The sequence below is a fragment of the Pseudomonas petrae genome, assembly GCF_021728295.1.
GTDB classification, from domain to species: domain Bacteria; phylum Pseudomonadota; class Gammaproteobacteria; order Pseudomonadales; family Pseudomonadaceae; genus Aquipseudomonas; species Aquipseudomonas petrae.
The window spans coordinates 229,632-287,302 of record NZ_JAKJXE010000004.1 but is presented as its reverse complement, the minus strand read 5'-3'; the positions used below and the strand labels follow the sequence as shown (position 1 = coordinate 287,302).

The window sequence follows — 57,671 nt, the reverse complement described above, 5'->3', positions numbered from 1 at the left end:
GGGCATTTCCGTCATGAAGTGGGCCATTACTACTGGGACCGCCTGATCGCCGACACCTACTGGCAGGACGGTTTCCGCCACCTGTTCGGCGACGACCGCGCCAGCTACGCCGAGGCCCTTGATCATCACTACCAGAACGGTGCGCCGGCCGACTGGCAGCAGAGTTTCGTCAGCGCCTACGCGACCATGCACCCGTGGGAAGACTGGGCAGAAACCTGGGCGCATTACCTGCACATGATGGACGCCGTCGACACCGCGCTGAGCTTGGGCATGAGCGCTCGTGACATGGACCTCGACTACCAGCCGTTCCCGCTGGAAACCTTGTACGACCCTCAGCATCCGGGCGGTCCGGCGTTCCTCTCGTTCGTCAATGCGTGGATCGAACTGGCGGGCATGCTCAACGAGTTGTCCCGCGCCATGGGCCAGGCGGATTTCTACCCGTTCGTGCTGCCGCCGGCGGTCATCACCAAGTTGCATTTCATCCATTTGGTCATACAAGGCGCGGGCGGTAAGGCCGACGACGTGCTGCAAGTGCCGTAAAACACTCATGTGAGTGGTTGCTAAATGCCATTAGTACGAAGCGGTGAAGGGAATTCACCGCTTGTCAGCGACGCCTGCACGGTGCAAAAAGGAGTGCTATTTTCCCTAGACATATCGTTTTGACACTACTGGCGAAGCGATTTGCGAAGCGGTCTAAAAGGGATTTCAGCTATGGCCACCCGTGCTTCATTTCCCGACAACGAGCCTTGCCAGCTTTCGCGCATCACCCACATGGGGCTCATCGGTGCGACGGCGGACGATGTGCTCGACCACATCATCACGATGGTGATCCATTATTTCCAGGTCCCCATCGCCCTCGTTTCCATCGTCAGTGAGCACCGCCAGTGGTTTCGGGCACGGGCAGACCTTGAAGACCGCGATACGCCCCGCGAGATCGCCTTCTGCGCCTACACCCTCCTCAGCCACAAAACCTTTCAGGTCCCTGACGCGATGCTCGACCCGCGCTTCAGCGACGATCCGATGGTGACCGGCGAGCCGCACATCCGCTTCTACGCCGGCGTGCCGCTGGTGACCGCCGATGGCCTGGCCTTGGGCACGCTGTGCATCATCGACAGCACGCCCCGTCCGCCACTCGACCCGCGCGACCTGGCGATGCTGGAGATGTATGGCCAGTTGGTAATGAAGCGGCTCAACAATCTGCGCCACGCCAGCTACGTCGATCAGCCCACCGGTTTGTTCAACCGCCTGCGCCTGGAAGAAGACCTCGCCGCCCTGGCGGATCGGCGCAAATATGCACTGGTCGCGCTAGACATGGTTGCGCCTGCGTTTCTCGACAGCATCGTCAAAGCGCTGGGTTACAGCTTCGCCCAAGAGCTGGTGCGCTGCATGATCGAAAACTGCCGCAGCCAGTTGCCCGCCGACACCGCGCTGTACAAGGTCAGCCCCACGCGCATCGCGCTGATCACTCGTAACGCTCGCCCCGAGCAGTCGGAACAGCAATTCCGGCAGTTGCTTGAACATTTTCGCCAGCCGCTGATCTGCCGCAACATCCCCATTCAGATGGACGTCGGTATCGGCGTGCTGCCGTTGGGCCTGGGTCGCTGCGATGAGCACGACTGGATTCGGCTGGTGGTCAGCGCGGCGGACGAAGCCCGCGGCAAGTCGACGGGGTGGCGCTGGTACGAGCCGCACCTGGACTTCGCCCAGCAACGGGCTTTTCTGCTGCTGGCCTCGCTGGCCGAAGCAGTGCGCAGTCCGGATCAGCTGTCGCTGGTGTATCAGCCGAGGCTGGAAGTGGCGACCGGCCGCATCGTGACCGTCGAAGCGCTGCTGCGTTGGCAGCATCCGGTGCTGGGCCCGATCAGCCCGGTGGAATTTATCCCGCTGGCGGAAAAGACCGCGCTGATTCGCTCGCTCAGCCTCTGGGTGCTGAAGAAAGCCGTCGCTCAAGCGGCGAGTTGGCAGGCGCAGGGCTACGCCTTCAAAGTGGCGATGAACGTATCGGCAATCGACCTCGCGAACTCGTCGTTCAGCGACGCGCTGTTCGAGCAACTGACCGTCAGCGGGCTTGACCCGAGTGGCTTCGAGCTTGAATTCACCGAAAGCGCCTTGTGCGACAACCCTGAAGTGACCCGCCTGCAGCTGGAGCGCCTGCGCGGATTGAACATCGACATCGCCATCGATGACTTCGGCACCGGCTACAGCAACTGGACCTACCTGCGGCAACTCCCGGCTACCACCGTCAAGCTCGACAAGTCGCTGGTGGAAAACATCGACAGCAATGATAAGGATCGCGGCCTGGTGGAAGCCATCGTCGATCTGGCGAAGCGCCTCGGCTATCGCGTCGTCGCGGAAGGGGCGGAAACCGAAGGCGTCTACGAAATCCTCTGCGAACTGGGTTGCCACGAAGTGCAAGGCTTCCTCGTTGCGCGGCCCATGACCGTCACGGCGCTCGAACACTGGATGAACGTCGAGCGCCGCAGCAAGGTCCGGCAGTTGCGATCTTTGGCGCACTGAGTGATTACAGCGCGAGAAGCATCAGCCGCTCAAAGCCGGGCTGATCCGGATCGCGGTTAGGCAACTCCTGCCAACCCAGCGCCAGATACAGCTGGCGCGCCGGGTGATTGCCGGTCTCCACTGCCAGCATCAATTGCTCCGTATCTGACCATAACGCCTGCGCCAACGCCGGTAGTGCGCGCAGGCACTGCTTGCCCAGCCCCAGGCCCTGAAACCGACGATCGATCATCAGCGCGTGCAGCGTAGTGGTTACGCTCGCGCATTCACGTGCCCAGTCCGGCAACAGCGACCTGCGCTTAAGTATGAAAAAGCCCCGTGGGATGTCGTCCATCAGCAGCACGAAGCCTTGCCGGTCGGCGATGGGACGTGCGGTCAGCGTGTGCAAACCGCCATAGATGTCGCCAACGTGGCGGATCTGCTCGGGCAACAGCTCAATTTCCAGCAACTGGTGCTGTTGCGTGGGGGAGAGGGATTCATGGCGGGTGAGCGCGAAGTGCATCGGTGACTCCTGGGTCTTGCGCCCTGGCAGGGCCGGCATTGGGACGCGTCAAGTGCTGGCGGACGGTGAAAATTCAGGCGCCATTGTGCCGCATCCCACGGCTTGATGGCCGCATCGCACAGGCCGCACCGGCTTGGATACGCTCAAAATCTTAATCTGAAACAAGAGGTTGTAACTTCGCGCGAGACCGGTACAATGGCGCGGCTCGCCACTGGCGAGCGTCGTTATGGTGACCCCATCGGTCCCCCCGCAACGATTACCCGTGAACCTGGTCAGAGCCGGAAGGCAGCAGCCACAGCGGGAACATTGTGTGCCGGGGTGTGGCTGGTGGGGTTGCCACCTATCTAAAAACTCGTTGTAAATCAATGAGTTGTCAGTGACAAAATCTCGAAGTGTGACAGCGTTTAGGTACACCTAAGTGGTGCATTGTGCTGGCGATCTTACATCGTTCATTTTTCGCAAGCTATCGTCTGTTAATGCTCGTTGCGTCGGCTAGATGCACGTCCCATCGAATCACTCACCAGCGGCATTATTACGCACCAGACCTCGCCAGAGACGCTGTATAGCCTAGAGAGCTACCCTAGCATGTCTATTATGCTATCGCGTCTCCTGCAAGCTTTCAGATGCCCTCCTGAAGCCGCCATAAGTCACTATCACATCTGTCACAGATTGCAAGAAATTTTGGTTGACTCACGCCCTGTAATGTGGGAGTATTCTGTCCTTCGCCAATCACGGCGACCAAACATCCAGCACGGCGATTACGCCGAAGGACGTGAAACACTTAATGAACTGACCACAAGGAGACGCACCCGCCATGTCTGAAGAATTCTGCAAAATCCCCCTCGATCTTCTCACCGCAAAACACTTCATCAGCCGCACTACCTGCGAAATCATCCCGATCAATGCCCAAGACAAAATCTTGTGGGCGTGGATGAAGAAACGTCACGACTACTTTACGAAAAAGTTGGGCAACCCTTGGTTCGATAACCAAGCCGATATTGCCTATGCCTGTGGCTGCGACCTGAGCACCGTGAAGCGTTTCGTTGGCAAGATGACCAAGCACGGCTATCTGGCTATTGAGAAACGTAAAATCCACGGGTGTGCGTTTTCAAACTCGATGACGATCACGCACGATTTGGTTCTGGCTCCTGTGGCGCCGCACAAGGCGATCCCTAAGCCTGTGGTGGTCATTCCAGACCCTGAGTGTGAACGCGTCCCAGAGTACGCCCCGATAGCGTTACCGAAGGTGGCGAAGCCTACGCTGTCGTTGGTGGTGATGGCGACCGTTCCAGATGTGGACGATGACGCTTACGACGATTCTCCGCCTTGGATGCGTGATGCAGGATGACCTGTGCGGCAGGGCAATATGACCCGTGGGAAAGCTCACCGGGTGGGGTGCCATAGGTCAGGATGAACCGTGCCATAGCTCAATATGACCTACCCGGCATAGGTCAGGATGACCCAGTAATGAGACAGATATCTATACAGAGAGATGTAGAGAAAAAGCTTTTAGGGCTCTGCACGAACAATCTGTAAAGCAAGGGCAAGGCAAGAGCTGGATTTCTATTATCTTCGTATTGGATTGATGTACATCCGCGAGGATGAGGGTGAATCCGCTGGCGTGAGCATGACTGTCTTGGCGGCGATTCCCTCGCCGCTGATGATTTGTTCCAGACGATCCACTGTTGGTCGTGCAAGGTGTTGCCGAGATAGCCTTACATCCAGTACGGGCCTCAATTGTGCAGACCCGCGTCCCCAGATGGTCAGCTCAAGGCTGGAGGCTCAGCGTCACTGCCGAGTAGTGGATTCTCCGCACTGCTGGATAGCTGCTCAGCACGAGCTTCTGACTTCCATGCGATGCCAACAATCTCTTTGACACGGTCTACAAGCGGTTTGGCGTCAGTGCCCAGCTTACCGGCTGCGACACCGAATGCTCCAAGCAGCCCGTAAAAGTTGTCGAGGTCTGATACCTTTTTATGCAATTCCTTTTGCAACGCCTCCAGTCGTCTCATCAGCCGACGTTTATGATTCTCGTCAAGCCGGGACTCCTTCGTCAGCTCGTCACGTAGCTCGTTGATCAGCTCCTGAACACGTTTGATATCACCTTCGGTGAATTCATAGGCGAAGCCGTTTGTAATTGCAACCGTGAACTTCTCCTTCAGACTCTGGAGGCGACGGCCTGAAGCTTGAGCACTGAGTTGCGTCTCAACGAGCTTCAGGTATTGCCAGATTTTCATGCACGCGTCTTGCATATTGCCGTCAAGTTCAGGTTCAAACACATCAGTGTGGATCATGTCGGCTTCATGAAGGCTGCTCACGAGGGCGAATGCTTCGAGCGACACCTCATGTTCGCGTTCAGAATAGTCCGGCTGGTCGGTTATCTGATCCCGGACATAGGAAATGAGACGAAGGACGCCGTTAATCGAGTCTGTCGTCACCTGTTCAATTATTTCATCGGGAATCATCGGGGTCGTCCTTAAGCGAGATTAGGTCGAGCAACGTACCGGATGAGGCTTCTGAGTGTCATCAGATTTTGCGATGCGATCTACAGTGCCTTCCTGCTCGGAACAGACCAGCGCATGCGACTTTCCCACCGAACAAGGCAATCCGACGACTGACAGTGGCAATGTGGCATTGCATCAGGATAATGCAGCGCCCTATGTCCGTTACCCTGCTGAGGATTGCAACAAATGAAGTCGTGGTTGGCTGCCCTGTTGAGTTGTGCATTTGCGTTGAGCTTGGTTGGGTGGGAACGGATGTCGAGGGCTGGGGATGCAATTGCACCTGCCAAAGCTGAAGCTGTGCATCCATTGAGGGAGCAGGATGATCGTCACTTCGTGATGTGAGCGATGGACGTTTTCTGGCGATTTCAAATTCCCGCTGTGGAAAGGCGAGCACATTCAAGGGCGACTGAGTTTTCTGGCTGGGAAATAATAATGGCGGGATGGTGTTTTTGCTGGAGTTGATAAGCGGGTAGCTCACTGAGCAGTCATGACGCTGACTAATCTCATAATAAGTCCTGACGACCCTGCTCGATGCCTATCGTGGCGTGCTCACTGCTGGGAGTTGGTCACTCGTTGGGCCAAGAACTGGCATGACAAAGCCCGCACGTGGCGGGCTCTGCTGACACGTAGAACGGTTAGGCTTTCTGATCACGCTTAACACGGTACACAGTGGCAACACCGCATCCAGCGAGCTTGGCTACATGGTCAGCGCTCATGGTCGGGTGTGCAATCAGAAGCTTGGTGATCTTGTCCCACTTGGCAGCGTTCTTAGCCTTACCCGGTGGGGTCCAGCCTTCGGCAGTACGCTTGTTCGCCAAGCCTTGGTTGATACGCTCTACACGCTTTTCTTGGTCCAGACGGGCCATTGTCGCCATGAGGTCCAGCAGCATGTTGCTGATAACTTCCATGATCTGGCCTGTGATGCCTTTGTCATCGATCAGCATGTGCGTCGTTGGTAGGTCGGCGATCACCAGACGCAACCCCTTGGCCTTGATTGCTGCTTTGAGAGTCTCCCAGTCGGCTTGGGACAGTCTCGAAAGTCTGTCCACAGATTCGCACAAGAGAATTTCACCAGCGCTGGCACTGTTCAGCAGGCGCATCAATTCAGGACGGTTGAGCTTAGTGCCGGAAATGTTCTCGGCGTAGACGCCGATGATGCTCAAACCCTTGTCAGCAGCGAAGGCTTCTAATGCCGCCTTTGCACGATTGGCGTCTTGATCCTTGGTTGATGCTCGAAGGTACAAGTGGGCGTTCATGGTTGTCTATCCTTTAGCTCGCGATCTGATAGACGAATGATAATGCGATCATATAGCTATCTAATAGTGGTATTTGATAGCAATAGATCAGCGGCTATCTCACTACCACTTGAGTAGACCTAATTGATAGTAGTAAGAACTGGTGTTGCCGGGACAATCGGCGATGCACCCAAAAGCTGGCACGAGAAGTTCCACCGGCTCTGGAACAATTCTGACCTCGCTGGATATTGTCGATATGATCAACAAGGAGCGTGCCGCTCTGTTTGCCAATGGGCAGGCTAAGAAATACACAGAGCTACGTCATGATCACTTTATGGGCAAAGTGGTGCAAACACTGGGTGAATCTCAATCTCCCAAATTTTTGGGAGATTACATTGACGACAGAAACCGCACGCAGAAATGCTACGTCTTCCCGAAACGTGAAGCCACGCTCATGGCTATGTCCTACTCCCCAGCAATCTCTGCTGCTGTGTACGACAAGATGACAGCGCTTGAGGAAGAGCTGGCTTGCGTCTGGGCAGCGAAGGTTGCAATCTCAGAGGCGATTTAGATCGTTAGCTTGCTAATTAATAGCTTTGAATGTATCCAGCTTGGCAACTGGTCAGCACAAGTCCCCGGAAACACTGGGCTAGAGACGTGCTACAACTTTCAGGCCATAGAATATCCACACTCGGAGCAGGGTTTTAAACCTATTTCTGAGGGGTTTACTCTGAATTACTGACGCACATCGCCCCAGAGAGGAGTCAGCCTCATAGCTTCCGCTATGGCGCAGTGCCCGTCGCTCTGCACTGACAGACTAAGAACTGATGCACGGTCAAGGCAGATGTTCATCACAGCGGTTAGCTGTAAGGTCATTCACCGTTGAGGTTGATCCCCACCTCGCGGTGGAAGAATCGACACATGACCTTCGGTCGATCACTAATAAATAAATGAGATCAACAAAAATCCTGCTCTTCGCCTGTGATCTTCTGTTTCGTGCATAATCACGAAGTGCGACAGCACTCGTTACCACGAAGAGATGGTTAACCCGTATGCGGAGCATACAGTTAAGATCAAAGGCAAGAGCAAGGGCGGTTTTGTGTAGACTTATTTTATTTAAGTGTGATTCTGTGCTGAGGTCTTCAGTGGTGCGAAGTCACCAGAGTGTAAACCTTAGACGTCAACGTCTGAATTGTTCCGTATGCACTTCTACACCTTATATATATCTTCTGTACAAAAAGTGCAGATGCGGTACTCTCGGGTGTGAACCACTCTCAGACATGACTCACCGCACCTGTGCACTATGTGTATTCTCTCTGTTCAGAAGGTGCAGTCAAATGCACAGCGCCTCAAACTCAGTATCCGTGGTAAGTGGCGGACGCTCAGACGGGGTAATCTGCGGCATACGCACAACCATCTTTCCAACTGCTTGCTCCATGTGCTGGCCTTGGACCAGCGGTCCGCCGGGATAATCACCGGTCAGTTGCTTGAGCATGTAATCACGAACATGCCATGCGGAGGCGCCGGGGCAAAGCTGGCATACATCAGCTGTCAGTTCCTCAAGCCGATCCATCAAGATTGTCGTGCCAATTACGATAGCTCGTTGAGTGGCCTCTGCTGACTGGGGGTCCATCCAGTCAGGGCGGATGAACACGTCATCTGGTAGCGCTCGCCTTACCTGCTGAACGATTTTTGACGGAATCGGATCGCCGCTATTTATGCCATGGGCTTGGCGAATCAGCTTGTTCAACGTGCTGCGGGAAATTCCTTCCGGGCGAACGCCCAACGGAATAATCTGTTCCATTAGGTAGAAGTGAGTGCCGAACACTTTCACTGTGCTGAGATTTCGTTTACACCAGTCGAAGGTGACGCCTTTACTGGATAGGGTTTCCGCAATATGCTTGTACTGCATTCCCTCAGAACGCATCTGGATCGCCGTAATACGACCTTCTTCTGTGACTTTACTCTTTGCCATTGTTTATTCTCCTGTTCAAGTTATTTGCATAGGCATTCCTCGCGGGTTGTGCCAGATGGGTAAAGTGTCAAAACGCAGACGCCAGAAAACCACACTCCGAGGTCACCTTGGCGGTGGCGGATGTGAGGTTTGGTCGTTCGCGTTAAGGTGGGGACTATACCACCTGATGCCTTTCAGGTCAACCTTCTGTAGTGCTTAGGCTATATTGAAGGTATCGGTCAAAGTGGCTTCAATGAATATCCAGCCAGAACCTCAGCCAGAACCATTGATTCAGGTTTGCCAGCGATAATCCCACGTATCAAAATGCTGGAAAGGATTGGAAATGTTTGAGCGACAAGTGCTCCGTACTTCTCCATGACGTATGTACGAGCGGCAGACTCGTAGTCGGTTTGTTTCATGATGTCTGTATAAGTCATTTTTAGTTTCCTTGAATTAATAGATTGCGAGCATTGTTCAACTCAATAGCCCGTGTGATTTCTTTTGTTGTTGCAATCCTGTCATACTGCATTTCTTGTTGAATTCTGTTGTACAAATCCAGAACACTCGCACTGGTGAAAGCACGAGCGTTCTGTTCAGCCAGCAAAGAGTATTCACGAGCCATATCGTTGTTATGGACTTCCAGATAAGCGATTGCACCGAGACTGGCTACAATCTGAAGCACCATGCAAAACACCAATGCTTTTAACCACTTAATAATCATTCGGTGTCCTGCGGCATTTCATGTTGGTTCAGCAGGTCTCTCAAGGCTTCTTTCGTCTTGTCAGTGACACCAGTTTCAACAAGACGGCTAATCTCTTCAGCGGTAGCGCCAGTTTGAGCATTCACCGTTACGTTGTTCGTCACATTGATCGGCGTATTGTTATTGTTCACCGTTGACGACTGAGGACGTGAAGGAGACTCATCGAAAAACCGCTGTGCAGCCCTGAATGATAGTTCTGGTGCTGACATTGGTTGCATGTTTCGCATGATCTGATGAAACTTGCTGTCAATCTCTGGTTGTTCAAACTTCGACATATCAAGCTGCGGTAGACTCAATGCACCGCTAAAATCAAGTTGTGCTGCCCGCATCTTAGTTGCAGGACCTTCGGTGTAGTCTGAAGCTCCTGTAAGGAAGTTGTAGAGGCGATCTATTGGGTCTTGTTGCCTGGCCTTACTTGGATCGACATCAACGCCTGTGAGGGCTTGTAGGTCTATAGCAGGTTTGTCTGGACTTAGTGCATCAATCTTTGCAGCGTTGGTTTGTGATGTCCCATCCTTGTTGAATACCCAGCCAAGGGCTGAAGTCATCAGCTTGTTCAAAGCAATATCCAAGTTAGCGGATGTTTGCTTCAACGGCGCCATAGCCTCGTTCAGTTCTTGTTCGGACTTGATACGCTCGTTGATGGCGTTGATCAAATCAGGATTCTTATCAATGCCCTGTTGTTGCAAGAACTGTTGGTTGCTCAGTCGTGTAGAGTTCGCATCAATAGAATCACTTTGACGTTGAATCGCAGCAGCGTTTTCCTTCACAAAGAGTTCAATGCCGTTTGTGAAATCAACGCTCTTGAGATTACCCGCCGTTGTAGATGCACGGAAATCTTTCTCAAGGTTTCCATCAAGCTTGTGTTTGTTCCTTGCTGCCCATGCACGACGAATAGGTTCAATTAACAGCGGAGCAGCTTCGGTGAAGGTATTTAAATCTTCCCGATCTGATTGAGACTTGCCCATAATCTGCTGTAGTTGCAAGTTGGCACGTGTTTGTTCTTCACGAGTCATACCAGCACCGCGAAATGCTGCCTGTCGAGTTTCGAATGTTCCGATGGCTTTACTTAGGCTACTGCCCCGAGCAGTTTCAGCCATAATGAATGTGCGGTACATCTTTGCACTGTCGATATCCAGAGCGGTCCCAAACTTCTGACCAATTCGAACAAACTCATCGGCGACGATCTTTTGATTTGCTGGGTTGTTACCACCAGCTTGAGCCAGTACGTTTGTAAACTGTTGACTGCCCGAGACACGTTCTTGTGTAGCGCTCATGCGCTCGCCAAGGGCGTTGATAGCAGCGACGATTGCAGCAGCACCAGCGGCAGCGCCACCAACGGCTAAACCGGCTGTACCGAGCCCAAGGAATCCACCAGACGGCTCGGGCTTGTTCTGGTTGGCTTCCCATTGTTGTTGACGTGTCTGTTGCCATTCAAAACGCTGCTGACGTTGTTGGTGTGAAACATCTTGGCGCTGGCCCCTCAGCTTCGCCGCCTGCTGTGATTCAATGTACTTCTGAGACTGGCGCTGACTACGCTCGCGAGCTTGCTGCATCGACTGTTCAAGCCGCTGCGTCGCCGTCATGGTGCGTTGCTGCTGGGCCTGAAGGTTAAGCGTGCGTTGTACTTGTTGAGCGTGTAAAGCCTCAACACGAGCTTGGCGGGCCTTGGCTGACGCTAAGGCGTCTTCGTTCTTAACGGTCTGCCCCTGCACCTTCAGCCGGGCTTGCTCGGCACGGGACTCCTTGGCCGCAAGCACCGCCATTTGCTGGCGATCCTTGAGCGATTGCGTGGTGAGGAATGACGATTCACGCTGCCCGGCGAACTGGAGTTTCTGCCCAGCCAGTTCAGCGGCGAACGTTGCACGACGTGCCTTCTGTAGCATCACCTCGCCCTTCAACTCCCTATCAAGCGACGTGCGAACTTGTCGGTCCAGCTTGTCACGAGCCGTCGTGTCAACCTTCAACCCCATCTTTGTCCCTAACGACTTGGATAGTTGGTCAGCCTGCTTGGACATCGCCATCATTCGTTGGCGTGCTTGTTCCATTCCACGTTGAAAGCGTTCAAGTCCAGACAGGTCAACATGAAAGCTTAGCTGTCCAACAAGCTTGGCGATTGTTTCCTGATTCATCATTGGGCCACCTCCTTTCTAATCACCCAATCGCCTCGCTGTCCAACTCCCGGCACATCTGCCGGAAGAATGAACGATTGGAATGGGAGACGGCCATTAGCTTTGTTGTGTTCGTTGCATGCGTCAAAGACACAACTTTCTCCGTGGTCAGCCGCTTTCATAATCAGCGTCCATGATACTTGAGACTTTTGCACTGGCATTGTGTGAGGAGCATAGCGCTCCCTTAGAATTCTTTCTGTTCCTGTCATAGTCACGCGGCTTCACCTTTAGCGTTTAGCTTACCTTTCGCGATCAAGGAAGCTCGCAGTTGTTCACGACTGGCATGCAACTCGGCTCGCACTTTGTCAGCAAGGGCTTTCTGCGCCGCCTCCACTTTGGCAGCTTCTTTTCGAGCAGCAGCTTGCAGGGCGATATCAATTTGACGCTCGATTTCCTGCGCCTGAGCAGCCTCAAGGTCTTTGAGGTACTGCACTTTCATACCAGCGAAGATGTCGTTCAGGTCAGCCGCCTGCTGTTCTGCTGGCTTGCATACATGAATTTGGATTAACACAACCCCGCCAGCGGTGCCCACAAGGTGGAAGCTTTGGAGTGGTGATTCCATTGGGAGGGGCGTGTAACCTGCGGACAGAAGCTCATGGTATTTGTCTGCTGCCGATTGGCAACCTTCAATCATGAATTCGACAATGGCGCCCTTGGCGTTTAGGTGTTGTGGTTTCTCGATTGTTGCTTCGTAGAAGAATTTAGCTTGGTCGCACATACGGTCAAACGTGGCTTGACTGAAAATGTTTTGCATTGGTGTTGCAATGTCTTCGACAACAGGGTTTACGGTGGCATCTTTTGCAAGGGCGGCAGCGAATAGTGTGTCTTTCATGTTGGGTTTTCCTCTAAGGTTGTTATTTGCCTGAATGTAGGCAGAAATAGTGCGATATTTGATGTTTTGATGCTTGCTCTACTTGGCTCTCAGGGCGTATTTTGTTGCAAGTGGTACTATGGCCTACCTTGCATGTTTGAACGCCCTGTAGGGCCATTAAAATCCGTATAACCTGATGTATGCACGAGCAGCTACAATGCCCATGCCGATGGCGTCATGTAAGTCATACTCATTGGCGTCAGGGTGGTTGCGAATCCAAGCGAGGATGTATTCTTCTCGATCTTGAATTGAAACAACTTGTTCCGCTCTTGTACGTTGTGACTTTGCCTCTACCTTGCTTGCCTTGTCCTTCGACACTTGATCATTGATGTGAGCGGACTTCCTCATCAACTCACCAATGTCTAACAGCGTTTCGTGATTGCGGGACAAATGCTTGTCATAGGCAGCAAGGGATTGCTCGTTGGCAAGGACGAACATCTTTAGCGGCGTATCAACTGGCGTGTAACTTGTGGCTATCACCCCAACAACAAGATTGCTTGGGCGGTTTACGATGAAATAGTTGCTCATAGGTTTGTATCTCCATAGAAGTTCCTCCTTTTATGGGTTGAGGGGTTAGTGTTACGGCTTTAACGCTGTTGCCTGTTCAATCAACTCAGGCCCGAGCACCTCAATGATCGTTCGGCGTAAGCTCTCTTTATCGCTGGCTGGGTCAAGATCAACGAGTTTAACGGTGACTCTGCCGAACTGAAGCGTCAGCGTTGTTTCATCGTGTACGGTGGTCGCTTGGGATTCGCGATAGGCACGTTGGCGGCAAGCATTGGAACAGTGCTTCCGCTGACTACGGAAAGTTCCGTATCTGGCTCCACATGTTTCACAGAATTTATAAATCAAAGGCATAGGGTGTCCGTCTCCATAAGTTGGATGGCTGGGGTTGGGTGGTGGGTATGATTGTTACGGCGTTACATTAGAAATTCTAAGCAAAAAGAAAGACCACTTTGAGTGGCCTTAAAGCTCCAAATGCTGGAGTTACCTTCAGGAATTTGTACCCGATTAAAGTGCGGGTCACACTCGCTGAATTCGATCAAATGCCACAGCGGTAACATGGAACGGTGCTTGGAACACCTTTGATCTAACAGTAACCGGCCCAATCAAACTGCTGGTGATTGTCGAAGGCATCTGTACGCCTTGGCCTAACGAACGCCGAACGCATAGCTTGAGAAGAGGCAAGTGAGTGATGGTTCGGAGTTTGAATGCGGGTGTAACGGGGATGTTTCAGAGTTGTATTTATTTTTATCTTTCTTGTGGCTTATTGTAACATGCTTTTCCCTCCTTGCATAGTCTCATGTCGCATATATCGTATCCTTTGTCGCTTATGACGCTTGTATTTGCGGCTTGCTTATATTAATGCGATCAATTCAGAGCAGCTTCGGCGGACTGATCATTTCACCGGCTTTCGTTGTTGCCAGCTCATCTGCGGAAATACTTTCAGCTCTTACCGTTTCGGACCCGACTCCAGTTGCTGGGATTTGCATGATCGCCTCGATCATCGCGTTCAAGGGTAGACGGCTTCCATAAATGCCAAAAGTTACCGCTGAGTCTTCATGGCCCGCGATACGTTTTATCAAGGAGTCCTGTACGCCAGCGTCTCTCAAGTCATCAATCATGGTATGTCTGAAGCTGTGAAACGTTTTCTTCGGATCAGTGATGCCCTGCTTGGTCTTGTAACGTCCGAACCACTTTGACGGTGCGTGCCCCAGTTTGCCTCTGACAGGTTCAAGGTCTGGGAATAGCCGGTCTGAGCCTGACTTTCTCATCACCTCGACATGGTCAAGCAGGCCCAATTCGGTGAGTGCAGGATGCATCGGGAGTATGCGACGGCTGCTGCTGTTCTTAAGATTCTGTGATTCGTGACCGTCATCAATGCGGATGCACTGAATTCCTTGCAACGTAATGAAGTCAGCTACGTGCAACTGGCAAAGCTCTTCCAGCCGGGCGCCCGTGAACCTGCCAAGGAGCGGCAACCAGTATCGCCAAGGATGCTTGCGGGCTTCGGTCTTAAGTGCCACCAGACTGAGAAGGGCGGTTAGGTCATGCTGATCAAACGACAATCTTGCATCCTTCGCTGACCCAGTCATGACCTTGAGACCCATCAACGGATTCTCTGAAATGTATCCGTTTGACTTGCACCAGTTCATGAACGCCGAGAGCTTGCGTAGACGATTGTTCACAGTGACGGCTGTGATCGTCTTGTACGGGGCTCCAGATTCGATTACCTGAAGCAGCGTTTTACCTTTGAATTGGGGGAGCAGGGCGAAGTATTGCGGGCAACGGGATAGACGATCTTTCAGCAGCCGAGCTTGATGTCCATCGAATGTAACAGCAGGCATGTCGCCCATCAGCTCGAACAGGTCTCGTAATGAGCGTTCAACTTCGTGTGTGCTGACCTCACGCCACAATCCCCCTGCCTTGCCTTCCGTGACGTATTTTTTAGCGAGTTCACCGAGAGTCGGCCCAGTTTTCAAGCGATGCTTTGAGGGCTCTGCAATGCCGCTCACGGGTACAGACATTGTTGGTATCGAGCTAGCGTCACGCCACTGCGTACAGAGCGCATGCAGCATCTCAAGATCGACGGTAGGGTGTTCTGAGAGATGCTGATGAATCTTTTGAGCGAGTGATGCAGCAAGAAATGTCGCCGGTTGACGTCGTTGGATATTCAGACTTAAGCGTAATGTGTGACACCTTGGGAACAGGTGCTTGGGTAGCCGGAGATTCAGGTAGTAGAAGGCTCCGCGACGGATCAGGTATGCCATGTGTGTGACACCGATGTGTGACAGCAATGTGTGACAATGCTGGCTACACCCCCGGAGATTTCACCCGCCGTGCTACGTGTCCGCACGATAGATATCTTGCAACCTCATCAGCCTGAAACCCTTGCCCCATAAGGCCCGCAACGATTACCGAGCATGCTTGCATGCGATCTGGTCAGAGCCGGAAGGCAGCAGCCACAGCGGGAACATTGTGTGCCGGGGTGTGGCTGGTGGGGTTGCCTCCATAACGCCCCCCCCAGCTTCATCCTTTACCTCTCCGCTTAGCAGTTCCAACTTCATCACGCTCCACGCGGCGGTCAGCAGGATTGACGCTTGCGCTCTCTGATATTTCCATTTTTCTATGATCGTCTTTTCGACCCACCGCACACAGACCTGTATCGTGGTTGATTCAAAAATTGCTCAGGTTTTCCACCTGAATGAATTGAAGTGATTGGTCCCTAAGTCTTTGAGCTTGTTTTGCATTGAGTTTTAGGCAGTGCTGAATCGCGCTTTGTAGGACTGTGGTGGCGTCCGTGCAAGACGTCTCTGATTCTAAAGATTTCGCTCTGATTTTGAATTGCCAGCATGGATTGTTGCTACTACTCTGACTTTTCCGAGCAAGGAGCGAAATATGGAATTTCTAGCGAGAGTCAACGCGTTATCCGCCAAAATCCAGCAGCAATCTGCTGCTATTCAGACTGAGGAAGCAACCAAGACAGCGTTCGTGATGCCGTTCATCAATTCTGTACTTGGATATGATGTATTTGATCCGCTGGAAGTAGTCCCAGAGTACATCTGCGACGTTGGAACAAAAAAGGGAGAGAAAATCGATTACGCCATTATGAAAAATGGTGAGGTGCAAATCCTGATCGAATGCAAAAAAATCGGTGAACCCCTTCATATCAATCATGCCAGCCAGCTGTTTCGCTATTTCCACGTCACCAGTGCGCGAATTTCCATACTCACTAATGGGCGGGTCTACCGGTTTTATACCGACCTCGATGCGCCGAATAAAATGGATGACAAGCCGTTTCTGGAGCTGGATCTGCTCGATCTCGACGAACACGCGTTGCCCGAGCTGGAGAAGCTCACGAAGTCCGCTTTCGACGTCGACTCCATTATCAGCGCGGCTGGGGAGCTGAAGTACGTAGGCCAGATAAAAAGGGTGATAGCCGCTCAGTTCACCAAACCTGATGACGAGTTTGTTAAGTTTTTCGCGGCCCGTGTTTATGAAGGGATCATCACTCAAAAAGTTCGTGAACAATTCGCAGTGTTGACTCGAAAGGCTGCTGCACAGTTCTTGGGCGATCAAGTCAATGACCGCCTTAAGTCGGCCATCAGTGGTCCAATCCAGCCGACTTTCGCCATGGTCCCCGTTGATAGCAATCCAGCAGGCGAATCGGTCGAAGAGACAGAGGACGATCGTGTACAAACCACGCTTGAAGAGCTGGAAGGCTTCCACGTTGTTAAAGCAATCGTGAGATCGGTCGTTGACGCGAAACGTATTGTGCACCGGGACACACAGAGCTATTTCGGCATCCTGCTGGACGACAACAATCGGAAACCCATATGCCGGCTACATTTCAATCGGAGCCAAAAATACATAGGTATTTTTGATCGTGAGAAAAATGAAACCCGGCATGCAATTGATTCTGTCGACGATATATATAGCTTCTCCGACCACTTGAAGGGCGTGATTTCACACTACAGCTGATTAGGCTACTCGGTACAAACTGCCTGCGCTGGCACACGCCTGGGTGCGTTCCAGCGTGGACGGTGGGCGGAAGAAGTAGCGCCAGCGCGATGGTGACTCGTGTGGGCGCTCAGCATTACGCGTTACCCATGCAAGTGTCGAAATGCGCTCACAACTTGGTTCAGCTGCTTAGTCATGTGGATCTACCGGCTAACATCGTGCGTGTATGAAACAGGTCACCAGTCATGGCAAGACCTCTGTCGGCTAGAAAAACGCTGAGAGCTGGGTCGACCATCCTGTCGTTAACCAACGCTGAATCATAGAGTTAGTCGGTGCGAGGTCGTTGGCGACAACCGCGGCCTAGAATGGGCCACTCGCGAAGACGCCCATGACGCCAATCACTTGCACTGGCTGGACATCCGCCGCACGTTATCCCCCGCTCAGGAATCACAATGATGACAACCGACACCTCATCACCCCTCCATCCAACAGCCCCCGTCGAACTCGTACTCTTCGATCTGCTGACCGCTTTGCTGGACTCCTGGACACTGTGGAATTCAGTCGCCGATTCCGAAGCGCTTGGCCGCACCTGGCGTATGGCCTACCTAAAGGCGACCTACGGATGCGGCCGCTATCGCCCTTATGAAACGCTGGTGGAAGAAGCATCTATGGAAGTCGGTTTGGGCAATCACGCAGCGGCGGAACTTGATCGGCGTTTTGGGGAGTTGCAGCCGTGGCCGGAAGCAAAGGCGGTGCTCGAATCCCTGAAACCCCATTACAAGCTCGGTATCGTCACCAACTGTTCCGAGCGCCTCGGTCACATCGCTGCGGATGTGCTGGGTATCCCGTTTGACGTGGTGATTACCTCGGAGAAAGCCGGTTTCTATAAGCCGGACCCGGCGCCTTATCGTCTGGCGCTGGACACCTTGGGCGTCGATGCGAGCCATGCAGTGTTTGTGGCGGGTTCGGCCTATGACCTGTTCGGCACGGCCAAATGCGGGCTGCCGACAATCTGGCATAACCGTATCGGCCTGTCAGCACCCGAGGGGGCTCCAGCGCCGTTGATCACTCGCCCTACACTGGAAACCCTGGCTTCGGATCTGGCAGATATGTCGTCCTGGCGGTAGGCCAATTGCCCCGGCAGATTCAAATAAATCTGCCCTCCATTTGGATCAATACGATAGTCTTCGCACCATTGTCGATACGGACACCTGACTGGAACGCGATTGATGGCCCCTGATGACTATCTGGTAATGAGCAGCGCGGAGTGGGCGGGGCTGCGCGCCAGTACGCCATTGACGTTGTCCGAAGAAGACCTGGCCGCATTGCGAGGCGTGAACGAGGACATCTCGCTGGAGGATGTCGCCAACGTCTACCTGCCGTTGTCGCGCCTGATCAATCTGCACGTCAACGCTGCACGCAATCTCGACAGCATCAAGGACACTTTTCTCGGACGCCCCGCCAAACGCCAGACCTATGTGGTCGCGGTAGCGGGCAGCGTCGCGGTCGGCAAGAGCACTTTCGCCCGGGTGCTGCAGGCGCTGATGGCGCGCTGGCCGGATCATCCCCGGGTTGATCTGATCACCACCGACGGCTTTCTCCACCCCAATGCCCGGCTCGTCGCCGACGGCATCATGCACCGCAAGGGCTTTCCGGAAAGCTACGATCGCAAGCGCATGGTCAAGTTTCTTTCGGACCTCAAGGCCGGCACGCCGGAAATCACTGCCCCGGTCTATTCCCACATCAGCTACGACATCGTTCCGGACCAGTTCTTCAAGGTCAGCCAGCCCGACATCCTGATTTTCGAAGGGCTGAACGTGTTGCAGACAGAGGGCAACGACGGGCAGAAGCCGGGCAGCATCGTCTCGGACTTCTTCGATTTTTCTATCTATCTGGACGCCGAAGAGGGTGACATCGAGCGCTGGTACGTCGAGCGCTTCCTGATGCTGCAACGCACCGCGTTTCGCGCGCGAGGTGCCTATTTCCGTGAACTGGCCGACCTGCCGCCGGAGAAATCCCCGGACGCCGCGCGCAAGATCTGGCACGACATCAACCGGCCCAATCTGCTGGAAAACATTCTGCCGACCCGTGAACGCGCCAGCCTTGTGGTGCGTAAGGCGTCGGATCATTCGGTGAAGGAATTGTGGCTACGCTGATGGGTAAATCGATCGCGGGCGTGTCGGCGTTATTCGCGCTATGCGTCAGCGTTGGCGCTCTGGCGGACGGCAACAAGTTGCTGCTCGAATGCCAGGATGGCATCAACAGCATGAGCGGCGCCGTGGCGCAGAACGGCGTGGGTGTCGGGCATTGCGTGGGGGTGCTGCAAGCGACGATGGACACCCTGGACCTGTTCCACGAGGCGGGCGGATTGCCCCGGCTGGTGTGCGTGCCCGAAGGCGGCATTCCGATGATTCAGTCAATGCGCATCATTGTGCAGTCCTTGCAGGCGCATCCCGAGAGTCTGCATCTGAACGAATCCGTCCTGGTTGTCGCGGCGTTGAAAAACGCCTTTCCCTGTCAGTAGCTCCTGGGTTTTACGCTAGCCTGTTGCTTGATCCAGAACTGATTATCCAGGTCGACCCGTGCCGCCGCGCCTGCGACGGCCTTCAGCAAGGATGCCGACGATGCGTGTCAATGCGTTGATTGTGCTGTTACTCACGGGGCTCGTGGCTGCCACTTACGGCTTCGGGATCTACCTCTTTGCCCAACTGGTGCCGGACATGCGCGCCAGCCTGGGCTTCGACATCGCTTACGTGGGCACCATCACCGCAGCGGGGCAGGCGGGGTTTCTCGCCAGTGCGTTATTGGCGGCATGGCTGACGCCCCGTCTTGGCGGCGGCTGGGTGATCTTCGGATCGGGCGCCGTATGCGCGTTGGCCTTGCTGCTCATGCCCCTGGCGCAGAACGTGGTGCTGATCGGTCTGCTGCTGACGATTCTGGCTGGCACGGCGGCGACAGTGTTCGTGCCGATGGTCGACGTGATCGCGCGCGCCGTTCCCTATAAATACCGCGGCATGGCCATGGGGTTGGTGTCGAGCGGCACCAGTTACGGCGTGTTCATCAACAGCCTGTTGGTGCCGTTTTATGCGCCCCAGGGCGAGTGGCGCACGGTGTGGTGGATCGTCGGGCTGATCACCGTTGTGCTGGTCGCCGGCGTGTTTCTGGTGTTCAAGCGCGCGCGGTTGTTCGGTCGTGAAGGCGAGGACGGCAATGATGGCGCCCCGCGCAAAGGCGTACTGCGTGAGGCGCTGCAGGGCTGGGTGTACACAGTCTGGTCGATGAATTTTCTGATCGGCTTCTCGACCTTTCCGTTTCAGAACTACCTGTCATCCTACTTGCGTACGGAGCTGCATTTCGGCGTCGAGTACACCGCGCAGATCTGGGCCAGTATCGGCTTCGTCGGCATGTTCAGCGGCCTGGCGCTCGGCGCATTGTCGGACCGCATCGGCCTGCGTGCGGCGATGCTGATGGTGTACGTCTGCGTGGCGACGGCAGCGTTGATTCTGGTCGTCGTGCCGACCGGCTACTGGCCGCTGGTGGCAGGCGTCGTGTTCGCCGTGGCGTTCTACCCGATCTTCGGACTGATCCCGGCATACGTGTCGAAGATGGCGAGCAGCGTGGCGCTGGCCGTGACCATCTTCGGCATCGCCAACATCATGCAGGGCGTCGGCGGCATGCTCGGCAATTACTGCGCCGGGCTGCTGGCGAGCGTGAGCGGTTCGTTCATTGCCGTGTACGGAGTGATCGCAGGGGTCGCGGTTGTGCTGGCGGTGTTGACCGTTTGCTTGCCGAACGAGCGCGGCACCGGGCAGGCGGGAGCACGAACATGAGTAGAGGGGACCTACGAGTCCGTAGGGGTCGGCTTGCTGGCGAAAGCAGTCTGTCTGGCGATACCTGCGTGTCTGATCCACCGCATTCGCCAGCAAGCCGGCTCACAGAGTATGAGTACGCCGAACATTGCAGATGTTGCGGAGATCAACTGTAGGAGCGCGCTTGCCCGCGAAAAATATCAGCCCGCGACATCCATGCGCCTGATCCACCGCATTCGCGGGCAAGCGCGCTCCTACAGGGTGTTGTGTACCGTCATCGAAGGTGTGCCGAAGCGGATTCGCCCCGCTCTATACCGGAAACTGCAACGCATTGCTCAGATCACCCATCGGCGCCTGACCCCGTGCGGCCATGGCGTTGTCGCGCTCGGTCAATCCGTCCAGCTTCTCCAGCCCATGCACACGCGTAATCAGACGCAGGATCGAGGCGGTGTCGTAGACCGTGTGGTCGACCGTGCCCTTGCGCGCGAACGGTGAAATGACGATCGCCGGCACCCGCGTGCCCGGTCCCCAGCGGTCGCCCTTCGGCGGCGCAACGTGGTCCCACCAGCCGCCGTTTTCATCAACAGTGATGACAATCACCATGTTCTTCCACTGCGGGCTGTTGCGCAGCACTTTGATCGCGCGATCGATGTGTCGGTCGCCGGCGGCAACGTCGGCGTAACCGGCGTGCATGTTGAGGTTGCCCTGGGGTTTGTAGAAGGTCACCGCAGGCAGCTTGCCGGCCTCGGCGTCGGCCAGGAATTTATTTGTGCTCGATTCATCCCCCAGACCGCCGTCGCGCAGGCGCTTCTTACGCTCGGATGGGTTGTCCGGGCCCTGCTGCTTGAAGTAGTTGAGCGGCTGGTGGTGGTACTGAAAGTTCGGGATCTTCGGGATGCCGGTCGAGTCCTTGTACTCGTCCAGCGTCACCTGCCAGGCGCCGGCGTACCAGGCCCAGTCGATGTTCTTTTTTGAGAGCTTGTCGCCAATGTGGTCGTGGGTTTGCGGCACCAGCACGTTGGCCAGGCCTGGCTGCGAGTAGTCAGGTTTTTCCTTATCGCGCAGCCACGTCGGCCAGTAGGGCGGAGCCATGGTGTTGACGCCGTAGCCGTCCGGCGTCAGCGCGCTCGGGCCGAATTGCGGCGGGCCGGTCATTGCGCTGGCCGGTGATTTCTCCAGCGGCTTGAGCCGGTAGTCGAGCGGGTCGCTGCTTTCCAGCACGGCGATCTGCGACTTGGCCGGGGAGTTAGCCGCGTCCGGGTAGAAGGGCGCTCTGGCCGCAACCAGGTATTGATGATTGAGAAACGAGCCACCGAAAGCGCCCTGGAAGAAGTTGTCACAGAGCACGAATTCTTTGGCGACGTCCCACAAGCGCAGGGAATATTGGGTCTGGGCGTAGTAACCCATGGTCAGCCCGCCGGAGTCTGCCCAGGCAACGAAAGCGTCGTTCTTGCCGCCGTTGATCTGCATCTGGTTTTGATAGAACACGTGCCACAGGTCGCGGGTAACGACGCTCAGTGGCAGGTCTTCGCCGCTTGGGCTCTTGAGGGGGAAGGGCGCATTGGGCAGGTTTTCCTGGTACTGCACGCCTGTGGCGTAGGTCACGCCGTCGACGCTTTGCGGGCCGATCTGGCAAACGCCACCCCAGCACTGCGGCAGGGTGTCGAGAACCTTGCCGTCGCGGTCGCGCTGGCGATATTCGCCGGCTTTTACCGCTGAGAGCGGGTGCTCGAGGCCGGGGAAGTTGGCGAACAGGTTATTGAAACTGCGGTTTTCGCCGTAGATGACCACGATGGTTTTGACGTTGTCCTGCAGCGCTTTGTCCAGCGCCGGGCCGGTCAGCATGGTATCCGCCGTGGGCTTGGCTTCAACGGTTGCTTCGGCAGCGCCCACTACACCGCTGAGGGTCGCGCCGGCGCCCAGTACGGCAACGCCACCGAGAAAGCGTCGACGGCTGCCATCCATCGGCGCCTGGGGGGTCGAAGCCTGAGCTGGATCTTCCGGTTTCTTGGTCATGGCGCGCGCTCGCAGGTCGAGTTGTTACAACTTATTTCGACGGAGACTAGCGGGCGAATATGACGGGATTGCTACAGCGGTGGGCATGCACCCAGTGGGACTGGCCTTGGCCGGGAAGAGGCCAGCGCAGGCAACATTTATTTGCGGCGTGACGCCTGATGCCTTCCCGGCTGAAGCCGGTCCTACAGTCGGCGTCAGTCCTACCGAATGGGCGCGGTCTTTTAGTGGGACCGGCTTCAGGCGGGAAGGGGCCGCGCAGGCGACATCAAATTTGCAGCGTGACCCATGACGGCTTCCCGGCTAAAGCCGGTCCTACAGGGAAGAGGCCAACGCGTCCGATAGGCAATTTGCGGTGTGACGCCTAATGCCTTCCCGGCTAAAGCCGGTCCCACAATCGAAAAAGGAGCGCAGCCTCAATACGGATCCGTCGCATTACCCGAATGCACCTGATACCGCTCGGCAATCCGCTCGATCTCTCCGGACATCTTCATCCTCAGCAGCGTGCGCATGATGCGTTGCGCCGGCACGCTCGGGTCGTTGCGGGCGACGCAGCCCACCGGCTGTTCATCGATGACCCACACGGGCCTGAGTTTCTCGTCGGCTTTCTGGTCGCGGTTGTACCAGTCCAGCGACCACTGAGTATCCACGGCGTATCGGTAGCGGTGGGCCGAGAGCTTTTGCAGAACCTGTTCCTGTAGTCTGGCGTCTTCGCGGATCAAATCGCCCGTGGCGAACAGTGGGTCCAGCACCGGGTAGGCATAGCCCAGCACGGTGCCGATGTGGTCGCCGAGAATCGCGCTCAACTGAAAGGGCGCGGTGTCGTAGGCGCTGCCGACCAGCACATTGCGCTGGGTCAGCAGCGGCAGGCTCCAGGTGTAGTCGCCCGACATGTCCGGCAACCAGGACTGCGTGGCGTAGCAGCGTACATCGACTTCACCGCGCTCGGTCGCCGCCTGCATCCGAAGCCGTGGATACACGCGATACTCGGCGGTCTGGCCAATCTGTCGGGCCAGGCTTTCCATGATGTCGAAAAGAATGCCGGCCTCGGGCCCGTTGGGGCCCACCTGCATCAGAGGCATCGACCAACTGTCGGCCACGGCGAAACGCAGGGGCGGATCTTGCGCCGCAGCAGACGCGCTCAACAACCCCAAGGTACTCATCACCCACACTCGCATCCGGATCCCTCGAAATAACAGCGCGACGCTTGGGCCTGCTGTCCCTTCGCGGAGTCCAGTCGCGGACCCGTCCTGCGGAGTCAGGCCAGCCATAATAAAGCGATAAGCATCGGACACCAGATGCAATTTTGCCCCTGCTCCGCTAGCATTGGCGGTCTTCCGCAACCCAGTCGCGACGGTTTTCAATGAGTTATCAGGTTCTTGCACGTAAATGGCGTCCGCGCTCGTTCCGCGAAATGGTCGGCCAGACCCATGTGCTCAAGGCCTTGATCAACGCGCTGGACAGCCAGCGCCTGCACCACGCCTATTTATTCACCGGTACGCGGGGGGTCGGCAAGACCACCATCGCGCGGATCATCGCCAAGTGCCTTAACTGTGAAACCGGTATCACGTCAACGCCCTGCGGCGAATGCTCGGTGTGCCGCGAGATTGACGAGGGCCGCTTTGTCGACCTGATCGAGATCGACGCCGCCAGCCGCACCAAGGTCGAAGACACCCGCGAGCTGCTCGACAACGTGCAATACGCGCCCAGTCGCGGCCGCTTCAAGGTCTACCTGATCGACGAAGTGCACATGCTTTCCAGCCACTCGTTCAATGCCTTGCTCAAAACGCTGGAAGAGCCGCCGCCCTACGTCAAGTTCATCCTCGCCACCACGGATCCGCAAAAGCTGCCGGCGACCATTCTGTCGCGCTGCCTGCAGTTCTCCCTGAAAAACATGACGCCTGAGCGCGTGGTTGAGCACCTGACCCACGTGTTGGGCGCGGAAAACATTCCGTTCGAAGACGACGCGCTTTGGCTGCTGGGTCGCGCGGCTGACGGCTCGATGCGTGACGCCATGAGCCTCACTGATCAGGCGATTGCCTTTGGCGAAGGCAAAGTGTTGGCGTCAGATGTGCGCGCCATGCTCGGTACGCTGGATCATGGCCAGGTGTTCGACGTGCTTGCGGCGTTGATCGAGGGCGATGCCCGCTCGTTGCTTGAAGCCGTGCGCCATCTGGCCGAACAGGGCCCTGACTGGAGCGGCGTGCTGTCGGAGATTCTGAACGTATTGCACCGGGTCGCCATCGCCCAGGCGCTGCCTGAAGGCGTGGATAACGGCCACGGCAATCGGGATCGCGTGCTGGCCTTGGCCCAGGCGTTGCCCGCCGAAGACGTGCAGTTCTACTACCAGATGGGGCTGATCGGTCGCCGCGATCTGCCGCTGGCGCCGGACCCCCGTGGGGGTTTCGAGATGGTGCTGCTGCGCATGTTGGCGTTCCGGCCGGCAGATGCCGACAACGCGCCGACGCAGCCGTTAAAGTCAGTGGGGATCAACCCGGCCACGGTTGATTCCCGGACAGCGGTGGCGAGTTCAGCATCCGCAGCATCCCGGCCCCAGACCGCACCGGCGCCGGTCATCGACACGCCGGCGCCTGTCGCGGCGCCCGAGCCTCAACCTGTGGCGGCAAAAGCTGAGGAAGAGATCGATCTGCCGTGGAACGAGCAAAAAGTCGCGCCGCCAGCCAATGCTGCCGAACCCGAACCCGAACCCGAACCCGAACCCGAACCCGAACCCGAACCCGAACCCGAGCCCGAACCTGAACCAGAGCCGTCCGCACAGCCCGCGTCCGTTGCCGAGATTCCCGAGCCCGTCCTCGACACCGTCGCCGAGCAGCCGGATCTGACGCCAATGCCGGCGCCGGCCCCCGCGAGCCCTGTGCCGGACGCGCCCGAAGTCGCATCGTCAGAACAGCTGCAAGCCGCCGCCGAGGCGGTGACGCCGCAGATGATCGAGCACGTGCCCGACGCCGCACCTTACGTGCCGGCACCGATGGAGCGCGACGACGAGCCGCCCCCCGATGACGACTACAACGAGCCGGACATCGACATCGATCCAGCGTCGTTCGCTTATCTCGATGACCTTGCCCACGAAGCCGTCGAAGCGGTAGAGAAGGAGCCCGAGCTGCTGCCAGCCTCCAAGCCTGCCACCGGGCTGGCGGCGGACTGGCTTGAGCTGTTCCCGAAACTGCCGATCTCCGGCATGACCGGCAGCATCGCCGCCAACTGCACGCTGATTTCGGTCGAGGGCGACAACTGGCTGCTGCACCTTGATCCGGCCCACAGCGCGCTGTTCAATTCGACGCAGCAGCGCCGCTTGAACGACGCGCTGAACCAATACCATGAACGCACCCTCAACCTGAGTATCGAACTGATCAAGCCCGAGCAGGAAACCCCGGCTCAGGCAGCGGCGCGCCGGCGTGCCGATCGGCAGAAGCAGGCCGAGGCGGCGATTCACGGCGATCCGTTCATCCAGCAGATGATGCAGCAGTTCGGTGCGTCGATCCGCGAGGATACGATTGCGCCGGTGGATGCGCCGGCACAGGCGCCGGTTTAAGCGCCGATTTAGACCCACTGATTTCCGGGGGCGCTAAGCTGATGGGGCGCTCCGTATTGTTCAACGACTTTCTATCCAATGACTTCCGAGGAGAAACTCCCATGATGAAAGGTGGCATGGCAGGCCTGATGAAGCAGGCTCAGCAGATGCAGGAAAAAATGGCCAAGATGCAGGAAGAACTGGCCAACGCTGAAGTGACCGGCCAATCCGGCGCCGGTCTGGTCAGCGTAGTCATGACCGGGCGTCACGACGTCAAGCGCGTCAGCCTGGACGACAGCCTGATGCAAGAAGAGAAGGAAATTCTGGAAGACCTGATCGCTGCCGCCGTCAACGACGCTGTGCGCAAGATCGAAGCAGCCAGCCAGGAAAAGACCGCCAGCATGACCGCCGGCATGCAGCTGCCGCCGGGCATGAAAATGCCGTTCTGACCGGACGGCTGTTGCGACACCCGAATGCCAGGCCCTCGTGCCTGGCATTTTTGTGTGGGGACGGCGCCAAGTTCGCCCCGCATTACGCGCGCCATATGGAACCCCACATCCGACCGAACCCGTCCGGCTGCCCACGGTCTGCTTTCTATACCTTCGCAACCCTTCATCATGGAGCTCATTCCGATGACGCAAGAATTGATCCTCAACCAGCGTGTCGTCCTGGCGTCCCGTCCCCAGGGCGCACCGACCCCTGAAAACTTCCGACTCGAGCGTGAGGCACTGCCGGACCTGCAAGACGGCCAGGTGCAGTTGCGCACGCTCTATCTGTCCCTCGATCCCTACATGCGCGGCCGCATGAGCGACGCCCCGTCCTACGCGGCACCGGTGGAAATCGACGCGGTCATGGAGGGCGGCGCGGTCAGCGTGGTCGAGCAGTCGCGCAACCCCAAATTCAAGGAAGGCGATCTGGTAGTCGGTCAGACCGGCTGGCAGACCCACAGCATTTCCGACGGCAGCAACCTGTTGATGGCGCCGAAAGATCTGCCCAGCCCTTCAATGGCAGTGGGCGTGCTCGGCATGCCAGGCATCACCGGTTACATGGGCTTGATGGACATCGGCAAACCGAAAGCGGGCGAGACTCTGGTCGTGGCGGCGGCTTCCGGTGCGGTCGGCTCTGTGGTCGGTCAAGTGGCCAAGCTCAATGGCCTGCGGGTGGTGGGTGTTGCCGGTGGCGAAGACAAATGCCGTTACGTGGTTGACGAGCTGGGCTTTGACGCTTGCATCGATCACCGCAGTGACGACTTCGCCGAGCAGCTGAAAGCGGCCGTTCCGGACGGCATCGACATCTATTTCGAACTGGTCGGCGGCAAGGTGCTGGAAGCGGTCATACCGCTGCTCAATCAGCGCGCGCGGGTGCCACTGTGCGGACTGATCGCCCACTACAATGCGCAAAGCCAGCCAGAAGGGCCGAATCATTTGCCGCTGCTGATGCGCACGCTGTTGACCAAGCGCGCGAAGATTCAGGGATTCATCGTCTACGAAGAGTATTACCACCGCCTGGAAGAATTCATGCAGGCCATGATTCCGCTGGTGAAAGACGGCAAGGTGAAATTCCGCGAAGATGTGGTAGAAGGCCTGGAGCACGCGCCGGACGCGTTCATTGGTCTGCTCGAAGGCAAGAACTTCGGCAAGCTGGTGGTCAAGGTCTCATGACCCTGATTTGACGGTGATCGGAGGCGCGGGTATAAACCGCGTCTCGTGTTTTTGTCGGACGTTTCTCCAATGAGCTTCAGCCCCCTGATTCGCCAGTTGATCGACTCCCTGCGCATCCTGCCTGGCGTCGGTCAGAAAACCGCCCAGCGCATGGCGTTGCAGCTGCTGGAGCGCGATCGCAGCGGTGGCTCGCGCCTGTCCCAGGCGCTGAGTCAGGCGATGGAAGGCGTCGGCCACTGCAAACAGTGCCGCACACTTACTGAGGAAGAACTGTGCCCGCAGTGCTCGGACGTGCGGCGAGACGACACGCTGCTCTGCGTGGTCGAGGGCCCAATGGATGTGTATGCGGTAGAGCAGACCGGCTATCGCGGGCGCTATTTCGTGCTCAAGGGGCATCTGTCGCCACTGGACGGTCTGGGGCCTGAAGCCATTGGCATCCCGCAGCTGGTGACGCGGATCGAGGAGCAGGGGTCTTTCACCGAAGTCATCCTCGCCACCAACCCGACGGTCGAAGGGGAGGCGACGGCGCACTACATCGCCCAGTTGCTCACCAACAAAGGCCTGATCACCTCGCGGATTGCCCATGGCGTGCCGCTGGGTGGCGAGCTGGAACTGGTCGACGGCGGCACGCTGGCGCACTCGTTCGCAGGGCGCAAGCCGATTCAGTTGTAACGAGTCTCTCCGTCTTCAAGACGCTGAGTACCTGTCGGAGTGGACTCGGGTGTAGGACCGGCTTTAGCCGGGAAGGCGGCAGGTGTCACAACCCGAATCCAGGGTGCCCACACGGGCCCATTCCCGGCTGAAGCCGGTCCTACAGACATCCGGCGAACAGATCGACTTTGTTCTCGGGCTTACTTATCCGTCAACGCAAACTCGGTCAGGCAGAACGTCGGGATTTCCATGTCGCGCAGGCGCTTTGAACCGCCCAGCTCAGGCAGGTCGATGATCGCGGCGGCTTCGTGAACCTTGGCGCCCATGCGGCGGATCAGGTTGGCGGCGGCGACCAGGGTGCCGCCGGTGGCGATCAAGTCATCGAACATCACCACCGAATCCCCGTCGCACAAGCTGTCGGCGTGGACTTCCAGCAGCGCTTCGCCGTATTCGGTCTGATAGGCCTCGGCCAGCACGTCGGCCGGCAATTTCCCCTGCTTGCGAAACAGCACCAGCGGTTTGTTCAGTTCGTAGGCCACGATCGAGCCGATGAGAAACCCGCGCGCGTCCATGGCGCCGACGTGGGTGAACTCGGCATCGATGTAACGCTGGATGAAACTGTCGATGACCAGGCGCAGGGCCTTGGGTGACTGAAACAGCGGGGTGATGTCACGGAAAATCACGCCGGGCTTGGGGAAGTCCACCACGGGGCGGATGAGGGATTTGATGCTCAATTCGTCGAAAATCATAAGGATCTCGGGCAGGACATGACTCAAAAGACGCCAGTCTAAGCCCGCCCGGGCCATGATGCATCAGCTTTCCAGCGATCCTCCGGCCAGCGCGCAGAGCTGAATCGGGTCGAGGATGTGGATTTCCTTGCCCTCGGCGGCGATCAACTCGTTCTGTTGAAAGCGGGTGAACACCCGGGACACGGTTTCCACCGCCAGGCCCAGGTAGTTGCCGATCTCGTTGCGCGACATGCTCAGGCGGAACTGGTTGGCGGAGAAGCCTCGGGCGCGAAAGCGGGCGGACAGGTTGACCAGAAACGTGGCGATGCGCTCGTCGGCGGTTTTCTTCGAGAGCAGCAGCATCATCTGTTGGTCATCGCGGATTTCCCGGCTCATCACCCGCATCAACTGGCGGCGCAATTGCGGCAGTTGCACCGACAATTCGTCCAGCCGTTCAAAGGGGATTTCGCAGACCGATGTGGTCTCCAGGGCCTGCGCCGTGACGGGATACGCCTCGGCGTCCATCCCGGACAGCCCGACCAGTTCGCTGGGCAGGTGAAAGCCGGTGAGTTGTTCTTCGCCGCTGTCGCTGAGGCTGAAGGTCTTCAGCGCGCCGGAGCGCACGGCGTACACGGAGTCGAAGGTGTCGCCCTGGCGAAACAGGAAGTCGCCTTTCTTCAAGGGGCGGCCGCGTTTGACGATTTCGTCCAGTGCATCCATGTCTTCCATGTTCAGTGAAAGCGGAAGGCACAACGGGGCCAGGCTGCAATCCTTGCAGTGGGTCTGGGTGTGAGCGCGCAGTTTGACTGGCTCAGACATTGGGTAATTCCTTTTGCAAAACACACATAAGTCGTAAGGGTAACCCACGGGTCAGCACCCCGACTACCACGCGCCCTCCATGGCCATAAATGATTCCTCCGCGCCAGACGGAAAATGCCTATATCACGCGGGCCTATATCACCTGGGAATAGCGCTGACGGTTCTGCGCGCCCAAATACGCATCGAACACCCTGCAGATCGAGCGCACCAGCAGACGCCCCGTTGGGGTCACAGTGATGCGTTTGAGGTCAAGTTGAATCAGGCCGTCGGTGGCCATCATCAGCAATTGCGGCCACTGCTCGCGGAAATATTCGCGAAAGTGGATGGAAAACGTTTCCTCGACGGAGGTGAAATCGAGGCGGAAATGGCAGATCAGTTGCCCGATGATAGCGCGCCGCAGCTGGTCGTCCTCGTTGCAGCGCAGACCGCGCTGGGTCGCCAGTTGGTCGCTGGCGAGCAGGGTCTGGTATTCGGTGAGATTGCTGGTGTTCTGCGCATACACCTCGCCGATCTGGCTGATGGCCGAGACGCCGAGGCCGATCAGGTCGCAGTGCCCATGGGTGGTGTAGCCCTGAAAATTGCGCTGCAAGCTGCCTTCTTCTTGCGCGATTGCGATGTCGTCATCGGGCAGGGCGAAGTGGTCCATGCCAATGTAGCGATAGCCCGCGCCGGTCAGTTGCTCGAGGGTGTGCTGGAGCATCTCCAGCTTCTGCTCAGGGCTGGGCAACTGCGCCGTGTCGATGCGTCGCTGGGGCATGAAGCGCTCGGGCAGGTGGGCATAGTTGAACACCGAAAGCCGGTCGGGCTGCAGGGCGATCACCTGGTCAACGGTACGGGCAAAACCTTCGGGGGTTTGCAGCGGCAGGCCGTAAATAAGGTCGATGTTCACCGAGCGATACTGCAAGGTGCGCGCGGCTTCGACGATGGCGCGGGTCTCTTCCAGGCTCTGCAGGCGGTTGATCGCCCGCTGTACCAGCGGATCAAGATCCTGCACGCCGAGGCTGACGCGGTTGAAGCCCAGCTCGCGCAACAGGCCCATGGTCGACCAGTCCGCCTCGCGCGGATCGATCTCGATGCCGTAGTCGCCGGAGTGGTCATCCAGCAGGGTGAAGTGCTGGCGCAGATGGGCCATCAGCCGGCGCAATTCGACATGGCTGAGAAAGGTCGGTGTGCCGCCGCCGAAATAAAGTTGCTCCACCACCTGACGCCCATCGACATGGGCGGCGATCAGGCTGATCTCGCGTTCGAGGCGCTGCAGGTAGGCCTGGGAGCGACCGCGGTCCTTGGTGACGACTTTGTTGCAGGCGCAGTAGTAGCAAATGTTGGCGCAGAACGGGATGTGCACGTAAAGCGACAACGGCCGCGGGGCTTTGCGGCTGTCACGCAGCGCCTGCAGCAGGTCGAAGGCGCCAACCTGGGTGTGAAACTGCACGGCGGTGGGATAGGACGTGTAACGCGGCCCTGCCAGATCGTAGCGGCGGATGAGTTCAGAATCCCAACGAAGGTCGTCGAGCATGGGGGCGTTCCCGATAAGGATGGCGGTGCGGGAAGTGTAGGGAGGCCGCAGGTGCCGGCATTGATCTGGGTCAACGGATCGGGGCAGCGATTACTCGTGTGCCATGCCTGCATGGTTCATCGCAGGATTCATCCCGTGATTCATCGTGTGAGGCGTGTGCCCCATCAGCCACTGTTGATGAGGGCCGGGGAGTGTCCACAGGCCGAACAGAATCACCAGCAGCCCGCCGGCCACGCGCACGCTGCGCCGACGGAGCAGGGCGGTAATGCGCTCGGCGGCCAGGCCCGTGGCGATGAGCACCGGCCAGGTGCCGACGCCGAACGCGAGCATCAAAAACGCGCTGTGCAACGCATTACCCTGGCTCGCCGACCACAGCAGCGTGCTGTAAACCAGCCCGCACGGCAGCCAGCCCCACACCGCGCCAAGCAGTAAAGCGCGGGGCATTGTCGACACCGGCATCAGGCGGCTGGCCAGCGGTTGCAGGTAACGCCAGACCCCGCGGCCCAGTCCTTCGATGCGGGTCAGGCCGCTCCACCATCCGGCCAGATACAGGCCCATGGTGATCATCAGCAACCCCGCGATCACCCGCAACAGCATCGCCCCCGGGCTGTTGGCGACGGCCCAGCCGAGCATGCCTGTCAGCAATCCGGCGCAGGCGTAACTGAAAACACGTCCGACGTTGTAGGCCATCAGCAGGCGCAGGCGGCGTCCGCGTTGCTCCTTGGGAATGGCCAGAGTGAGCGCGCCCATCAGACCGCCGCACATGCCCAGGCAATGGCCACCGCCGAGCAGGCCCAGCACGAGGGCAGAGAGGAGTGGCGGGAGAAGTTGGGGCAGTAGTTCAGACATGGGCGAGACCTGGAAGTCCTGCGGTGTTTGTGCCGGCGTCATCGCGGGCAAGCGCGCTCCTACAGGGGAGCGCACTCCAATGCAGGAGCGCGCTTGCCCGCGAATGGGCCCTTAAATACCCCGCAAAAACTGACGGGCTCACTTGAAATCATCCTCCCGATCGTCCGCTTTGCCTTTCCCCGACGCTTCATCCACCCCGGCCTGATGGCCGGCATCCAGATCGTCGAACAGAATGCTGTGGGCCGGGCCGTCGAGGTCGTCGTACTGACCGCTGTCCACCGCCCAGAAAAATACGTAAATCGCCACCGCTACAATCAGCAGCGCCACCGGAATCATGATGTAGAGCGCAGGCATCGGGCCTCCGGATCGGGTCGTGTGTTCATGCGGGCACCGCCCGACTCAATGGGACGGTTGTCGAGCCTGCCAAAAGCGGCTTCATCCGCGTCAGACGCAAGGCATTCACGACCACCACCAGCGAACTCATCGACATCCCGGCCGCCGCCCACAACGGCGTCACCCAGCCCAGCGCCGCGAAGGGCAGAACCAGCCCGTTGTACAACCCGGCCCACGCCAGGTTTTCCAGAATGATCCGCCGGGTGCGCCGAGCGAGGGCAAAAGCATCCACCAACACGTGCAGACGGTTGGACAGCAGCACCGCATCGGCGCTGGTCTTGGCCAGATCGGTGGCCGAACCCATGGCGATGCTGATGTCGGCCGCCGCCAGCACCGGCACATCATTGACCCCGTCGCCGATCACCAGAATCGTCCGGCCCTCTGCGCGCAACTGTTGAAGAATAGCGAGCTTGTCATCCGGCCGCAGGCTGCCTCGGGCGTCATCGATCTGCAACTGATTCGCGACGCTGGACACCATGGGCGAGCTGTCGCCGGACAACAACAACGTCTGCCAGCCGCGCTGTCTGCACGCCTCGACCAGCGCCGCCGCGTCGTCACGCAACCGGTCATCCAGCACCAGCCAGGCGAGGGCTTGCGTGTCATTCCCCAGCAGCAACCACTGACCGGGCTCATCGGGGATCAAGGGTACGGCGACGCCACTCAGGGCGCAGACAAACGCGGGCTGACCGATGCGCAACAGGCACCCGTTGACCTGGCCTTCCAGCCCCAACCCCGGCGTAGCGACCACCCCTTCAGCGGTCAGCGGCGTTTTGCCGAACGCTCGGGCAATCGGGTGTTCGGAACGACTTTCCAGGGCCGCCGCCAGGCTCAGGCACTCGTCGCTGGTCATCGCGCCAAGGCCGCGAATGGCCTTTAATGTCAGGCGCCCTTCGGTCAGCGTGCCGGTCTTGTCGAAGATCACCGTGTCGATCCGGTTCAGCCCCTCCAGCACATGGCCACGGGTGAGCAGCAGCCCGAGTCTGTGCAGCGTGCCGGTGGCGGCGGTCAGCGCGGTGGGCGTCGCCAGCGACAAGGCGCAAGGGCACGTGGCGACGAGCATTGCCAGCACAATCCAGAACGCGCGACCGGCATCGAGCTGCCACCAGACCACGCCGACACACGCCGCCAGCACCAAAGAAATCAGCAAAAACCACTGCGCTGCGCGGTCCGCCATCTGCGCGAGGGGCGGCTTCTCCGATTGCGCCCGCTCCAGCAGTCGGACGACGGCAGAGAGCCGCGTGTCAGCGCCAAGGGCGAGCACTTCCACCGTCAGCACGCTTTCAATATTCGCGGTGCCAGCCGTGACCGCATCTCCCACTTCACGTGGCTGCGGCAGATACTCGCCGGTCAGCAGCGATTCATCGACGCTCGACCGTCCGTCAATAACCCGCCCGTCCGCCGGCAACGACGCGCCGGGGTGCACCAGCACGTGATCGTGCAAACGCAACTGATGAGTCAATACGCGCTCAGTCTGACCGTCCGCATCCAGTCGCAGGCAGGAAGCCGGCAGCAGATTGACCAGTTGCGCCGTCGCTAAGCGGGTGCGTTCCCGGGCACGGCGTTCGAGGTAGCGGCCGGTGAGCAGGAACAGCGCGAACATGCCGACCGCGTCGAAATACAATTCGCCAACGCCGGTGACCGCCGTCCAGAGGCCCGCGAGGTACGCCGCGCCAATCGCCAGGGACACCGAAACATCCATGGTGAGATGACGCGCGCGCAGGTCGCGCAACGCCCCTTTGAAGAACGGCGCACAGCTGTAAAACACGATGGGCGTCGTGAGAAACATCGCCACCCAGCGCAGGATCGTGTGCATCTCGGGGCTGAGGTCGATGTTGAATTCGGGCCAGGTCGCCATGGTTGCCATCATCGCCTGAAACCACAGCAGCCCGGCGACGCCCAGTTGCCGCAGGCTGCGGCGGTTTTCCCGGGCCAGATGCTCGGTTGCTTTATCGGCCTGATAAGGATGGCCGGCGTAACCGATGCTGCGCAGCTCGGACAGCACCTCGCTCAAGGGCAATGACGGGTCATGCCAGCGCAGGTGCAGGCGGTGATTGGACAGGTTCAGCCGCGCTTCGACCACGGCGGGCAACGTGCGCAGATGACGCTCGATCAGCCAGCCGCACGCCGCGCAGGTGATGCCTTCGATCATCAGCGTCGTTTCAGCCACATCGCCGGCGACATCGCCAGCGGCGGTGTCATGGCGGACAAAAGGCGCCTGCACATCAGGACGATCAAAGAGGGCCTGCTCATCGGCCAAGGGTGTCGGCAACACCTGCGGATTGACCGACGCTTCGCTGCGATGCAGGTAATAGCTTTCCAGGCCGCCGGCAACGATCGCGTGGGCGACGGCCTGACAACCGGGGCAGCAGAATTCGCGCGGCTCACCCAACACCGGAGTGACGAAGCGCCCGCCCGCCGCGACTGGCAGCGTGCAGTGGTAGCAAGACCGCAGGTTTTTTTTCTCAGTGGCTTTCACGTCAATGCCTGTCCGCGCCCTGAATCGGCTCGTCGCCCAGGGTCAGTGGCTGCCCGGGAACGATCCGCTCTTCTTCGAACAGGCGCCAGGTCTGGCCGTTTTCCACCCCCAGCAATTCGACGAAGCGCCGTCCTTCGACCCTGTCGCTCAACTGCCCGACATAACGCCCCGGCTGCGAAGGATTGCGCGCCAGCACCACTTTGCGGTCCTTGTCCGCCTGGGTCGGAGAGATCAGGTTCAGCACCATGGTTTCCGGCTGACTGGCGCCGCTCAGTTGCACATCCACTTCGCCGGTTACCTCATCGACGCCCACGCGGGCTTGCAGCTTGAGGGACTGACCCAGCAGCTCGCGATCGAGGGAGCGGTTGATGCCTTTCCCGGCCTCGTAATAGTTGTCGGTAACGAGGTTGTCCGGGTGGGTGACGGCGATGGTGACCATGGCCAGGGTCAATGCCACCGAGCAGGTCAGAATGGCGATGATGATCCACGGCCATAGGTGCCGGTGCCAGGGACTTGCTGCGGTAACTGCGGTCATTTCCAACCTCTCTCAGCGAATGGGTGGGCCGATGAAACGGCTCTTGGCGTGGACCTCAGTGTCGCTGTGCTCGATGTCTCTGAGCGTGAAGCTGACCTCGTTGCTGCTCGACGGCAGTTGCTCCGGCGCGACCGACAGCTCCACCGGCAGGCTGATGATCTCGCCCGCCGGCACCTTGATCTCGCGACGGCCTTGCAGCCTCAGGTCCGGCAGCCCGGTGGCGTCGAGCACGTACGTGTGGTCGACCTGGTCCTTGTTCATGACCTTCAGGCTGTAGACGTTTTCGATCCGGCCCTCGGCGTTTTCCCGGTACAGCATGCGGTCCTTGCTGACGTCGAAACCCACCAGCGAGCGCATGTAAAACGCACTGGTCAGCACGCTGATCATCACCAGCAACAGCAACGCGTAGCCGATCAACCGGGGCCGCAGTGTATGGGTTACCTGACCGGAAAGGTTGTGCTCGGTGGTGTAACTGATCAGGCCGCGCGGGTAGTCCATCTTGTCCATGATCGAGTCGCAGGCATCGATACACGCTGCGCAACCGATGCATTCAATCTGCAAGCCATCGCGAATGTCGATGCCGGTGGGGCAGACCTGCACGCACATCGTGCAATCGATGCAGTCGCCCAGGCCCTGGGCTTTGTGGTCCACGTCCTTCTTGCGCGCAGCCCTTGGCTCGCCACGGCGTGGGTCGTAGGAAACGATTAGCGTGTCCTTGTCGAACATCACGCTCTGAAAACGCGCGTAGGGGCACATATGAATGCACACCTGTTCCCGCAGCCAGCCGGCGTTGGCGTAGGTGGCGAGGGTGAAGAAGCCGACCCAGAAATACGCCCAGCCATCGGCCTGGCCGGTGAAGAAATCCACCAGCAGTTCGCGGATGGGCGAGAAGTAGCCGACGAAGGTCAGTCCGGTGACCAAGCCGATCAGCAGCCAGAGGCTGTGCTTGGCAAACTTGCGCGCGAATTTGTTGGCGTCCATGGGCGCCTTGTCGAGTTTGATGCGCTGATGGCGGTCGCCTTCGGTGACCTTTTCGCACCACATGAACACCCACGTCCATACGCTTTGCGGGCAGGTGTAACCGCACCAGACGCGCCCGGCGAACACGGTAATAAAGAACAGCCCGAACGCGCTGACGATCAGGATGCCCGACAGCAGGATGAAATCCTGCGGCCAGAACGTCGCGCCGAAGATGTAGAACTTGCGCTCCGGCAGGTTCCACCACACCGCCTGATGCGCGCCCCAGTTGAGCCAGACCGTGCCGAAATACAGCAGGAACAGCACGACGCCGCCACCCAAGCGCAGATTACGGAACACCCCGGTGAACGCGCGGGTGTAGATCTTCTCCCGCGACGCATACAGGTCAACGGTGTCGCCGTCCTTGTTCGTAGGCGGCGTGACATTGTGCAGCGGAATCTGATTGCTCATGAACGCGTCCTACCACAGTGGAGCAATGAAACTTTCCAATACAGTGCCGGTAGCTGGCTGCATCACCTGTAGGAGCGTGGCTTGTCCCGCGATCGGCTGCGAAGCAGTCGTTACCCTGAGGCCGTTAGCTACGGCACACACCTCGGGTGCCTTATAGGCTGCCCCTTCGCGCCAGATCGCGGGACAAGCCACGCTCCTACAGTAGAGCGCGAGCCAATGCCCCTATAAGGGTGCCGCCTCTTTACTCCTGCTTTTCCGCCGGTTCTTCGCCGTGGGACAAGCTATACACGTAAGCCGCCAGCAGATGCACCCGATCGTTTCCCTGCAGCAGCGCCTGCGCCGGCATCTGGCCCTGGCGGCCGTACTGGATGGTCTGTTGCAGCTGGGCAAAGCTGGAGCCGTAGATGAACGCGCCGGGGTGGGCCAGGTCTGGCGCGCCCAATGCGGCAACGCCCTTGCCCTGCGGGCCGTGGCAGGCGACACAGGTGGTGGCGTAGATTTTCTGGCCCGCCGCCGGATCGGCTTTCGCATCCGCCGGCAGCGTGTGGCCGTTTAGCTGGGTCAGCACGTAAGCCGACACGTCGCGCACACCCTGATCGCCGATTACCGCACCCCACGCCGGCATCACTGCGTGACGGCCGTTCATGATGGAGGTTTTGATGCTCTGCGCATCGCCGCCCCAGCGCCAGTCGGCGTCGGTCAGGTTGGGGAAGCCATAGGCGCCCTTGGCGTCCGAGCCGTGGCAGACCGAGCAATTGGACGCGAACAATCGACCGCCCATTTTCAGCGCTTGCGGATCTTTGGCCACCTCCTCAATGGGCATCGCTGCGAATTTGGCGAAGATTGGTCCGAAGCGCGCCTCGGACCGCGCCATCTCCTTCTCCCATTCATGCACGCCAGTCCAGCCCGTGGTGCCGTCGGAAAATTGGGTTTTCTTGTCGTTGTCGGCGTAGTCATAACCCGGCAGCAGGCCGGTCCAGTTACCCAGCCCCGGGTAAAGCGCGAGGTAGCCCAAGGCGAAAATAATGGTGCCGATGAACAACCAGAACCACCACTTGGGCAGCGGGTTGTCGTACTCCTCGATGCCGTCGAACGCATGGCCGACGGTTTCATCGGTGGTGTCGGCGCGCTGGCCCTTGCGCGTGCCGATCAGCAGCCAGCCCATCGCGAGGATCGTGCCCAGGGTCAGCACCGTGACGTAGACGCTCCAGAAGGTGCTCATGGTTTCGGGCTCCTTGCGGCGTGTGCGTTGCGCTGGTCTTGCGCTCGTCTGACCTGCGCGATTGCCTCGGGGTCATCGGCAAACGGCAGCAGCGTTGCATCGTCGAATTCCGCCTTGCGACGCGGGCTGTACACCCACAACGCCAGACCAATGAAGGCCACCATCACGACAACGGTGCCCAGGCCTCGAATCATTCCTATGTCCATGGCGATCACCGTTTGCTCTTGATGAGGGTGCCCAGGCCCTGAAGGTAGGCCACCAGCGCATCCATTTCGGTCTTGCCCTTCACCGCGTCACTGGCGCCGGCGATGTCGGCATCGGTGTACGGCACGCCCAGGCTGCGCAGCACTTCCATCTTCTTGCCGGTCAGTTGGCCGTCGAGCTGGGTGTCCGCCAGGAAGGGGTAGGCCGGCATGATCGACTCCGGCACCAGGTCGCGCGGGTTGTTTAAATGCGCGCGGTGCCAGTCATCCGAGTAGCGCCCGCCGACCCGGGCCAGGTCCGGCCCGGTACGTTTGGAACCCCACAGAAACGGGTGATCCCAAACGCTTTCACCGGCCACCGAGTAATGCCCGTAGCGTTCGGTCTCGGCGCGGAACGGCCGGATCATCTGCGAATGACAGCCCACGCAGCCGTTGGCGATATAGACGTCGCGGCCTTCGAGTTCGAGGGCCGGACGCGGCTTCATGCCCTCGACGGGTTGGGTGGTGACGTCCTGAAAGAACAGCGGAACGATCTGCGTCAGCCCTCCGATCGCCACGGCGATGACCATGAAGATCGACAGCAGGCCGATGTTCTTTTCCAGTGCTTCGTGCTTGATCATCAGTGGGCCCCCACGACAGCGATCTGCGCGGCGGCTTCGGCTTCTTCCGTGTTCGCTGCACAAATGGTGCGGAACACGTTGTAGGCCATGAACAGCATGCCACTGGCGAAAATCGCTCCGCCCAACGCGCGCACCATGTACCCCGGATGGCTGGCCTGCAGGGCCTCGACAAACGAGTAGGTGAGGGTGCCGTCGTCGTTGATCGCCCTCCACATCAACCCTTGGGTGATGCCGTTGACCCACATCGCGGCGATGTAGAGGACGGTGCCGACAGTGGCGAGCCAGAAGTGCGTGTTGATCAGCGCGATGCTGTGCATCTGCGGGCGACCGTAGAGTTTCGGGATCATGTGGTAGACGGCGCCGATGGTAATCATCGCCACCCAGCCCAGCGCACCGGAGTGAACGTGGCCGATGGTCCAGTCGGTGTAGTGAGAAAGCGCATTGACGGTCTTGATCGCCATCATCGGCCCCTCAAACGTCGACATCCCGTAGAACGCCAGCGACAGCACGAGGAAGCGCAGAATCGGGTCGGTGCGCAACTTATGCCACGCGCCCGAGAGGGTCATCATGCCGTTGATCATGCCGCCCCAGCTCGGCACTAGCAGGATGATCGACATCACCATCCCCAGCGATTGCGCCCAGTCGGGCAGGGCGGTGTAGTGCAGATGGTGCGGGCCGGCCCAGATGTACAGGGTGATCAACGCCCAGAAATGGACGATGGACAGACGATAGGAATAGATCGGGCGTTCGGCCTGTTTCGGCACGAAGTAATACATCATCCCGAGAAAGCCGGTGGTGAGGAAAAAGCCTACGGCGTTGTGCCCGTACCACCACTGGATCATCGCGTCGGTGGCGCCGGCATACGCCGAGTACGACTTGAACAGGCTCACCGGCAGCGAGATGTGGTTGACGATGTGCAACATCGCCGTGACCACGATGAACGCGCCGTAGAACCAGTTGGCGACATAAATGTGTTTGGTCTTGCGTTTGACGATGGTGCCGAAGAACACCGCGCCGTAGGCGATCCAGACAACCGCCAGCAGGATCGCGATCGGCCATTCGAGCTCGGCATATTCTTTAGTGGTGGTGTAGCCCATCGGCAGGGTGACGATGGCGCCGATAATCACCGCCTGCCAGCCCCAGAAATGAAACGCCGCCAGGCCGTCGGAAATCAGCCGTGTCTGGCAGGTTCGCTGGACGACGTAATAGGAGGTGCCGAACAGCGCGCAGCCGCCGAACGCGAAAATCACCAGGTTGGTGTGGAGGGGGCGCAGTCGACCGAATGTGGTCCACGGCAAACCGAAATTCAGGTCAGGCCACACGATCTGTGAGGCGATGAAGACGCCCAGGCCCATGCCGATGATGCCCCAGACCACCGTCATGATGGCGAACTGGCGGACGACCTTGTAGTTATAAGCAGTCGGGCTGGGTGCTGTGCTCATGTCAGGTTCCACGGTGTGTATTTTATTAGTGTGGTCACAGCCGCACCTTCGAAAAAAGCCTGGCCCTTCACGCAATGGCGTGGGTCGGGGCCGACAGAAGCGAGGGGCGCGGTGCACGCAGACGCCCGGCCGCAGATGCGCGGGGTGTGTCTGGCTGAGTGGTCTGAAGGAAGGAAGACAGGTCGAGCAGGATCGCGCGCGTGAGTGGGAGGGATTGGATACAACCCTGCGGGTGAAAACAGCGCTGGGGCTGCTTGTCTGCAAGAGGGTTGCGTTGCCGGGCACAATCTTGTTGCTGGGCCTGTGGCTAGCTGTCGCCGGTCCACTGTGCGGACACAGCTTAGACGCGAATGATCGCGGAGGGAAGGCTTTGGAACAGCACCTGCGACACTTGGCCGCGCATGACATGAAGTTGCCGCGTCCTTGGCGGGACGCGGCGATCAACCATTTCCGGAGATAGCTGAAACGGTTCTCTGCCTGCCGTTCCTGTGCTTCGAGAGAGCGTTTCCACTGCAAAGTTGTATACAAAAAGCCGATGACATTGGCGCTTTTATCTGCCCAAAAATAGTTGGCCCGAGCTGGCAGAAAGGCCGGCGATCGTCACGGGTGATCGTCCGGAGCGGACAAAAAGCATATTCCGTCGATGAAACCGCCCGGTTGTGTGCAGGTTGGGGCGCTCAGGGATCGGTGCTCGTTGCCGAAGTGCCGGGCCAGACTAACGCTTGGGAGCTGAACCCTTGCTGTCGGTACAGGGCAATCGGAGCAGGGTTATGGCACTTCGACGTTGCTGCATAATGGCGGCCGTGGTGCCCGCCTTCGTCGGCGGGTGATTGATGTTTTGTAAAAGAGACCTGCATGAGCAAACAACACGCGGCGAAGCGAACGGCCGATCACTGCGCACAGCTAGCGCAAGACCATGGCTGGCTCTGGAACGCGCCAACCGGCCCGGCGGCGGATGCGCCATCGACGCTGATTCTCGCCCACGGCGCGGGCGCCCCGATGGACAGCGACTTCATGAACGACATCGCCACGCGTCTGGCGACCCTGGGAATTGGCGTGCTGCGCTTTGAATTCCCCTACATGGCCCAGCGCCGGATCGACGGGCGCAGACGACCTCCCAATCCTCAACCGAAGTTGCTGGAGTGCTGGCATGGGGTGTACGCCGCAGTGCGTGCGGGCGTGAACGGGCGAGTGGCTATCGGTGGCAAATCCATGGGCGGTCGCATGGCCAGCGTCATCGCTGACGATGTGCAAGTCGATGGGTTGTTCTGTCTGGGCTATCCGTTCTACGCGACGGGAAAACCCGAGAAGCCGAGGGTCGCGCATCTCGCGGAACTGCGGACGCCGACGCTGATCATTCAGGGCGAGCGCGATGCGTTGGGGAATCGAGAGGCGGTTGAAGGGTACAAGCTGTCGAAAGCCATCAATGTGCACTGGGTGCCGACTGCCAACCATGACCTCAAACCGTTGAAATCATCGGGCCTCAGGGTCGAGTCGTGTATGCAGGAAATCGCCGAGCTGATGGCGCGCCGGCTGGTCGGATAGAGGGGTGCTCTTCGGCATTTGTGTCGCAGACCAGGTCGAACAGACCGTCGGTCACGTGGAAGCCCTTCGTGGGGACCGCAAACTCGAAGTTGCCGTGCAGCGCTCCGGCTGCTGCATCGCAGCCCAGCAGGGTCAGGTTGCCTTGCTGCAAATCGCGTGAGTGATAAATCTTCGCCATCCGCGTGGGGGTGAGGTGATAGATGACGGTGATCTGATCGTTGCGCAGCAGGTTGTAGTTGCCAGGTGGCACCGTTTCATCGATGAACAGGCCGATCATGGTGCGGTGCCGGCGAACCGTGCCGGTGGCGAGAATCTTCCAGATTCGGCACGTGAGTGGATCCGATCGGCCCGGGCGCAGGCACGCCATGGCGCTCAGGCTGTGGGTGATGAAAGGATGGCCGTTGACGGTGGCGCTGAACGTGCCGAGCGCCGCCGGTGCCTGCGGGCGCTGAAGAGGAGGTTTTGCCGGCATTTTTCTGAGGTTTCCATGAAGGGTTTTTAGGGGCGGTGTGGGCGCTGCGCACGTGTAAGACGCCGTCGGGTCGCGACGACGTCTTTGAAAGGGGAGCTGCTTACGTCTTACAGGCCAGGTTGTGAAGCGGGTGGGCTCGCGTAATTCCGGATTAGCGAATCAGCGAATCGCGACGCCCAGGCTGGAATTGATGTGGAGCAGTTTGTAGTCCCCACCGACGTTGAGGTTTTTCACGTAGTACCACTTCGCGCCTAACACGTTCTTGGCAACGGTGGAGGACCAGTAGTTGGCATTGCCCATCGGCCAGCGATTGCCGTAGGCGTTATAGATCTCGATCAGCTCGTGGATGCTCGGGATGCGCGCGCCGATGCGGTTGGCGGCGTTGGACATCTGGGTGTAGTTGCCGGAGCCCACGCCGTGGCATTCGATGACGCCGGTGACGGAGACAGTAAAGCTTTTACTCTCGCCCGAAGCGTCAGTCGCCGTGATGGTTGCCGTCCCTTTGCCGCGCACCGAGGTCAAACCGGACGCGTCGACTCGCGCCACCTTCGCATCGCTGCTCGAATAGGTATAAGGAGGGCGACCGCCGCTGGCGACACGATGAACCGTGGTACCGGTCGGGAATGCCGGCAGTAGGTCAGGATGAGCCGGTAGCAGATAAACCTTGCCGGCCAGCGTCACCGGAGAAGTGTCGAACATCATGTCTTCGCGCACCGACACCTCCAGCGGCTCGGATTCCGCGTCCACGCCATTGCGCGTCACGATGTACGTGAGCGTTGCGGTGCCACCGACGCTCAACTCGATCACCGCCTTGGGCACCCCGAATACCAGCTCGGTCATGTCGCCGACACTGATGATGTTTGTGTCGAACGTACGCTGGTCGACCCAACGCACCCGCACCAGATCCTGTGATTGCATCGCGCGATAACTGACACGCACGATCGCGTCAGGCCCGGCAATCAAGGAAGGACGCAGAATGCCCTCAGGCCCTACCGTGTCGACGGTAGGGGCGGGCAGTTCCAGCGCTGCACTCATGACTTTCAGCATGAGTCTGGCCGATTCCTGCACGATACCGCTGGCCCGCGTCACGGTGTATACCACCTCAACGTTCTGACCGTCGTTGACGGCGACCGCGCTGTTGGTGAAAACCAGAGTGAGTTCCTGACCCGCCTCGGCGGCAGAAACGATCTTCTCCTGACGGTCGCTGCCCTTCGGGCCATTCCAGTGAGCGATGACAGTTTCACCCTCGCGCAGATTAGCCGTTGCACCGACCACCAGCGTGGCACCGTTCACCGCATCCGCAGGGTCCAGGGTCTGATCCTTGGCTTCACGGATCATCGGATCCGGCAGAGGTTGGAGCGTCGCCAGCTGGAGTTCGATCATCACCGGATCGGAGACCATCGACACGTTGCCCGCACGGTCGGTCACGGTGTAGGTGACTGCGGAGGTCAGGCCATCGGCCGGTTCCATGAAAGGACGGGTGAAGTCGACCATCACCCGGCTCAAGCCCATGTCGTTGGCATCAACGATGGTCATCGGCCCTTCCATCGGACCCCAATAGGTTCGGATTTCGTCGCCTGCGGCCATGCCGCTGTAGCCCGCGATTTTGCCCGGCAGGACGTTGTTGAGGTCTTCCAGTTCGGAGGAGGTGAGGCCGTTTTGGATGACGTCGGGGAAGATAATAGGGGCGAGTTGCGGGGCGCCTGGGGCGGTTCGGTCTATGACCAGCGGAATAGTGTCGGAATAGACTTCATATTGAGTGTTAGGACTGAAGATCCGATATCCCACTCGATGCGCACCCTCGGCTAACAGGTCAATCGGGATTTCCACTTCCAAAATATCACCTGGCCTGTCTGTGCTCAGAATTACTTTCTCGGGTGGAACGTTCGCACCGTCAAATGCGAGTTGATAGGTATAGCCGGTCTCGGCGGCCTCCCACACTGGGAAATTAACTTTGACAGGAACAGTAAGTTGGTCAATGGGCACCAGTCCACCCTCAAGAACAATCGGTACATTAGGTAGTTGCAAGGGAATAGGGGCTCTTGCTAGTAGAGTGTTTTGCACGTTCATAGGATTTCCTTAATGAAATTGATCAAGGGTAGAGTATTCCACCCTTGATTTAGCTGGGTTCTACTTTAAGTTAAGCGCGCAAGGTGCACGCGCTTTCATTGGTGCGTCGCATGTCAACCGGTACGCGAGTCATGCGTGAAGTCACCGCGCTTTGATTGCTTCCAGCAGCAGGTTCTACTCGGATATAGGCTTCACAATATCCATGACAGATCGTTCGCAAGATGTTGAACGGCACTTGGAAGCTGTAGCCGTTTAGGACGTCTTGTTCATCAAGTTCGCGGGTCGCGGTGAACGTCGCTGCGTCGATTGGGTTGTTCGTCAGGTCGTAGCCTTTGAAGGTAAAAAACAGTTTTTGGTTTTTTGAGATATTGACATAGGGCTTGATCAATCCTTTGGTGCCATTTGGTGCAACCACGAGCGAAATGTATCCGGTGGGGGTCAACTCAAATACGGGACCATCAATACCATCGGCACCTCCAGGCAGTTCTTCTCTGGAACGCACTGTCACTGTCTGGATTGGAGAGGGTGTCGGATTGGGGTTCCCGTCACGAACCACGGTATAACGCACTGGGATTTCAGCACCGGTGCCTTGTGCCTTCATGATTGAGTTGACGACTGGGATAATCATGTCTTGTTGAGCTGTCACATCCTCCTCCGAAATTTGGTGCCATTGAAGCCGTTGTTGATCTCCCCAGAAAAGATTTAGATCATCATTGAGCTTGAATTGATCGCTCCACTGGACGATAGCGCGACTGTTCAGTTCGTAGTCGTCCTCATCAATAAAGTTGTCGGTTTTGTCAGGGTTATTAACGCTGGTCCCTTGAACGATGGGCGCTAATGTAGGCTCCGGTACAGGCAGCGTGAGGAATACCTCGATTTCTGTCGCGAGTGACGACCCGTTCAGTTGGTTCTGTCGAGTTATCTTGTAGGTAGCGGAGACCTTACCTACTGGCTTCACGGCAATAGTTTCGAATGGCACACGGAACGAAATAACGATGTCCTCGTTTTCATCACCAGGTGGAAGTTGAACTGGAAACATGGGTGTGTCCTCACCCCAATACAAGGTGATTTGGTCAAAAGCTGCCGCGCCCGGGTAGTGAGGGATGTCCACCTGCACCCCGGGCCGGGCCTCTACGTAATCAATCAACCCGCCAACGGCAGGATCGATGATCGGGGCAGGGTAATTGGCAGGTATCTCTTCGAGTAACAGAAGGATTCGAGATTCAATAGAGTTTTCCGACGTATTGCCCGCACGATCGGTTACCGTATAGTTGACGTCATGGGTCCCGGCAGGAATTGTCTCAAGGAAGTCTTTGGAGAAATTAAACAGGACTTTATTCAACCCCATGTCATTCTGGGTAACTGTTGTAGTTGGGCCTGCGATGTCACCCCAGTAGGTCTCTATAATGTCGTGTTTCGCCATGCCAGTGTAGCCAGCAACCTCGACATCCAGCTGATTTCCAAGACGCGCCAGTTCCTCAGCAGTCAAGCCATTTTGGACTTCAACTGGAAACTGAATGGCAGCAAGTTGAGGTTTGCCAGGGGCCGTACGGTCGATCACTACAGGGAAAATTTCAGAAAAATCCTCAACAGTGGTATTTGGGCTGAATGTCCTGAACGCGAGGCTGTGAGGTCCTTCACTTTGAAGTGCAACGGGAACCTCCAGCGCAAGAGCATCGCCTGGTCGTTCGGTAGCCTGAATAATCTTCTCGGGACCGTAGGCATCACCGTCCCAGAGGAGTTGGTATTTATAGCCTGCCTCCGCACCTTCCCAAACCTTCAAATCTACGGTAATGGGAATATCAAGTGCCGAGACGGGGATTAACCCAAAGTTATCTTGGTCGTGAAACGCTACCGCGATGTCTGGTGCTTCAATTGGAACTGGAGCGCGGCTCGATCGGGTGGAGATGATGGTAGGTGTTTGTTTTACATTACTCATAAAAATCCCTTGTAGTTTTTTGATATCACGATTGCGGACCTGGTTGGGACGGCATCTCGTGGAACTGGATTCCCCAGTTCCCAATCTAACTAATACTAAAAATCAGCCGGTAGCAACGTAGGCTTCGACCCGAACTCGTAGGACTGAATGACTCTATGTAGGACGTATCCAATCGCCTGTAAATAAAGTCATGTCGTTTTCTTTAGCGGCATGCCCTGAATATAAGCCCTTTAGCTTTTCTAACGTAGGACATGTATTTCAAATATTTGGGAAAATTCCTACTCAATGTTTTTTTATTATTTTTTTTGGCGGTATCTACATTCCTCAGACTTTATATCTCATGATTTGGAGGAAGCCTCGTGTTAGCAGTGAAAAATCCGGTAAGTTTTAGACGTAGTTTGCTCGCCCTATCAGTAGGGCTCATGACTCCAATTGTGAGTCTTACCCCGGCTCTGGCAAGCGAGCGGTCACTAACATCAGGCCCCAACGATGCGGGTGTCAGAAAAACCTTGCTAGAAGTCGCAGGCGTAAAACGAGAAGTCACGGTGGTGGACGGAGTCATTCATACCGTGGGAGCCTCGAGCGGCCTCGCTAGCTATAGCGTGATCAATGATGGTGTCATCAATATTGTTCCAGGTGGAGTTGCTGACTGGGTGGGTGTAGCTAAGTCAACTTTGAACGTTCAAGGTGGGGAGGTTAAAGGAGGTGTGGAAATTTTTGGTGGTCAAGCCAACATAAATGATGCAAGCGTCATGCGCAGCGATCGAGCGGCTCTAGAGCTCATCATGAACGTACAAGATCCAACCACGCTTTCCACCGCCCATGTTTCAGGTAGCACAATTAAAGGAGCCGCTTACGGGATCATGGTGTCTGCCATGGGTGAAATCTGGTTGAAGTCCACGCAAGTTGAAGGCTTAGGCACTGCAGCATCCCTGGCCGAAAACGGCGGCCTGAAGTTGTCGGGTGGCGTCGCACATGTGCTTGAAGGCAGCCATGTGATCGGGGAGGACAGCGGAGTTCGTATAATCAACGGAACACACGGTCTCGTGAGTCAGACCAATTTCTTGGAAATCAATGCGTCCACCATTACCGCGCGAACCGGATCCGCAATCGAGGTGACCAGGCGGTCGGCAACGTCCGCTGACAAGACCACTGCGAATATCCTCATCGCTGATGATGCGATATTGGACGCAGGCAACGGTGTTTTGATTGATGTCAATCAGGAAAGCACCGCGAACGTAAAAGTAATCAACAGCACCCTCTCCGGCGATTTCGTCGCCGACGACACCAGCACACTCAACGTGGTGCTGCGCAACCGCGGGCAGTTGAACGGGAATATCGTCAATGGCAATGCTGTGACCATCGACTCCAGCGGGCGCTGGCAGCTTGCGGCGGACAACAGCGTTAACTCGCTCGCGCTGGACGGCGGCAGTGTCGGTTTCGCCGGAAACGGGTTTCATTCCCTCTCCTTGGGCAAGCTGTCCGGCTCTGGCCTTTTCGACATGCGCATCAACCTCGATAACGGCACCGGTGATTTGCTCAGCGTGAACGGGGAAGCCTCGGGCAGGCATCGCCTGCGTATCCAGAACACCGGCATCGAAGCCGTCCCCGCCGAGTTCGACCCGCTGCGAGTGGTTCACACCGAAGGCGGGGATGCGGAGTTCGGGCTGGTGGGCGGTCGGGCGGATCTTGGGGTGTACTCCTACGAGCTCGAACGCCAGGGCACTGACTGGTTCATCGTTGGGTCCGGCAAGGAGATCAGTCCTTCCACGAAAAGTGCGCTGGCGTTGTTCAACACGGCACCAACGGTGTGGAACAGCGAGTTGACGACGTTGCGCAGTCGCATGGGGGAAGTGCGCGGGCAGGAGCAGGGCGGCGGCTGGATGCGTACTTATGGCAGTCGCTTCAATGCGGCGCTGGATTCCGGCGTTGATTACCGCCAGAAGCAGCAGGGTCTGTCGTTCGGCGCGGATGCGCCCGTGCCGGTGGGCAACGGTCAGTTGTTGCTCGGGTTGATGGGGGGTTACAGCAAGTCGGATCTGGACATCGGCCGAGGCACTTCGGGTCAGGTCGACAGCTATTACGTCGGCGCGTATGGCACGTGGTTGTCGGAGGGCGGCTATTACCTGGACGGCGTGTTGAAACTCAACCAGTTCCATAACGAATCCAAGGTGGCGATGAGCGATGGCACCAAGGCCAAGGGCGATTACAGCAGCAAGGCTTTGGGTGGATCGCTGGAAGTCGGCAAGCATATAAAGCTGGGCGATGAGTATTTCGTCGAGCCGTTCGCGCAGGTGTCCAGCGTCTGGATCGATGGCAGCAGCTACACGCTGGACAACGGCATGCAGGCCAGGACTAATCAGACTCAGTCGGTGCTGGGCAAGGTCGGCAGTACCCTGGGACGCAGCGTTGCCCTGAAGGACGGCGGCGTTGTTAAACCGTACGCACGGGTGGCGTTGGCCCACGAGTTCTCCCGCAGTAATGATGTCAGCGTGAACGGTCAGCGTTTTGACAACGACCTGTTCGGCTCCCGGGCGGAACTGGGCGCAGGTGTTTCGGTGTCGCTGTCCGAGCGACTCCAGGTGCACGCTGATTTCGATTACATGAAGGGTGAGCATGTTGAGCAGCCTTGGGGTGCGAACGTGGGTGTGCGTCTGGCGTTCTGACATTCGCGTCAGTTGATTGAAACGCGGTTCTAAAGCCCCGGCTGCAGCGATGCAGTCGGGGCTTTTTACGTGCGCTTATGGTTTGGGCTGCATCCGACGCCGTCGCGGTGGACGGCTCGGGGGCGCGCCCTTGCCGCGTCGCTTACCAAGACGGGGCAGATTGATGGTCAGCGTTTCCGAGATGCCGACGAGCCTGGCGCGCCGCACCACTTCGTAGCGCACTTCGACGCGTCCGCTTTCGTAGTCCGCCAGGGTTTCATTGTTGAGGTACTGAACCAGGCGAGGGCCTTTGCGGCCCTCTACCTTGCCGATGGTGGTGTAGAACGTGTTGTGGCCCCAGCGCAGCTTCAGATGATCTCCGAACCACAGCTTTGGCGAGCGCGGGATATTGATGTAGATGCCAACGTTCAGCTGGGCGTCCGTAGGGCCCTCGGGATCAGCACCGGTGATGTAAGGCGCTTCGAATACAGGCGCCGGAGGCGGGTCCTTCATCTCGTGATGCCATGGAAATCCCGGGGCGTTCTGAAGCTGGCCGGCGTAGACCCTCGCCTGTTCAGCCGCACTCTTGCCCGCGGGCGGCACTGCCTGCAGATCTTCGTAGAGCGGGATTGAACTCTTGTTGGGTGATTTGCCTGTGGTCCTGCGGGTATTTTTCGAGAGAGGCGGTGTTACCTTTTTATCATTATCGGACTCGTTCGGCTGTGAACCATGGGGCGGCTGGATATCCGTTTCATCTTCCATTGGAACTCCTTGATCAGATCGCTAGTGCGAGGATTACAGGATTGAGTGTTGTGCGCTTGCTTGTAGGACTGCGGCGCTGCACATGCCTATGATCGATTCGAAAAATATTACTGTCAAACAAGCGAAGTGCATGGGATTGCATGGCTTCTCCGAAAAAATTTCGCGGTTGAATATATTTTTAATGTGTGAATCCGGCACTTTTTACGGTGTTTGTGAGCGATTTAAATAATTATGTATCGCGTGTAGTCTATAAAATTTTGATAGTCCATCAGACGCTTCCTACGGTGATGTAGGTTCTGTGGAATCGAGATGCCAAAAAATAATTTAAATTATTTTTCACTGACGATTTTGTTGACAAAACCTCCACGCATAAGCGTGGAGGTGGTTACTTTTGGTATTCAGTTGAATAGCCTGAACGCTGGTTACAATTTAACTGAAACCAGGGTCGGCAGGCTGGTGATGGATACATTTCCCGCACGGTCGGTAGCGAAGTACTCCACGGACACCGTTTCGGCTGCATGGGCTTGCAGGTGTTCGCGGCTGAAAGCGATTTCGACGGGCCGGAGGGTGAGCTCCTCCGCCTGGACCCGATGGGCCGGGCCTTCGACGCCGTTGAGTAATGTCTGGATGACATCGCCCGGTTCCATGCCTGCGTAGCCAGGGAGGAGGCCAATGAGTTGATCGCCGAAGGTGGCGGTGGGGAAGATGAGGGGAGCGAGGAGGGTAGCGCCGGGTTTGGTGCGGTCGACCTTTAGCGCTGCGGCGGGAGATTCGCGAGTTACGCCATTGATGTTATTTGTAGCCTGATAGCTTAGGGAATAACTGCGGCTTTCACATAGCAGATTTTGACTTAGCTGAAGCTGCACTGTATCGCCAGGCTTCTGGTCGCCCACAACAACCGGGACATCAATGAGGTCCCCATCAAGTCTTAACTGAACAATATAGCCCTGACGGGCACCATCCCAAATCGTGATCTCAACGGGAACTGGCCGAGTTAAATCTCCGATTTGTAAAAGTCCGTCGATAGGATCCGCTTTGGTTACCAACGGGGCGCTGAAAGGGAATTGCTCATTCATAAAAAACTCCATCAAGCACACCTCTCCGCTTCGATCCGCAGAAAGAGTGCGCATTAAATTAATTATCCAGATCAACAAATACTCCACTCATGGTGGTAACTATTTATTGTCTTTCAATAATCAACTAATAGAGTTCTACAAATCCTGTCAACACCCAACCTCGCGCTCCAAACCAAAAACCGCTCTCCCAAACAATTTTCAGAAATGTCCTACTCAACCCCCGATACAAACAAAAAAGCCCCGGCAGACGATCTGCCAGGGCCTTCGCATAACCGATCAATCACTCAGCGGTTAAAGCGCTCCACCAATGAGTATTGCGTGTTGGCTGTGTGGGTCAGCTCCGCACTGAGCGTGGCAGAGCGACGGGCTTCGTCGGAGGTCTGGTCGGCCAGCTGCGCGATGGTGCTGATGTTGCGGCTGACCTCTTCTGCCACCGAGCTTTGCTCCTCGGTGGCGGCGGCGATCTGCGTGGTCATGTCGGTAATGTTGGCCACTGCGTCGCTGATGCCTGACAGCGCCCTGTCGGCTTCTATGACCTGTTCGACACCTTCTTCAGCCTGGCGACGGCCTGTATTCATGGTCTGCACCGCGTTGGTGGCAGTCTGTTGCAGCTTGGCGATGAGGGCGTGGATCTGGCCCGTCGATTCGGTGGTGCGTTGGGCGAGTTGGCGGACCTCATCGGCGACGACGGCAAAGCCACGACCCATTTCGCCCGCGCGGGCGGCTTCGATGGCGGCGTTCAGGGCCAGCAGGTTGGTCTGGTCGGCGATGCCTTTGATGACGTCGACAACGCCACCGATTTCGTCGCTGTCTTTCGCCAGCTGGGTTACGGTCAGGCCGGTTTCGCCCACCGAGGCCGACAGACGCTGAATCGCTTCGCGGGTGTTGCTGGCAATCTCGCGGCCGCGACGGGTCAGCTCGTTGGCCTGCTGTGTGGCGTCAGCGGTGCGCTGCACGTGATTGGCGACTTCCTGGGTGGTCGCGGCCATCTGGTTGACGGCGGTGGCGACCTGTTCGGTTTCGACGCGCTGACGTTCCAGGCCGGTGGAGCTGGCCTGCGCCAGGGTGTCGGACTGACGCGCTTGGGCGTTGAGGTGTTCGGCGGTGTCCTGCAGACGGGTGAGGCAGGTCTTGAGACGCGCTTCCTGGCTGAGGATCGACATCTCCAGCCGCGCTTGTGCGCCGCGACTGTCGGTGTACATTTGCGCGATCAGCGGGTCGGACGTGGTTTGCTCGGCCAGACGCAGCAGACGCTTGAGGCCACGCTGTTGCCAGCTCAACCCCAGCAGGCCCAGCGGCACCGACAGTGCCGCCGCCAGCGCAAAGCCCCAATGGGAGTTCAGCCACACGCCAATCAAAAAGCTCAACTGGCTGACCAGTATGAACGGCAGCCAGTCCTGCAACATCGGCAGCCACTTGTCGCGGCCAGGCACTGCACTTTTGCCGCTGTTCAGACGTTTGTAGAGCGCTTCGGCGCGACGCACCTGTTCAGCGGTTGGCTTGATGCGCACGGACTCGAAGCCCACGACCTGTTTGTTCTCGAAGACCGGCGTGACGTAAGCGTTGACCCAATAGTGGTCGCCGTTCTTGCAGCGGTTCTTGACGATCCCCATCCACGGCAGGCCCTGTTTGAGCGTGGCCCACATGTGTTCGAAAACCGCCGACGGCACGTCTGGATGACGCACCGTGTTGTGAGGCGATTTGATCAACTCATCTTGCGCGAAACCGCTGATTTCAATGAAGGCGTCGTTGCAATAGGTGATGACGCCGCGCGCATCGGTGGTAGAAATCAACCGCTGCTGCGCCGGAAAAGTCCGTTCGCGTTGAGTAATGGGCTGGTTATTTCGCATGAGCTATTCGATCCAGGAAGGCTTTCACGGTTATCGGCCCGAAGCGAAAAAAATTAAGCTTTTGTGAACTGCGTCATAGGTTGGGTATCGCTGGCTTCCTTTAGCGATCGAACATCGGGTAGGTGAACAGGCTGAAATGCAGCAGGTTCAAACCGAAGTGGGTGAGCACGGCAGCGGGCAGGCCGCCCAGTCGATACGCCACTCCGTAACCTATGCCTGCGATGCCCGCCAGAAGCGCCCATTCCCAGCCAGCGCCGATGTGCGCAAGGCCGAACAGTGCCGACGCCATCCCGATTGCCAGGGTGTCGTGGTAGGGCAGGTGTTGCAGCCATCTTTTCAGGCTCCCTTGCAGGTAACCCCGAAAAAGCAGTTCCTCGGTCAGCGCGACCAGCAGCAGGTTGTTCAGCGCCCAGATGCCCGTTTGCTCGGGCCACTTTGGCGACCAGCCGACGAGGCCCAGCAACAGCGCTGTTGATAAACACGCTGCGGCGGTGACGGGAAGGGCGATGCTGGTTACGCCCAGCCAGCGGCGTGGACTCAACGCGATAAACACCCAGGGGCAGGCGATTGCGATCCAGAAGCCGATGAGGGGCTTGTCGAGATTCAGGTACATCGAATACGGCGCGGCCTCGGGGCTGAAGCGCACGCCGGCAATCGCCCTTGCGCTGAGGAAACCGGGCAGCCAGTGACTGGCCAGCCCCGCTGCGATGGCGATGAACAGGGCGTGACCGCAGAGCCGGACGGCGCGGTGCTGGAAATGGCTGGCGCAGATGCCGGCCATGATCAGTAATCCCCATGTAACAACCACGGGCAGACTGAGCTGGCCGTACAGCAGCGCCAGGCAGTAGCCGAGTGAGAGCAGAAAGAGAGAAGTCCAGCGTTGCACCGACATGGAGTCGTCCTAGAGCGTCGGATAAGGCTGGCGATTTTAACGTTGATTAAACGCGTGTGTATGTCGGATCAACGGGAAGTCGGTCCGAATGTTTTGTTGATCCGTGGCGGATAGGGTGTAGGGCGTTTCTGGTAACAAAGGATTTGGGTTGGACGCTGGCAATTTGTGGTGGGCCATAAGACGCCTTCCCGGCTAAAGCCGGTCCCACGAACGCGCGGCGTGTCAGTAGTACCGGCTTCAGCCGGGAAGAGGCCGGTTTAACACCAGGAGATTTTTGGTGTGGCCTATGACGCCTTCCCGGCTAAAGCCAGTCCCACTGACAGCGAGATCGGCTTAAGTCGGGATGAGGCTCAGGAAGCAATCAACTGCCGCAACACGTAATGCAGAATCCCTCCCGCCTTGAAGTATTCCACCTCGTTCAAGGTATCGATCCGACACAGCACGTCGATGTTTTCCTGCTGGCCGTCCTCCCGGGTGATCTGCACCGCCAGGCTCATGCCTGGTTGCAACGTGGCACCCGTCAGACCGGTGATATTCAGCACCTCCTTGCCAGTCAGGCCCAGGGTTTTGCGGCTTTCGCCAGCCCTGAACTGCAGTGGCAGGACGCCCATGCCGACCAGGTTGGAACGGTGAATGCGCTCGAAACTCTCGGCAATCACCGCTTTGACGCCCAGCAGATTCGTGCCTTTCGCCGCCCAGTCGCGACTGGAGCCAGTGCCGTATTCCTGACCGGCAATGACCACCAGCGGGGTGCCTTCTTCCTGGTAACGCATGGCCGCGTCATAGATCGGCAGCTTCTCGTCGGTGGGCACGTGCAGGGTGTAGCCGCCTTCTTCGCCGCCGAGCATTTCGTTGCGAATGCGGATGTTGGCGAAGGTGCCGCGCATCATCACTTCGTGGTTGCCGCGCCGCGAGCCGTAGGAGTTGAAGTCCTTGTATTCCACGCCCTTGCTGCGCAGATAACGCCCGGCCGGGCTGTCGAGTTTGATGTTGCCGGCGGGGGAGATGTGGTCAGTGGTCACCGAGTCGCCCAGGACTGCCAGCACGCGGGCCTGCTGCACGTCAGCGATGACCGGCAGCGGACCTGCTACGTCTTCAAAAAACGGCGGGTGCTGAATGTACGTCGAGTCCGGCTGCCAGACGTAGGTCGCCGCCTCGGGCACCTGAATCGCCTGCCACTGCTCGTCGCCGGCGAAGACTTCGGCGTACTCCTTGTGAAACATGCCGGTGCTGACGTTCATCACGGCGTCGGCAATCTCTTGTTGGGTCGGCCAGATGTCGCGCAGGTAAACCGGCTGGCCGTCGCTGCCTTCGCCCAGGGGTTCGCTGCTCAGATCAGTGCGCACCGTGCCGGCCAACGCGTAAGCGACCACCAGCGGCGGTGAGGCCAGCCAGTTGGTTTTCACCAGCGGGTGCACGCGGCCTTCGAAATTGCGATTGCCCGAGAGCACTGACGCGACGGTCAGGTCCGATTGCTGGATGGCTTTTTCAATCGGGTCAGGAAGCGGCCCGGAGTTACCGATGCAGGTGGTGCAGCCATAACCCACCAGGTCGAAGCCCAACTTATCGAGATACTCGGTGAGACCGGCGGCGTTGTAGTAATCGGTCACGACCTTTGAGCCGGGTGCGAGCGAACTCTTCACCCACGGTTTGCGCTGCAGCCCTTTCTCCACAGCCTTTTTCGCCAGCAGGCCGGCCGCCATCATCACGCTGGGGTTGGAGGTGTTGGTGCAGGAAGTGATGGCAGCGATGACCACTGCGCCGTTTTTGAGGCGATAGGTCTGGCCGTTGTATTCATACTCAGCCTCGCCCACCTGTGCGGCGTTGCCCACCGCGACACCGCCGCCGCCTTCGCTTTCCAGTCGGCCTTCTTCGTGCTTGCTCGGGCTGACCGCCAACCCCAGGAAGTCGCTGAAGGCCTGGGACACATCGGGCAGGGCGACGCGGTCTTGCGGACGTTTTGGCCCTGCAAGGCTGGCCACGACGGAACCCATGTCCAGCTCCAGCGCATCGGTGAACGCCGGTTCCTGACCGGGCAGACGCCACAGGCCCTGGGCCTTGCAATAGGCTTCGACCAATTGCACCGTTTCGTCCGGACGCCCCGACAGGCGCAGGTAATCCAGCGTGACGTCGTCGACCGGGAAGAAGCCGCAGGTCGCGCCGTATTCCGGGGCCATGTTGGCGATGGTGGCGCGATCCGCCAGCGGCAAGTCCGCCAGGCCATCGCCATAGAATTCGACGAACTTACCGACCACGCCTTTCTTGCGCAGCATTTGCGTCACGGTCAGCACCAGGTCGGTGGCGGTGATGCCTTCGCGCAGTTTGCCGCTGAGCTTGAAGCCGATGACTTCCGGAATCAGCATCGACACGGGTTGGCCGAGCATGGCCGCTTCCGCTTCGATGCCGCCGACGCCCCAGCCGAGTACGCCGAGGCCGTTGATCATTGTGGTGTGGGAATCGGTACCGACCAGCGTGTCCGGAAAGGCGTAGGTGCGGCCGTCTTCTTCCTTGGTCCACACGGTGCGACCGAGGTATTCCAGGTTGACCTGATGGCAGATCCCGGTACCCGGCGGCACCACGCTGAAGTTATCGAACGCGTTCTGACCCCAGCGCAGGAACGCGTAACGCTCGCCGTTGCGCTGCATTTCGATGTCGACGTTCTCGCCGAAGGCCTTGTCGTCGCCGAACCGGTCGACCATGACCGAGTGATCGATGACCAGATCCACCGGCGACAGCGGGTTGATGCGCTGGGGATCGCCACCGGCCTTGGCCACGGCGGCGCGCATGGCCGCCAAGTCAACCACGGCCGGCACGCCGGTGAAATCCTGCATCAGCACGCGCGCGGGGCGGTACTGGATTTCCCGATGGGATTTGCGCTCGGTCAGCCAGTCGGCGAGGGCCTTGAGGTCGTCGCCGGTCACTGTGTGGTTGTCTTCCCAGCGCAGCAGGTTTTCCAGCAGCACCTTGAGCGACATCGGCAGTTTGTCGAGATCACCCAGCGTGCGCGCGGCATCCGGGAGGCTGAAGTAGTGGTAGGTCTTGTTGCTGACTTCGAGTGTCTTGAGGCTTTTCAGGCTATCGAGGGAGGGCATGACTGACTCCTTGACGGACCGCGCAGCACGCGCGGACGGGCGATCGACGGTAAGACGGGGCTTGCTTCAGCGCTCTGGTCGGCGCCTTTGAATACTCGTTGAGTAGTACTGGACCCACCGGCTGAGCCAGTGGTTCCTGATTCGGCTATCATGCGCCGCTTTCGAGTCATTGAGGTTAGTCCTCATGTACAGCTTGCGCCGCGACACGATTCGTGGCGCGCGAGGAGACCGTCCCGTGAACACCCTTTTCATGCATTGCCGCCCCGGCTTCGAAAGCGAGGTCTGCTCGGAGCTCAGCGAGCACGCCGCCCGCCTTGAGGTGTCCGGCTACGCCAAGGCGAAGACTGACGCCGCCTGCGCGGAATTCATCTGCACCGAGGCCGACGGCGCCGAGCGGCTGATGAACAGCCTGAAGTTCCGCGAGCTGATTTTCCCTAGGCAGTGGGCGCGTGGCGTGTT

General features: G+C 58.2%; 49 protein-coding genes and 1 other RNA gene (2 of these 50 cut by a window edge). 17 read left to right on the top strand and 33 right to left on the bottom strand.

The features are described from left to right. On the top strand, positions 1–540 hold the 3' portion of the coding sequence (locus L4G42_RS09000) for a zinc-binding metallopeptidase family protein (protein ID WP_237251441.1). 627 nt of this gene lie to the left of the window's left edge; only the last 540 of its 1,167 coding nucleotides appear in the window; its start codon lies off the left edge, out of view; it ends in the stop codon at positions 538–540. Between the two features lie 171 nt (positions 541–711). Next, positions 712–2,517 carry a putative bifunctional diguanylate cyclase/phosphodiesterase gene (locus L4G42_RS08995; RefSeq protein ID WP_237251440.1) on the top strand — a complete coding sequence of 602 codons (1,806 nt, stop codon included), beginning with the start codon at positions 712–714 and terminating at the stop codon, positions 2,515–2,517. 4 nt (positions 2,518–2,521) lie between these two features. On the opposite strand, the gene L4G42_RS08990 is transcribed toward L4G42_RS08995, so the two are convergent. Beyond that, on the bottom strand, positions 2,522–3,016 hold the full coding sequence (locus tag L4G42_RS08990; protein ID WP_237251439.1) for a GNAT family N-acetyltransferase: 495 nt from the start codon (positions 3,014–3,016) through the stop codon (positions 2,522–2,524). 236 nt (positions 3,017–3,252) lie between these two features. Between L4G42_RS08990 and ffs the strand changes: the two genes are divergently transcribed. Next, positions 3,253–3,349, top strand: an RNA gene (gene ffs / locus L4G42_RS08985) — signal recognition particle sRNA small type. A 481-nt stretch (positions 3,350–3,830) separates the two neighbouring features. After that, positions 3,831–4,364 carry a helix-turn-helix domain-containing protein gene (locus tag L4G42_RS08980; RefSeq protein WP_237251438.1) on the top strand — a complete coding sequence of 178 codons (534 nt, stop codon included), beginning with the start codon at positions 3,831–3,833 and terminating at the stop codon, positions 4,362–4,364. A 415-nt stretch (positions 4,365–4,779) separates the two neighbouring features. Here L4G42_RS08980 and L4G42_RS08975 read toward each other — a convergent pair whose 3' ends face one another. Then, positions 4,780–5,481 carry a hypothetical protein gene (locus tag L4G42_RS08975; RefSeq protein WP_237251437.1) on the bottom strand — a complete coding sequence of 234 codons (702 nt, stop codon included), beginning with the start codon at positions 5,479–5,481 and terminating at the stop codon, positions 4,780–4,782. Between the two features lie 674 nt (positions 5,482–6,155). Continuing rightward, positions 6,156–6,776, bottom strand: coding sequence for a recombinase family protein (locus L4G42_RS08970; protein WP_237259697.1), 621 nt, complete (start codon positions 6,774–6,776; stop codon positions 6,156–6,158). A 163-nt stretch (positions 6,777–6,939) separates the two neighbouring features. Between L4G42_RS08970 and L4G42_RS08965 the strand changes: the two genes are divergently transcribed. Next, on the top strand, positions 6,940–7,326 hold the full coding sequence (locus tag L4G42_RS08965; RefSeq protein ID WP_237251435.1) for a Rha family transcriptional regulator: 387 nt from the start codon (positions 6,940–6,942) through the stop codon (positions 7,324–7,326). A 762-nt stretch (positions 7,327–8,088) separates the two neighbouring features. On the opposite strand, the gene L4G42_RS08960 is transcribed toward L4G42_RS08965, so the two are convergent. From L4G42_RS08960 to L4G42_RS08925, 8 genes are all read right to left on the bottom strand, one after another. Next, positions 8,089–8,730 carry a hypothetical protein gene (locus tag L4G42_RS08960; protein WP_237251434.1) on the bottom strand — a complete coding sequence of 214 codons (642 nt, stop codon included), beginning with the start codon at positions 8,728–8,730 and terminating at the stop codon, positions 8,089–8,091. Positions 8,731–8,948: 218 nt separating this feature from the next. Beyond that, on the bottom strand, positions 8,949–9,146 hold the full coding sequence (locus L4G42_RS08955) for a hypothetical protein (RefSeq protein ID WP_237251433.1): 198 nt from the start codon (positions 9,144–9,146) through the stop codon (positions 8,949–8,951). A gap of 2 nt (positions 9,147–9,148) precedes the next feature. Beyond that, positions 9,149–9,430: a hypothetical protein gene (locus tag L4G42_RS08950; RefSeq protein WP_237251432.1), complete on the bottom strand. Its 282-nt coding sequence runs from the start codon at positions 9,428–9,430 to the stop codon at positions 9,149–9,151. Continuing rightward, positions 9,427–11,604 (bottom strand): tape measure protein, encoded by a 2,178-nt coding sequence (locus L4G42_RS08945; protein WP_237251431.1) that lies wholly within the window; start codon positions 11,602–11,604, stop codon positions 9,427–9,429. Before L4G42_RS08945 ends, L4G42_RS08950 begins: the two co-directional genes overlap by 4 nt. A 247-nt stretch (positions 11,605–11,851) precedes the next feature. Next, positions 11,852–12,472, bottom strand: coding sequence for a hypothetical protein (locus L4G42_RS08940; RefSeq protein WP_237251430.1), 621 nt, complete (start codon positions 12,470–12,472; stop codon positions 11,852–11,854). A gap of 156 nt (positions 12,473–12,628) precedes the next feature. Then, complete coding sequence (locus tag L4G42_RS08935) at positions 12,629–13,039, bottom strand: hypothetical protein (RefSeq protein ID WP_237259695.1); 411 nt, start codon at positions 13,037–13,039, stop codon at positions 12,629–12,631. Positions 13,040–13,090: 51 nt separating this feature from the next. Next, positions 13,091–13,369: a hypothetical protein gene (locus tag L4G42_RS08930; RefSeq protein ID WP_237251428.1), complete on the bottom strand. Its 279-nt coding sequence runs from the start codon at positions 13,367–13,369 to the stop codon at positions 13,091–13,093. Positions 13,370–13,887: 518 nt separating this feature from the next. Next, the gene (locus L4G42_RS08925) at positions 13,888–15,282 is read right to left on the bottom strand and encodes a site-specific integrase (RefSeq protein WP_237251427.1); all 1,395 of its coding nucleotides are present in this window, start codon (positions 15,280–15,282) and stop codon (positions 13,888–13,890) included. Positions 15,283–15,910: 628 nt separating this feature from the next. On the opposite strand from L4G42_RS08925, the gene L4G42_RS08920 reads away from it, so the two are divergent. The 5 genes from L4G42_RS08920 to L4G42_RS08900 all read left to right on the top strand — a co-directional run bounded on the left by L4G42_RS08920 (position 15,911) and on the right by L4G42_RS08900 (position 20,802). Next, entirely contained in the window at positions 15,911–16,993 is a 1,083-nt protein-coding gene (locus L4G42_RS08920; protein ID WP_237251426.1) for a type I restriction endonuclease, read from the top strand. Between the two features lie 431 nt (positions 16,994–17,424). Next, complete coding sequence (locus L4G42_RS08915; RefSeq protein WP_237259694.1) at positions 17,425–18,099, top strand: HAD-IA family hydrolase; 675 nt, start codon at positions 17,425–17,427, stop codon at positions 18,097–18,099. Positions 18,100–18,201: 102 nt separating this feature from the next. Beyond that, a complete protein-coding gene (coaA, locus tag L4G42_RS08910) occupies positions 18,202–19,128 on the top strand; it encodes a type I pantothenate kinase (RefSeq protein WP_237251424.1) in 927 nt (308 codons plus the stop codon). After that, the gene (locus L4G42_RS08905) at positions 19,128–19,496 is read left to right on the top strand and encodes a Rap1a/Tai family immunity protein (protein ID WP_237251423.1); all 369 of its coding nucleotides are present in this window, start codon (positions 19,128–19,130) and stop codon (positions 19,494–19,496) included. The genes coaA and L4G42_RS08905 overlap by 1 nt, the downstream gene beginning before the upstream one ends. Before the next feature lie 100 nt (positions 19,497–19,596). Further along, positions 19,597–20,802, top strand: a complete 1,206-nt coding sequence (locus tag L4G42_RS08900) for an MFS transporter (RefSeq protein ID WP_237251422.1) — start codon at positions 19,597–19,599, stop codon at positions 20,800–20,802. Positions 20,803–21,090: 288 nt separating this feature from the next. Here L4G42_RS08900 and acpA read toward each other — a convergent pair whose 3' ends face one another. Both acpA and L4G42_RS08890 read right to left on the bottom strand, forming a co-directional pair. After that, complete coding sequence (gene acpA / locus L4G42_RS08895; RefSeq protein WP_419789357.1) at positions 21,091–22,797, bottom strand: acid phosphatase; 1,707 nt, start codon at positions 22,795–22,797, stop codon at positions 21,091–21,093. 413 nt (positions 22,798–23,210) lie between these two features. Then, positions 23,211–23,957: a substrate-binding periplasmic protein gene (locus L4G42_RS08890; RefSeq protein WP_419789356.1), complete on the bottom strand. Its 747-nt coding sequence runs from the start codon at positions 23,955–23,957 to the stop codon at positions 23,211–23,213. A 200-nt stretch (positions 23,958–24,157) separates the two neighbouring features. On the opposite strand from L4G42_RS08890, the gene dnaX reads away from it, so the two are divergent. The 4 genes from dnaX to recR all read left to right on the top strand — a co-directional run bounded on the left by dnaX (position 24,158) and on the right by recR (position 28,659). Continuing rightward, on the top strand, positions 24,158–26,347 hold the full coding sequence (dnaX, locus tag L4G42_RS08885; RefSeq protein WP_237260767.1) for a DNA polymerase III subunit gamma/tau: 2,190 nt from the start codon (positions 24,158–24,160) through the stop codon (positions 26,345–26,347). Positions 26,348–26,448: 101 nt separating this feature from the next. After that, positions 26,449–26,775, top strand: coding sequence for a YbaB/EbfC family nucleoid-associated protein (locus L4G42_RS08880; protein WP_065988699.1), 327 nt, complete (start codon positions 26,449–26,451; stop codon positions 26,773–26,775). A 183-nt stretch (positions 26,776–26,958) separates the two neighbouring features. Further along, entirely contained in the window at positions 26,959–27,987 is a 1,029-nt protein-coding gene (locus L4G42_RS08875; protein WP_237251419.1) for an NADP-dependent oxidoreductase, read from the top strand. Positions 27,988–28,056: 69 nt separating this feature from the next. Next, entirely contained in the window at positions 28,057–28,659 is a 603-nt protein-coding gene (recR, locus tag L4G42_RS08870; protein ID WP_237251418.1) for a recombination mediator RecR, read from the top strand. A 179-nt stretch (positions 28,660–28,838) separates the two neighbouring features. Here recR and L4G42_RS08865 read toward each other — a convergent pair whose 3' ends face one another. From L4G42_RS08865 to ccoN, 12 genes are all read right to left on the bottom strand, one after another. Then, a complete protein-coding gene (locus L4G42_RS08865) occupies positions 28,839–29,387 on the bottom strand; it encodes an adenine phosphoribosyltransferase (RefSeq protein ID WP_237251417.1) in 549 nt (182 codons plus the stop codon). 63 nt (positions 29,388–29,450) lie between these two features. Beyond that, entirely contained in the window at positions 29,451–30,185 is a 735-nt protein-coding gene (gene fnr / locus L4G42_RS08860) for a fumarate/nitrate reduction transcriptional regulator Fnr (RefSeq protein ID WP_237251416.1), read from the bottom strand. A gap of 133 nt (positions 30,186–30,318) precedes the next feature. Continuing rightward, positions 30,319–31,701 (bottom strand): oxygen-independent coproporphyrinogen III oxidase, encoded by a 1,383-nt coding sequence (gene hemN, locus L4G42_RS08855; protein WP_237259691.1) that lies wholly within the window; start codon positions 31,699–31,701, stop codon positions 30,319–30,321. A gap of 90 nt (positions 31,702–31,791) precedes the next feature. Beyond that, positions 31,792–32,550: a sulfite exporter TauE/SafE family protein gene (locus L4G42_RS08850; RefSeq protein WP_419789355.1), complete on the bottom strand. Its 759-nt coding sequence runs from the start codon at positions 32,548–32,550 to the stop codon at positions 31,792–31,794. Between the two features lie 138 nt (positions 32,551–32,688). Beyond that, the gene (gene ccoS, locus L4G42_RS08845; RefSeq protein WP_237251415.1) at positions 32,689–32,904 is read right to left on the bottom strand and encodes a cbb3-type cytochrome oxidase assembly protein CcoS; all 216 of its coding nucleotides are present in this window, start codon (positions 32,902–32,904) and stop codon (positions 32,689–32,691) included. Between the two features lie 25 nt (positions 32,905–32,929). Continuing rightward, entirely contained in the window at positions 32,930–35,395 is a 2,466-nt protein-coding gene (locus tag L4G42_RS08840; RefSeq protein WP_237251489.1) for a heavy metal translocating P-type ATPase, read from the bottom strand. Positions 35,396–35,420: 25 nt separating this feature from the next. Next, positions 35,421–35,954, bottom strand: a complete 534-nt coding sequence (locus tag L4G42_RS08835; protein WP_237251414.1) for a FixH family protein — start codon at positions 35,952–35,954, stop codon at positions 35,421–35,423. 12 nt (positions 35,955–35,966) lie between these two features. Further along, positions 35,967–37,382 carry a cytochrome c oxidase accessory protein CcoG gene (ccoG, locus tag L4G42_RS08830; protein ID WP_237251413.1) on the bottom strand — a complete coding sequence of 472 codons (1,416 nt, stop codon included), beginning with the start codon at positions 37,380–37,382 and terminating at the stop codon, positions 35,967–35,969. A gap of 241 nt (positions 37,383–37,623) precedes the next feature. Beyond that, positions 37,624–38,604, bottom strand: a complete 981-nt coding sequence (gene ccoP, locus L4G42_RS08825) for a cytochrome-c oxidase, cbb3-type subunit III (RefSeq protein WP_237251412.1) — start codon at positions 38,602–38,604, stop codon at positions 37,624–37,626. Continuing rightward, positions 38,601–38,810, bottom strand: coding sequence for a cbb3-type cytochrome oxidase subunit 3 (locus L4G42_RS08820; protein ID WP_237251411.1), 210 nt, complete (start codon positions 38,808–38,810; stop codon positions 38,601–38,603). Before L4G42_RS08820 ends, ccoP begins: the two co-directional genes overlap by 4 nt. A 5-nt stretch (positions 38,811–38,815) precedes the next feature. Beyond that, the gene (gene ccoO / locus L4G42_RS08815) at positions 38,816–39,427 is read right to left on the bottom strand and encodes a cytochrome-c oxidase, cbb3-type subunit II (protein WP_237251410.1); all 612 of its coding nucleotides are present in this window, start codon (positions 39,425–39,427) and stop codon (positions 38,816–38,818) included. Further along, complete coding sequence (gene ccoN, locus L4G42_RS08810; RefSeq protein WP_237260765.1) at positions 39,427–40,869, bottom strand: cytochrome-c oxidase, cbb3-type subunit I; 1,443 nt, start codon at positions 40,867–40,869, stop codon at positions 39,427–39,429. Before ccoN ends, ccoO begins: the two co-directional genes overlap by 1 nt. An 855-nt stretch (positions 40,870–41,724) precedes the next feature. On the opposite strand from ccoN, the gene L4G42_RS08805 reads away from it, so the two are divergent. Beyond that, on the top strand, positions 41,725–42,414 hold the full coding sequence (locus tag L4G42_RS08805) for an alpha/beta family hydrolase (RefSeq protein WP_237251408.1): 690 nt from the start codon (positions 41,725–41,727) through the stop codon (positions 42,412–42,414). On the opposite strand, the gene L4G42_RS08800 is transcribed toward L4G42_RS08805, so the two are convergent. The 3 genes from L4G42_RS08800 to L4G42_RS08790 form a co-directional block, all read right to left on the bottom strand. Continuing rightward, positions 42,353–42,886 carry a hypothetical protein gene (locus tag L4G42_RS08800; protein WP_237251407.1) on the bottom strand — a complete coding sequence of 178 codons (534 nt, stop codon included), beginning with the start codon at positions 42,884–42,886 and terminating at the stop codon, positions 42,353–42,355. The genes L4G42_RS08805 and L4G42_RS08800 overlap by 62 nt on opposite strands. Before the next feature lie 159 nt (positions 42,887–43,045). Beyond that, positions 43,046–44,956 (bottom strand): Ig-like domain-containing protein, encoded by a 1,911-nt coding sequence (locus L4G42_RS08795; RefSeq protein ID WP_419789354.1) that lies wholly within the window; start codon positions 44,954–44,956, stop codon positions 43,046–43,048. A 70-nt stretch (positions 44,957–45,026) separates the two neighbouring features. After that, the gene (locus tag L4G42_RS08790) at positions 45,027–46,895 is read right to left on the bottom strand and encodes a hypothetical protein (RefSeq protein ID WP_237259689.1); all 1,869 of its coding nucleotides are present in this window, start codon (positions 46,893–46,895) and stop codon (positions 45,027–45,029) included. A 752-nt stretch (positions 46,896–47,647) separates the two neighbouring features. On the opposite strand from L4G42_RS08790, the gene L4G42_RS08785 reads away from it, so the two are divergent. Further along, positions 47,648–49,561 carry an autotransporter outer membrane beta-barrel domain-containing protein gene (locus tag L4G42_RS08785; protein WP_419789359.1) on the top strand — a complete coding sequence of 638 codons (1,914 nt, stop codon included), beginning with the start codon at positions 47,648–47,650 and terminating at the stop codon, positions 49,559–49,561. Between the two features lie 75 nt (positions 49,562–49,636). On the opposite strand, the gene L4G42_RS08780 is transcribed toward L4G42_RS08785, so the two are convergent. The 5 genes from L4G42_RS08780 to acnA form a co-directional block, all read right to left on the bottom strand. Then, positions 49,637–50,302: a hypothetical protein gene (locus L4G42_RS08780; protein WP_237251404.1), complete on the bottom strand. Its 666-nt coding sequence runs from the start codon at positions 50,300–50,302 to the stop codon at positions 49,637–49,639. Between the two features lie 422 nt (positions 50,303–50,724). Then, a complete protein-coding gene (locus tag L4G42_RS08775; protein ID WP_237251403.1) occupies positions 50,725–51,378 on the bottom strand; it encodes a hypothetical protein in 654 nt (217 codons plus the stop codon). A gap of 284 nt (positions 51,379–51,662) precedes the next feature. Continuing rightward, the gene (locus tag L4G42_RS08770) at positions 51,663–53,228 is read right to left on the bottom strand and encodes a methyl-accepting chemotaxis protein (RefSeq protein ID WP_237251402.1); all 1,566 of its coding nucleotides are present in this window, start codon (positions 53,226–53,228) and stop codon (positions 51,663–51,665) included. A gap of 100 nt (positions 53,229–53,328) precedes the next feature. Continuing rightward, complete coding sequence (locus tag L4G42_RS08765) at positions 53,329–54,120, bottom strand: CPBP family intramembrane glutamic endopeptidase (RefSeq protein WP_237251401.1); 792 nt, start codon at positions 54,118–54,120, stop codon at positions 53,329–53,331. Between the two features lie 350 nt (positions 54,121–54,470). Then, positions 54,471–57,212, bottom strand: a complete 2,742-nt coding sequence (gene acnA, locus L4G42_RS08760; protein WP_237251400.1) for an aconitate hydratase AcnA — start codon at positions 57,210–57,212, stop codon at positions 54,471–54,473. Between the two features lie 235 nt (positions 57,213–57,447). On the opposite strand from acnA, the gene rlmM reads away from it, so the two are divergent. Further along, positions 57,448–57,671: the start of a 23S rRNA (cytidine(2498)-2'-O)-methyltransferase RlmM gene (rlmM, locus tag L4G42_RS08755; RefSeq protein WP_237251399.1), read on the top strand. The gene runs 844 nt beyond the window's last position; only the first 224 of its 1,068 coding nucleotides appear in the window; it begins with the start codon at positions 57,448–57,450; the stop codon falls past the right edge of the window.

What these genes read in the sequence shown, in the direction of transcription:
- L4G42_RS08995 (WP_237251440.1), top strand. Translation starts at nt 712, where the DNA reads ATGGCCACCCGTGCTTCATTTCCCGACAACGAGCCTTGCCAGCTTTCG.
- L4G42_RS08990 (WP_237251439.1), bottom strand. Translation starts at nt 3,016, where the DNA reads ATGCACTTCGCGCTCACCCGCCATGAATCCCTCTCCCCCACGCAACAG.
- L4G42_RS08980 (WP_237251438.1), top strand. Translation starts at nt 3,831, where the DNA reads ATGTCTGAAGAATTCTGCAAAATCCCCCTCGATCTTCTCACCGCAAAA.
- L4G42_RS08975 (WP_237251437.1), bottom strand. Translation starts at nt 5,481, where the DNA reads ATGATTCCCGATGAAATAATTGAACAGGTGACGACAGACTCGATTAAC.
- L4G42_RS08970 (WP_237259697.1), bottom strand. Translation starts at nt 6,776, where the DNA reads ATGAACGCCCACTTGTACCTTCGAGCATCAACCAAGGATCAAGACGCC.
- L4G42_RS08965 (WP_237251435.1), top strand. Translation starts at nt 6,940, where the DNA reads ATGCACCCAAAAGCTGGCACGAGAAGTTCCACCGGCTCTGGAACAATT.
- L4G42_RS08960 (WP_237251434.1), bottom strand. Translation starts at nt 8,730, where the DNA reads ATGGCAAAGAGTAAAGTCACAGAAGAAGGTCGTATTACGGCGATCCAG.
- L4G42_RS08955 (WP_237251433.1), bottom strand. Translation starts at nt 9,146, where the DNA reads ATGACTTATACAGACATCATGAAACAAACCGACTACGAGTCTGCCGCT.
- L4G42_RS08950 (WP_237251432.1), bottom strand. Translation starts at nt 9,430, where the DNA reads ATGATTATTAAGTGGTTAAAAGCATTGGTGTTTTGCATGGTGCTTCAG.
- L4G42_RS08945 (WP_237251431.1), bottom strand. Translation starts at nt 11,604, where the DNA reads ATGATGAATCAGGAAACAATCGCCAAGCTTGTTGGACAGCTAAGCTTT.
- L4G42_RS08940 (WP_237251430.1), bottom strand. Translation starts at nt 12,472, where the DNA reads ATGAAAGACACACTATTCGCTGCCGCCCTTGCAAAAGATGCCACCGTA.
- L4G42_RS08935 (WP_237259695.1), bottom strand. Translation starts at nt 13,039, where the DNA reads ATGAGCAACTATTTCATCGTAAACCGCCCAAGCAATCTTGTTGTTGGG.
- L4G42_RS08930 (WP_237251428.1), bottom strand. Translation starts at nt 13,369, where the DNA reads ATGCCTTTGATTTATAAATTCTGTGAAACATGTGGAGCCAGATACGGA.
- L4G42_RS08925 (WP_237251427.1), bottom strand. Translation starts at nt 15,282, where the DNA reads ATGGCATACCTGATCCGTCGCGGAGCCTTCTACTACCTGAATCTCCGG.
- L4G42_RS08920 (WP_237251426.1), top strand. Translation starts at nt 15,911, where the DNA reads ATGGAATTTCTAGCGAGAGTCAACGCGTTATCCGCCAAAATCCAGCAG.
- L4G42_RS08915 (WP_237259694.1), top strand. Translation starts at nt 17,425, where the DNA reads ATGATGACAACCGACACCTCATCACCCCTCCATCCAACAGCCCCCGTC.
- coaA (WP_237251424.1), top strand. Translation starts at nt 18,202, where the DNA reads ATGGCCCCTGATGACTATCTGGTAATGAGCAGCGCGGAGTGGGCGGGG.
- L4G42_RS08905 (WP_237251423.1), top strand. Translation starts at nt 19,128, where the DNA reads ATGGGTAAATCGATCGCGGGCGTGTCGGCGTTATTCGCGCTATGCGTC.
- L4G42_RS08900 (WP_237251422.1), top strand. Translation starts at nt 19,597, where the DNA reads ATGCGTGTCAATGCGTTGATTGTGCTGTTACTCACGGGGCTCGTGGCT.
- acpA (WP_419789357.1), bottom strand. Translation starts at nt 22,797, where the DNA reads ATGACCAAGAAACCGGAAGATCCAGCTCAGGCTTCGACCCCCCAGGCG.
- L4G42_RS08890 (WP_419789356.1), bottom strand. Translation starts at nt 23,957, where the DNA reads ATGAGTACCTTGGGGTTGTTGAGCGCGTCTGCTGCGGCGCAAGATCCG.
- dnaX (WP_237260767.1), top strand. Translation starts at nt 24,158, where the DNA reads ATGAGTTATCAGGTTCTTGCACGTAAATGGCGTCCGCGCTCGTTCCGC.
- L4G42_RS08880 (WP_065988699.1), top strand. Translation starts at nt 26,449, where the DNA reads ATGATGAAAGGTGGCATGGCAGGCCTGATGAAGCAGGCTCAGCAGATG.
- L4G42_RS08875 (WP_237251419.1), top strand. Translation starts at nt 26,959, where the DNA reads ATGACGCAAGAATTGATCCTCAACCAGCGTGTCGTCCTGGCGTCCCGT.
- recR (WP_237251418.1), top strand. Translation starts at nt 28,057, where the DNA reads ATGAGCTTCAGCCCCCTGATTCGCCAGTTGATCGACTCCCTGCGCATC.
- L4G42_RS08865 (WP_237251417.1), bottom strand. Translation starts at nt 29,387, where the DNA reads ATGATTTTCGACGAATTGAGCATCAAATCCCTCATCCGCCCCGTGGTG.
- fnr (WP_237251416.1), bottom strand. Translation starts at nt 30,185, where the DNA reads ATGTCTGAGCCAGTCAAACTGCGCGCTCACACCCAGACCCACTGCAAG.
- hemN (WP_237259691.1), bottom strand. Translation starts at nt 31,701, where the DNA reads ATGCTCGACGACCTTCGTTGGGATTCTGAACTCATCCGCCGCTACGAT.
- L4G42_RS08850 (WP_419789355.1), bottom strand. Translation starts at nt 32,550, where the DNA reads ATGTCTGAACTACTGCCCCAACTTCTCCCGCCACTCCTCTCTGCCCTC.
- ccoS (WP_237251415.1), bottom strand. Translation starts at nt 32,904, where the DNA reads ATGCCTGCGCTCTACATCATGATTCCGGTGGCGCTGCTGATTGTAGCG.
- L4G42_RS08835 (WP_237251414.1), bottom strand. Translation starts at nt 35,954, where the DNA reads ATGACCGCAGTTACCGCAGCAAGTCCCTGGCACCGGCACCTATGGCCG.
- ccoG (WP_237251413.1), bottom strand. Translation starts at nt 37,382, where the DNA reads ATGAGCAATCAGATTCCGCTGCACAATGTCACGCCGCCTACGAACAAG.
- ccoP (WP_237251412.1), bottom strand. Translation starts at nt 38,604, where the DNA reads ATGAGCACCTTCTGGAGCGTCTACGTCACGGTGCTGACCCTGGGCACG.
- L4G42_RS08820 (WP_237251411.1), bottom strand. Translation starts at nt 38,810, where the DNA reads ATGGACATAGGAATGATTCGAGGCCTGGGCACCGTTGTCGTGATGGTG.
- ccoO (WP_237251410.1), bottom strand. Translation starts at nt 39,427, where the DNA reads ATGATCAAGCACGAAGCACTGGAAAAGAACATCGGCCTGCTGTCGATC.
- ccoN (WP_237260765.1), bottom strand. Translation starts at nt 40,869, where the DNA reads ATGAGCACAGCACCCAGCCCGACTGCTTATAACTACAAGGTCGTCCGC.
- L4G42_RS08805 (WP_237251408.1), top strand. Translation starts at nt 41,725, where the DNA reads ATGAGCAAACAACACGCGGCGAAGCGAACGGCCGATCACTGCGCACAG.
- L4G42_RS08800 (WP_237251407.1), bottom strand. Translation starts at nt 42,886, where the DNA reads ATGCCGGCAAAACCTCCTCTTCAGCGCCCGCAGGCACCGGCGGCGCTC.
- L4G42_RS08795 (WP_419789354.1), bottom strand. Translation starts at nt 44,956, where the DNA reads ATGAACGTGCAAAACACTCTACTAGCAAGAGCCCCTATTCCCTTGCAA.
- L4G42_RS08790 (WP_237259689.1), bottom strand. Translation starts at nt 46,895, where the DNA reads ATGAGTAATGTAAAACAAACACCTACCATCATCTCCACCCGATCGAGC.
- L4G42_RS08785 (WP_419789359.1), top strand. Translation starts at nt 47,648, where the DNA reads ATGCGCAGCGATCGAGCGGCTCTAGAGCTCATCATGAACGTACAAGAT.
- L4G42_RS08780 (WP_237251404.1), bottom strand. Translation starts at nt 50,302, where the DNA reads ATGGAAGATGAAACGGATATCCAGCCGCCCCATGGTTCACAGCCGAAC.
- L4G42_RS08775 (WP_237251403.1), bottom strand. Translation starts at nt 51,378, where the DNA reads ATGAATGAGCAATTCCCTTTCAGCGCCCCGTTGGTAACCAAAGCGGAT.
- L4G42_RS08770 (WP_237251402.1), bottom strand. Translation starts at nt 53,228, where the DNA reads ATGCGAAATAACCAGCCCATTACTCAACGCGAACGGACTTTTCCGGCG.
- L4G42_RS08765 (WP_237251401.1), bottom strand. Translation starts at nt 54,120, where the DNA reads ATGTCGGTGCAACGCTGGACTTCTCTCTTTCTGCTCTCACTCGGCTAC.
- acnA (WP_237251400.1), bottom strand. Translation starts at nt 57,212, where the DNA reads ATGCCCTCCCTCGATAGCCTGAAAAGCCTCAAGACACTCGAAGTCAGC.